General features: G+C 71.6%; 47 protein-coding genes (2 of these 47 only partly in view). 30 read left to right on the top strand and 17 right to left on the bottom strand.

What is annotated here, in order from left to right:
* Positions 1–2410: the 5' portion of a SpoIIE family protein phosphatase gene (locus ACFZAT_RS29285; protein ID WP_391268538.1), read on the bottom strand. 197 nt of this gene lie to the left of the window's left edge; the window shows 2410 of its 2607 coding nt (coding positions 1–2410); the start codon lies at positions 2408–2410; the stop codon falls past the left edge of the window.
* A gap of 411 nt (positions 2411–2821) precedes the next feature.
* On the opposite strand from ACFZAT_RS29285, the gene ACFZAT_RS29280 reads away from it, so the two are divergent.
* The 11 genes from ACFZAT_RS29280 (at position 2822) to ACFZAT_RS29230 (ending at position 17865) form a co-directional block, all read left to right on the top strand.
* Positions 2822–8239, top strand: coding sequence for a HAMP domain-containing protein (locus ACFZAT_RS29280; RefSeq protein WP_391268546.1), 5418 nt, complete (start codon positions 2822–2824; stop codon positions 8237–8239).
* Positions 8240–8484: 245 nt separating this feature from the next.
* Positions 8485–9162 carry a response regulator gene (locus ACFZAT_RS29275; protein WP_391268537.1) on the top strand — a complete coding sequence of 226 codons (678 nt, stop codon included), beginning with the start codon at positions 8485–8487 and terminating at the stop codon, positions 9160–9162.
* Positions 9163–9348: 186 nt separating this feature from the next.
* Positions 9349–12111, top strand: a complete 2763-nt coding sequence (locus ACFZAT_RS29270) for a DNA translocase FtsK (protein WP_391268536.1) — start codon at positions 9349–9351, stop codon at positions 12109–12111.
* Positions 12112–12312: 201 nt separating this feature from the next.
* Positions 12313–13116 (top strand): RodZ domain-containing protein, encoded by an 804-nt coding sequence (locus ACFZAT_RS29265; RefSeq protein ID WP_391268535.1) that lies wholly within the window; start codon positions 12313–12315, stop codon positions 13114–13116.
* Positions 13117–13249: 133 nt separating this feature from the next.
* A complete protein-coding gene (gene rimO / locus ACFZAT_RS29260) occupies positions 13250–14728 on the top strand; it encodes a 30S ribosomal protein S12 methylthiotransferase RimO (protein ID WP_391268534.1) in 1479 nt (492 codons plus the stop codon).
* On the top strand, positions 14725–15462 hold the full coding sequence (gene pgsA, locus ACFZAT_RS29255) for a CDP-diacylglycerol--glycerol-3-phosphate 3-phosphatidyltransferase (RefSeq protein ID WP_391268533.1): 738 nt from the start codon (positions 14725–14727) through the stop codon (positions 15460–15462). The genes rimO and pgsA overlap by 4 nt, the downstream gene beginning before the upstream one ends.
* Positions 15459–15968: a nicotinamide-nucleotide amidohydrolase family protein gene (locus ACFZAT_RS29250; protein ID WP_391268532.1), complete on the top strand. Its 510-nt coding sequence runs from the start codon at positions 15459–15461 to the stop codon at positions 15966–15968. Before pgsA ends, ACFZAT_RS29250 begins: the two co-directional genes overlap by 4 nt.
* Positions 15969–16077: 109 nt before the next feature.
* On the top strand, positions 16078–16461 hold the full coding sequence (locus tag ACFZAT_RS29245; RefSeq protein WP_018105285.1) for a helix-turn-helix domain-containing protein: 384 nt from the start codon (positions 16078–16080) through the stop codon (positions 16459–16461).
* A gap of 265 nt (positions 16462–16726) precedes the next feature.
* The gene (locus ACFZAT_RS29240) at positions 16727–17197 is read left to right on the top strand and encodes a ferritin-like domain-containing protein (protein ID WP_391268531.1); all 471 of its coding nucleotides are present in this window, start codon (positions 16727–16729) and stop codon (positions 17195–17197) included.
* 44 nt (positions 17198–17241) lie between these two features.
* Positions 17242–17433 (top strand): CsbD family protein, encoded by a 192-nt coding sequence (locus tag ACFZAT_RS29235; RefSeq protein WP_391268530.1) that lies wholly within the window; start codon positions 17242–17244, stop codon positions 17431–17433.
* A gap of 168 nt (positions 17434–17601) precedes the next feature.
* On the top strand, positions 17602–17865 hold the full coding sequence (locus ACFZAT_RS29230) for a hypothetical protein (RefSeq protein ID WP_391268529.1): 264 nt from the start codon (positions 17602–17604) through the stop codon (positions 17863–17865).
* A 61-nt stretch (positions 17866–17926) separates the two neighbouring features.
* Here ACFZAT_RS29230 and ACFZAT_RS29225 read toward each other — a convergent pair whose 3' ends face one another.
* A complete protein-coding gene (locus ACFZAT_RS29225) occupies positions 17927–18754 on the bottom strand; it encodes a DNA-formamidopyrimidine glycosylase family protein (RefSeq protein WP_391268528.1) in 828 nt (275 codons plus the stop codon).
* Between the two features lie 46 nt (positions 18755–18800).
* Positions 18801–23474 carry a DEAD/DEAH box helicase gene (locus tag ACFZAT_RS29220; protein WP_391268527.1) on the bottom strand — a complete coding sequence of 1558 codons (4674 nt, stop codon included), beginning with the start codon at positions 23472–23474 and terminating at the stop codon, positions 18801–18803.
* 100 nt (positions 23475–23574) lie between these two features.
* On the opposite strand from ACFZAT_RS29220, the gene ACFZAT_RS29215 reads away from it, so the two are divergent.
* The 3 genes from ACFZAT_RS29215 to ACFZAT_RS29205 are packed head-to-tail and all read left to right on the top strand — an operon-like array spanning position 23575 to position 25548.
* Positions 23575–24438, top strand: a complete 864-nt coding sequence (locus ACFZAT_RS29215; RefSeq protein WP_391268526.1) for an AraC family ligand binding domain-containing protein — start codon at positions 23575–23577, stop codon at positions 24436–24438.
* Positions 24439–24448: 10 nt separating this feature from the next.
* On the top strand, positions 24449–25246 hold the full coding sequence (locus ACFZAT_RS29210) for an AzlC family ABC transporter permease (protein ID WP_391268525.1): 798 nt from the start codon (positions 24449–24451) through the stop codon (positions 25244–25246).
* Entirely contained in the window at positions 25243–25548 is a 306-nt protein-coding gene (locus tag ACFZAT_RS29205) for an AzlD domain-containing protein (protein WP_391268524.1), read from the top strand. The genes ACFZAT_RS29210 and ACFZAT_RS29205 overlap by 4 nt, the downstream gene beginning before the upstream one ends.
* Before the next feature lie 136 nt (positions 25549–25684).
* Here ACFZAT_RS29205 and ACFZAT_RS29200 read toward each other — a convergent pair whose 3' ends face one another.
* Positions 25685–26599 (bottom strand): hypothetical protein, encoded by a 915-nt coding sequence (locus tag ACFZAT_RS29200; protein ID WP_391268523.1) that lies wholly within the window; start codon positions 26597–26599, stop codon positions 25685–25687.
* A 79-nt stretch (positions 26600–26678) separates the two neighbouring features.
* Here ACFZAT_RS29200 and ACFZAT_RS29195 point away from each other — a divergent pair, with 79 nt between their 5' ends.
* From ACFZAT_RS29195 to recX, 4 genes are all read left to right on the top strand, one after another.
* The gene (locus tag ACFZAT_RS29195; protein ID WP_073967377.1) at positions 26679–26873 is read left to right on the top strand and encodes a DUF3046 domain-containing protein; all 195 of its coding nucleotides are present in this window, start codon (positions 26679–26681) and stop codon (positions 26871–26873) included.
* A 172-nt stretch (positions 26874–27045) separates the two neighbouring features.
* Positions 27046–28236, top strand: coding sequence for an AI-2E family transporter (locus ACFZAT_RS29190; protein ID WP_391268545.1), 1191 nt, complete (start codon positions 27046–27048; stop codon positions 28234–28236).
* 287 nt (positions 28237–28523) lie between these two features.
* Positions 28524–29648, top strand: coding sequence for a recombinase RecA (recA, locus tag ACFZAT_RS29185; protein ID WP_391268522.1), 1125 nt, complete (start codon positions 28524–28526; stop codon positions 29646–29648).
* A gap of 3 nt (positions 29649–29651) precedes the next feature.
* Positions 29652–30293, top strand: coding sequence for a recombination regulator RecX (gene recX / locus ACFZAT_RS29180; protein WP_391268521.1), 642 nt, complete (start codon positions 29652–29654; stop codon positions 30291–30293).
* 11 nt (positions 30294–30304) lie between these two features.
* On the opposite strand, the gene ACFZAT_RS29175 is transcribed toward recX, so the two are convergent.
* Complete coding sequence (locus tag ACFZAT_RS29175) at positions 30305–30904, bottom strand: hypothetical protein (protein WP_391268520.1); 600 nt, start codon at positions 30902–30904, stop codon at positions 30305–30307.
* Positions 30905–31772: 868 nt separating this feature from the next.
* Here ACFZAT_RS29175 and ACFZAT_RS29170 point away from each other — a divergent pair.
* Both ACFZAT_RS29170 and ACFZAT_RS29165 read left to right on the top strand, forming a co-directional pair.
* Entirely contained in the window at positions 31773–32372 is a 600-nt protein-coding gene (locus ACFZAT_RS29170; protein WP_391268519.1) for a helix-turn-helix domain-containing protein, read from the top strand.
* Positions 32369–34924 (top strand): FtsX-like permease family protein, encoded by a 2556-nt coding sequence (locus tag ACFZAT_RS29165; protein WP_391268518.1) that lies wholly within the window; start codon positions 32369–32371, stop codon positions 34922–34924. Before ACFZAT_RS29170 ends, ACFZAT_RS29165 begins: the two co-directional genes overlap by 4 nt.
* A 45-nt stretch (positions 34925–34969) precedes the next feature.
* Here ACFZAT_RS29165 and ACFZAT_RS29160 read toward each other — a convergent pair whose 3' ends face one another.
* From ACFZAT_RS29160 to ACFZAT_RS29125, 8 genes are all read right to left on the bottom strand, one after another.
* Positions 34970–35359, bottom strand: coding sequence for a rhodanese-like domain-containing protein (locus ACFZAT_RS29160; protein WP_391268517.1), 390 nt, complete (start codon positions 35357–35359; stop codon positions 34970–34972).
* Entirely contained in the window at positions 35356–35901 is a 546-nt protein-coding gene (locus ACFZAT_RS29155) for a cysteine dioxygenase (protein WP_391268516.1), read from the bottom strand. The genes ACFZAT_RS29160 and ACFZAT_RS29155 overlap by 4 nt, the downstream gene beginning before the upstream one ends.
* A gap of 74 nt (positions 35902–35975) precedes the next feature.
* Positions 35976–36062, bottom strand: a complete 87-nt coding sequence (locus ACFZAT_RS29150) for a putative leader peptide (RefSeq protein WP_311307652.1) — start codon at positions 36060–36062, stop codon at positions 35976–35978.
* A 32-nt stretch (positions 36063–36094) separates the two neighbouring features.
* The gene (locus tag ACFZAT_RS29145; RefSeq protein ID WP_391268515.1) at positions 36095–37711 is read right to left on the bottom strand and encodes an FAD-dependent monooxygenase; all 1617 of its coding nucleotides are present in this window, start codon (positions 37709–37711) and stop codon (positions 36095–36097) included.
* A gap of 222 nt (positions 37712–37933) precedes the next feature.
* The gene (locus ACFZAT_RS29140; RefSeq protein WP_391268514.1) at positions 37934–38845 is read right to left on the bottom strand and encodes an ABC transporter permease subunit; all 912 of its coding nucleotides are present in this window, start codon (positions 38843–38845) and stop codon (positions 37934–37936) included.
* Positions 38842–39510: an ABC transporter permease subunit gene (locus ACFZAT_RS29135; protein ID WP_391268513.1), complete on the bottom strand. Its 669-nt coding sequence runs from the start codon at positions 39508–39510 to the stop codon at positions 38842–38844. The genes ACFZAT_RS29140 and ACFZAT_RS29135 overlap by 4 nt, the downstream gene beginning before the upstream one ends.
* Before the next feature lie 75 nt (positions 39511–39585).
* On the bottom strand, positions 39586–40428 hold the full coding sequence (locus ACFZAT_RS29130; RefSeq protein ID WP_391268512.1) for a transporter substrate-binding domain-containing protein: 843 nt from the start codon (positions 40426–40428) through the stop codon (positions 39586–39588).
* A 69-nt stretch (positions 40429–40497) separates the two neighbouring features.
* Positions 40498–41286, bottom strand: a complete 789-nt coding sequence (locus ACFZAT_RS29125) for an amino acid ABC transporter ATP-binding protein (RefSeq protein ID WP_026171813.1) — start codon at positions 41284–41286, stop codon at positions 40498–40500.
* A 327-nt stretch (positions 41287–41613) separates the two neighbouring features.
* Here ACFZAT_RS29125 and ACFZAT_RS29120 point away from each other — a divergent pair, with 327 nt between their 5' ends.
* Both ACFZAT_RS29120 and ACFZAT_RS29115 read left to right on the top strand, forming a co-directional pair.
* Positions 41614–42306: a response regulator gene (locus tag ACFZAT_RS29120; protein ID WP_391268511.1), complete on the top strand. Its 693-nt coding sequence runs from the start codon at positions 41614–41616 to the stop codon at positions 42304–42306.
* Positions 42307–42321: 15 nt separating this feature from the next.
* The gene (locus tag ACFZAT_RS29115; protein WP_391268510.1) at positions 42322–43716 is read left to right on the top strand and encodes an ATP-binding protein; all 1395 of its coding nucleotides are present in this window, start codon (positions 42322–42324) and stop codon (positions 43714–43716) included.
* Positions 43717–43728: 12 nt separating this feature from the next.
* On the opposite strand, the gene ACFZAT_RS29110 is transcribed toward ACFZAT_RS29115, so the two are convergent.
* On the bottom strand, positions 43729–44727 hold the full coding sequence (locus tag ACFZAT_RS29110) for a TAXI family TRAP transporter solute-binding subunit (protein ID WP_391268509.1): 999 nt from the start codon (positions 44725–44727) through the stop codon (positions 43729–43731).
* Between the two features lie 99 nt (positions 44728–44826).
* Here ACFZAT_RS29110 and miaB point away from each other — a divergent pair, with 99 nt between their 5' ends.
* Together miaB and ACFZAT_RS29100 are read left to right on the top strand one after the other, a co-directional pair.
* Complete coding sequence (gene miaB, locus ACFZAT_RS29105; protein ID WP_391268508.1) at positions 44827–46347, top strand: tRNA (N6-isopentenyl adenosine(37)-C2)-methylthiotransferase MiaB; 1521 nt, start codon at positions 44827–44829, stop codon at positions 46345–46347.
* 81 nt (positions 46348–46428) lie between these two features.
* Positions 46429–47142, top strand: coding sequence for a hypothetical protein (locus tag ACFZAT_RS29100; protein WP_391268507.1), 714 nt, complete (start codon positions 46429–46431; stop codon positions 47140–47142).
* Between the two features lie 65 nt (positions 47143–47207).
* On the opposite strand, the gene ACFZAT_RS29095 is transcribed toward ACFZAT_RS29100, so the two are convergent.
* The gene (locus tag ACFZAT_RS29095; RefSeq protein ID WP_265540393.1) at positions 47208–47453 is read right to left on the bottom strand and encodes an antitoxin; all 246 of its coding nucleotides are present in this window, start codon (positions 47451–47453) and stop codon (positions 47208–47210) included.
* A 145-nt stretch (positions 47454–47598) separates the two neighbouring features.
* On the opposite strand from ACFZAT_RS29095, the gene miaA reads away from it, so the two are divergent.
* The 6 genes from miaA to hflX all read left to right on the top strand — a co-directional run bounded on the left by miaA (position 47599) and on the right by hflX (position 55553).
* A complete protein-coding gene (gene miaA / locus ACFZAT_RS29090) occupies positions 47599–48537 on the top strand; it encodes a tRNA (adenosine(37)-N6)-dimethylallyltransferase MiaA (protein WP_391268506.1) in 939 nt (312 codons plus the stop codon).
* A gap of 104 nt (positions 48538–48641) precedes the next feature.
* The gene (locus ACFZAT_RS29085) at positions 48642–49094 is read left to right on the top strand and encodes a hypothetical protein (protein ID WP_391268544.1); all 453 of its coding nucleotides are present in this window, start codon (positions 48642–48644) and stop codon (positions 49092–49094) included.
* A 94-nt stretch (positions 49095–49188) separates the two neighbouring features.
* Positions 49189–50061 (top strand): diaminopimelate epimerase, encoded by an 873-nt coding sequence (gene dapF / locus ACFZAT_RS29080; protein WP_391268505.1) that lies wholly within the window; start codon positions 49189–49191, stop codon positions 50059–50061.
* Positions 50062–50201: 140 nt separating this feature from the next.
* Complete coding sequence (locus tag ACFZAT_RS29075) at positions 50202–52319, top strand: HD domain-containing protein (protein WP_391268504.1); 2118 nt, start codon at positions 50202–50204, stop codon at positions 52317–52319.
* Positions 52320–52435: 116 nt separating this feature from the next.
* Complete coding sequence (locus ACFZAT_RS29070) at positions 52436–53890, top strand: M1 family aminopeptidase (protein WP_391268503.1); 1455 nt, start codon at positions 52436–52438, stop codon at positions 53888–53890.
* Positions 53891–54032: 142 nt separating this feature from the next.
* Complete coding sequence (gene hflX / locus ACFZAT_RS29065; protein WP_391268502.1) at positions 54033–55553, top strand: GTPase HflX; 1521 nt, start codon at positions 54033–54035, stop codon at positions 55551–55553.
* An 81-nt stretch (positions 55554–55634) separates the two neighbouring features.
* Here the strand turns inward: hflX and ACFZAT_RS29060 are convergent, their stop codons facing one another.
* The gene (locus tag ACFZAT_RS29060) at positions 55635–56816 is read right to left on the bottom strand and encodes a trypsin-like serine peptidase (RefSeq protein WP_391268501.1); all 1182 of its coding nucleotides are present in this window, start codon (positions 56814–56816) and stop codon (positions 55635–55637) included.
* 127 nt (positions 56817–56943) lie between these two features.
* Positions 56944–57671, bottom strand: partial view of a trypsin-like serine peptidase gene (locus tag ACFZAT_RS29055; RefSeq protein WP_391268500.1) — the 3' portion only. It continues 505 nt past the right edge of the window; 728 of the gene's 1233 nt are visible here — the last part of the coding sequence; the start codon falls outside the window, past its right edge; its stop codon occupies positions 56944–56946.

Here is a 57671-nt window from a genome sequence, read left to right as displayed (position 1 = left end):
TCACGCACAACAGGACATCGCCCGGCTCCAGCGTGAACTCCTGCTCGTACAGCTCCAGGTCCTCCATGACGCCCAGGAGCGGCTGCGGGTCCGCCGCCGGCTCCACCGAGCCGTCCTGGCGCAGACGCAGCGGCAGCGGATGGCCCGCGCAGACGACCTTCAGAAGGGCGCTGCCGTCCTCCTGCGGCCACAGCTCGCCATAGAGCAGCGTGAGAAAGCGGCTTCGGGTCCCCTCGTCCAGGATCGCGGCGTTGAGCCGCTCCAGGACCGCGGGGCCGCCGAAGCCCTCGCGGGCCAGCAGGCGCAGCGCGTGGCGGGCCAGGCCCGTGACGGCCGCCGCCTCCGGCCCCGTACCGCACACATCGCCGATGGCGAACCCGTACGCGCCGTCCCGGATCGGGAAGACGTCGTAGAAGTCGCCACCGACCTCATTGCCCTCGCCGGCCGCGCGGTAGATGACGTCCACCTCGACGTTGGGCACGGCGGGCAGGCCCGGGGGAAGCAGGCTGCGCTGGAGGGACTGGCTGATCGCCGTGCGCTCCGAGTACAGGCGGGCGTTGTCCAGGGCCAGGGCGGCCCGGCGGGACAGGTCCTCGGCCAGCTCCAGGATCTCCTGGCGGAAGTGGTCGTCGGACGGCTTGCCGAGTGTCAGCATGCCGATGACGCGGTTACGGGCGACCAGGGGCAGTACGACGGTCTCGCCGCCCACCGCCGCCGCGGTCGCCAGCGTCGTACGCGTGGTCGAGCCGAGACCGCCGGGGTCGCCGATCCCAATGCTCCGCATCGAGGTCCGCAGCGCCGCTTCGTGGGCGGCCTGGGAAGGAGCCGCCCACACCCGCGCCCCGGGGGTCCGTACGGGCTCCGGCGGGGAGATTCTGGTGAGCAGGCCCTTGAGCCCGTCGATGCGCTCCTCGTCCTCGTGCAGCACGTAGGAGAGCTCCGGGTCCGAGGCGGGGTCGGCGATCGTGTAGACGGCGCACCACGTCGCCAGCGTCGGCACCGTCATCTGGGCCATCAGGGCCAGCGTCTGGTTCCGGTCCAGGGTGCCCGCCAGCAGGTCCGAGGCCTCGACGAGGAAGGACAGCGAGCCGCGGCGCAGCCGCTCCAGCTCACCGAGGCGCGCCGACTCGACGGCGAGGGCGATCCGGTCCGCGGCGAACTGGAGGCGCAGCGCCTCCTCGTTGGAATAGCGGCCGGCGGCCTCGGCCGCGACGCCCAGAGAGCCCGTGAGGCGTCCCTCGACCTTCAGCGGGACCGTGACCACCGAGCGCATGCCGGTGTTGCCGAGCAGCGGGACCGCCCCGGGGACGGCGTCCAGGTCCTCGTGGACGGCGGGCATCCGGGCGGAGCCGTACCGGCCGGTTCCGGCCTCCACGGGGACGCGGGCGAAGCGCTGGCGGGCGGAGGGCAGGCCCGTCGTGGCGCGCACCTCCAGCTCGGTCTCGTCGTCCGTGGCCAGCAGGAGGAAGGCGGCGTCGGCGTCCAGCATGTCCCGCGCCCGCTCGACGGTGCGCTGGAGCAGGCCGTCGAGGTCGTCGGGGGCGGGAGAGCCGATGAAGACCTCGAAGGGGTCCGTCTTGCGGCTCTCGGCGGCGTCCGAGACGGGAGCGCGCACCGGGGTCTGGAGGACCGCGCGTTCGTAGTCGCGGACCAGCAGGCAGACCGTGGACGGTTCGCCCTGGGGGTCCCTCACGCGCAGGTGGGAGCCGTAGACCGGGATGGTGCGGCCGTCGGCGCCCCGGATGCCGTAACTGCCCTCCCAGCGGGAGAGCCGCAGGGCGTCCGCGATGCCGGTGCTGGTGCCGGGGGTCTGCGGCCAGGCGGTGAAGTCGGTGAGCTGCTTGCCGACGACCTGGTCCGACGTGTATCCGAAGAGGTACGTGGCGTCGTCGTTCCACGCGGCGACGGCGCCCTCGCTGTCGATCTGGACGACGGCGACCCTGACCCGCTCGTCGGTGACCGGGAGCAGTCCCACGGGAAGCATCGGACCGGCCGAGCGGACGCCCACCGGGCGGTCCGGAAGATCGAGCTGGAACCAGACATGTTTGCGCGTGGGGGAGTATTCGACGCCCCACCGGGAAGCGAGAGCCGCGCACAGCAGCAGACCGCGGCCGTTCTCGCTGTCCAGGCTGCCGAGATCGAGGGCGGCCGGCTGGAGTGGGATCTCCCGCTCCGGGTAGTGATCGGCGATCTCCACCCGTACGCCGTCCTCCGTGCGCAGACACAGCACGTCTGCGGCGGTGCCGGCGTGGATCACGGCATTGGTGACGAGCTCGCTGGTCAGGACGACGGCGTCGTCGACGACGTCCGTGTACCCCCAGCCCTGGAGCGTGTCGCGGACAAAGGCACGGGCCGTCGCGACGGAGCGCGCCACCGGGTCGAAGGTGGCAGCCGCACGCGCCGTGATCACAGCACTCCCCATATGGTGTCTCGTCGCTTCCCCGAGTCCGTGCCCGTATCTCGCCGCTTCGATTCGCCTGCCAGGCTAGACGCTCCCCCCGTGCACCGGGTACACGAGGGCGGACTTCGGACAGGCCCGGGCGGGAACGGACGGATGACCGCACAGTATGGGCTTCCCCTCGGAGGGATGTGGGACAACCATGGGAGGTTCCACCCCGACCGGTTCCCGCCTGGTACGTTTCAACGATTTGACGTCCGCATGGTCACCCGTCGACGGTGGGCTGTGGCGATGAGCCGTGGAAGATCTGGGCAGGCTCTCGGGCGAGGTTCTAGCTAGATGGTCAACCCCTGCGGGAGGGACACGGTGGAGTCTGACGTGGCGGCGCGGGGTTCGGGTACGCGCAGTAAGGGCGGGCAGTCCGTGAAGAAGCAGCGCAATGGAACCGTCGAGGTAGACGCGGCGGCGCTCCACAGACTGCTGACCGGTCTGGTCGCCATGCGCGACGGGAACTTCCGCAGGCGCGTCACGGTCTCCGGCGAAGGCGTGATGGCGGAGCTCGCCGCGGTCTTCAACGAGGTCGCCGACCGCAATGTGCACCTCACCGGCGAGCTGGCCCGGGTGCGGCGCGTCGTCGGGCGGGAGGGCAAGCTCACCGAGCGCCTGGAGACCGGTGCCTGCGAGGGCTCCTGGGCCGCCGCGATCGACGCCTCCAACGAGCTGGTGGACGATCTCGCGCGTCCGGTCTCGGAGGTCGGGCGGGTGCTGTCGGCGGTGGCCGACGGCGATCTCGAACAGCGGATGGAGCTGCGCTCACACACGACGGACGACACGGTACGGCCGCTGCGCGGCGAGTTCCTGAAGGTCGCCCGTACCGTCAACAACCTGGTCGACCAGCTGTCGGCGTTCACCGAGCAGGTGACGCGGGTCGCGGTCGAGGTGGGCACCGAGGGCAAGCTGGGCGGGCAGGCGCAGGTGCGCGGGATGTCCGGGTCCTGGAAGGACCTCACGGACTCCGTCAACACCATGGCGTACCGGCTGACCGCACAGGTGCGCGACATCGCGCTGGTGACGACGGCCGTGGCCAAGGGTGACCTGTCGCGGAAGGTCACCGTCCATGTGGCCGGCGAGATGCTCCAGCTGAAGAACACCGTCAACACGATGGTGGACCAGCTGTCCTCGTTCTCCTCGGAAGTGACCCGGGTCGCCCGTGAGGTGGGCACGGAGGGGGAGCTCGGCGGCCAGGCGGTGGTGCCGGGCGTGGCCGGGGTGTGGAAGGACCTGACGGACTCCGTCAACACGATGGCCGGCAACCTCACCTCCCAGGTGCGCGGCATCGCGGAGGTGACGACGGCGGTCGCCAACGGAGACCTGTCGCAGAAGGTGCAGGTCAGCGCGCGGGGCGAGGTCGCCCAGCTCGCCGAGACGATCAACCAGATGACCGAGACGCTGCGCACCTTCGCTGACGAGGTCACCCGCGTGGCCAGCGAGGTCGGCGGGCAGGGTGTGCTCGGCGGCCAGGCACAGGTACCGGGCGCTGCCGGGACCTGGAAGGACCTCACCGACTCGGTGAACACGGTCTTCCGGAACCTGACGACCCAGGTGCGCGACATCGCCCAGGTGACGACGGCGGTGGCCAGCGGTGACATGACGCAGAAGGTCACCGTCGACGTGGCCGGCGAGATGCTGGAGCTGAAGAACACCGTCAACACGATGGTGGACCAGCTCCAGTCCTTCGGCTCGGAAGTGACCCGGGTCGCCCGGGAGGTCGGCGTCGAGGGCCGGCTCGGCGGGCAGGCCGAGGTGCCGGGCGCTGCCGGGACCTGGAAGGACCTCACGGACTCCGTGAACACGGCCTTCCGCAACCTGACCGGTCAGGTGCGCGACATCGCGCAGGTCACGACGGCCGTCGCCAACGGCGACCTGTCGCAGAAGGTCACCGTCGACGTGGCCGGCGAGATGCTGGAGCTGAAGAACACCGTCAACACGATGGTGGCGCAGCTCTCCTCATTCGCCGACCAGGTCACGCGGATGGCGCGTGACGTGGGCACCGAGGGCCGCCTCGGCGGTCAGGCGCGGGTGGACGGCGTCTCCGGTACGTGGAAGGAGCTCACCGACTCCGTCAACTTCATGGCGGGGAACCTGACCTCCCAGGTGCGCCAGATCGCGCAGGTCACGACGGCGGTGGCGCGGGGCGACCTGTCGCAGAAGATCGACGTGGACGCGCGGGGCGAGATCCTGGAGCTGAAGAACACCATCAACACGATGGTCGACCAGCTCTCCGCCTTCGCCGAGCAGGTGACCAGGGTCGCCCGCGAGGTGGGTACGGACGGGCGCCTCGGCGGTCAGGCGCAGGTGCCCGGCGTGGCCGGTGTGTGGCGTGATCTGACGGACTCCGTGAACGGGATGGCGGGGAACCTGACCGCTCAGGTCCGTAACATCGCGCAGGTCGCCACGGCGGTGGCGCGCGGAGACCTGTCGCAGAAGATCGACGTGGACGCGCGGGGCGAGATCCTGGAACTCAAGAACACCCTCAACACCATGGTCGACCAGCTCTCGAACTTCGCGGAGCAGGTGACGCGGGTGGCCCGCGAGGTGGGTACCGAGGGCATCCTGGGCGGTCAGGCCGAGGTGCAGGGGGTCTCCGGTACGTGGAAGGACCTCACCCAGTCCGTCAACGGCATGGCGAACAACCTCACCCTCCAGGTGCGGAACATCGCCGAGGTGACGACGGCGGTCGCCAACGGTGACCTGTCCAAGAAGATCACCGTCGATGCCAAGGGCGAGATCCTCGAACTGGTGACGACGGTCAACACGATGGTCGACCAGCTGCTCAACTTCGCCGACGAGGTGACCCGCGTCGCGCGCGAGGTGGGCACCGAGGGCATCCTCGGCGGCCAGGCGCGCGTTCGCGGGGCGACGGGCATCTGGAAGGACCTCAGCGACAACGTCAACCTGATGGCCAACAACCTGACCAGCCAGGTGCGCAACATCTCCCGCGTCTCGTCCGCCGTCGCCAACGGCGACCTGACGAAGAAGGTCACCGTCGAGGCGCGCGGCGAGGTCGCCGAGCTGGCCGACACCGTCAACACGATGGTGACGACCCTGTCCTCGTTCGCGGACGAGGTGACCCGCGTCGCCCGCGAGGTGGGCACCGAGGGCGAGCTGGGCGGCCAGGCGCGCGTCCCGGGCGTCTCCGGTACGTGGAAGGACCTCACCGAGTCCGTGAACTCGATGGCGTCCAACCTGACGGGCCAGGTGCGCCAGATCGCCGCCGTCACGACGGCCATCGCCAAGGGCGACCTGACCAAGAAGATCGACATCGACGCACGCGGCGAGATCCAGCAGCTGAAGAACACCATCAACACGATGGTCGACCAGCTGTCGTCGTTCGCCGAGCAGGTGACCCGGGTCGCTCGCGAGGTGGGCACCGAGGGCCAGCTGGGCGGCCAGGCGCGGGTGCGCGACGTGGACGGCACCTGGCGCGACCTCACCGAGTCCGTGAACGAGATGGCCGGGAACCTCACCCGTCAGGTGCGCGCCATCGCGGCCGTCGCCACGGCGGTGACGCGCGGCGACCTGAACCTGAAGATCGACGTGGACGCGGCGGGCGAGATCCAGGCGCTCCAGGACAACATCAACACGATGATCGCGAACCTGCGCGACACCACGGCCACCAACAAGGAGCAGGACTGGCTGAAGGGCAATCTCGCCCGGATCTCCGGTCTGATGCAGGGGCGGCGCGACCTGGACGACGTGGCCTCGCTGATCATGAGCGAGCTGACCCCCGTCGTCTCCGCACAGCACGGCGCCTTCTTCCTGGCCACGCCCACCGGCGAGACCGACGCGCTGGGCGCCGAGGCCGAGGGGGCGTACGAGCTGCGGATGCGGGGAAGCTACGGCTACTCCGCCGGCTCCATGCCGACGTCCTTCCGGCCGGGCGAGACGCTCATCGGTACGGCCGCCGAGGAGAAGCGGACGATCCAGGTGGACAACGTGCCGCCGGGGTACCTGAAGATCTCCTCCGGGCTCGGCGAGGCGCCGCCCGCCCATGTGATCGTGCTTCCGGTGCTGTTCGAGGGCAAGGTCCTCGGAGTCATCGAGCTGGCCTCGTTCCAGCCGTTCACGCACATCCAGCGCGACTTCCTGAACCAGCTCGCGGAAATGATCGCCACGAGCGTCAACACCATCAGTGTCAACACGACGACCGAGAAGCTGCTGGAACAGTCGCAGGAGCTCACCGAGCAATTGCGCGACCGCTCGCAGGAATTGGAGAACCGGCAGAAGGCGCTCCAGGCCTCCAACGCCGAACTTGAGGAGAAGGCCGAGCTGCTGGCCAGGCAGAACCGCGACATCGAGGTCAAGAACACCGAGATCGAGGAGGCGCGGCAGGTCCTGGAGGAGCGCGCCGAACAGCTCGCCGTCTCGATGCGCTACAAGTCCGAGTTCCTGGCGAACATGTCCCACGAGCTGCGCACGCCGCTCAACTCGCTGCTCATTCTGGCCAAGCTGCTCGCGGACAACGCCGAGGGCAATCTCTCGCCGAAGCAGGTGGAATTCGCCGAGACGATCCACGGGGCCGGTTCCGATCTGCTCCAGCTGATCAACGACATCCTCGACCTTTCGAAGGTCGAGGCGGGCAAGATGGACGTCAGCCCGACGCGGATCGCCCTGGTGCAGCTCGTGGACTATGTGGAGGCGACGTTCCGGCCGCTCACCGCGGAAAAGGGGCTGGACTTCTCCGTACGGGTGTCGCCGGAGCTGCCGGCCACGCTGCACACGGACGAGCAGCGGCTGCTCCAGGTGTTGCGCAACCTGCTCTCCAACGCCGTGAAGTTCACCGACAGCGGGGCCGTCGAGCTGGTGATCAGGCATGCGGGCCAGGAGGTGCCGGACGCCATCCGCGAGCAGCTGCTGGAGGCCGGTTCGCTGCGGGACGCGGACGCCGAGCTGATCGCCTTCTCGGTGACCGACACGGGCATCGGCATCGCGGCCAGCAAGATGCGGGTCATCTTCGAGGCGTTCAAGCAGGCGGACGGGACGACCAGCCGGAAGTACGGTGGCACGGGCCTCGGCCTCTCCATCAGCCGCGAGATCGCGCGGCTGCTGGGCGGCGAGATCCACGCGGCGAGCGAGCCCGGCCGCGGCTCCACCTTCACCCTGTACCTGCCGCTGCACCCGAGCGAACTCCCGCCGCAGGGCTACCCGCAGCTCGCACCGGGGCAGGCTGACGACCAGACCGCCGCGATCGACGGCGGCCGGACGCCGGAGGCCGGACAGGTGTACGTACCCGAGGCCGCCCCGCGCCGCCGGCGCAAGGCTCTGGGAGGCGCCCAGCAGCAGCCCGCGCTGCCGCCCCGTCCGGTGCCCGCCCCCGCTCCGCAGCCGGTTCCGGCCGTCGAGCCGGAGGCGTGGACCGTGGGCGGCGAGGAGGAGCCCGAACAGCCGCGCAGGACGTTCCGGTTCGGCGGCGAGAAGGTGCTGATCGTCGACGACGACGTCCGTAACGTCTTCGCGCTCACCAGCGTGCTGGAACAGCACGGACTGACGGTCCTCTACGCCGAGAACGGGCGCGAGGGCATCGAAGTCCTGGAGCAGCACGACGATGTGACGGTCGTACTGATGGACATCATGATGCCGGAGATGGACGGCTACGCGACGACCTCGGCGATCCGCAGGATGCCGCAGTTCGCCGAGCTGCCGATCGTGGCCCTGACCGCCAAGGCGATGAAGGGCGACAAGGAGAAGGCGCTCGAATCGGGTGCGTCCGACTATGTCACCAAGCCGGTCGATCCCGACCATCTTCTTTCGGTCATGGAAGGGTACGTGCGCGGTGAGTGACCGCCCACTGAGAGAATCCATGAAGATTTGTTGACCGGTGGTGTCCGAAGGAGTGTGGGAACGCGGATTGCGGGGAACCTTCTGGTCCCCCGCCACGTTTCCGGTACGTGCACAGTGACATCACGGTGACAGGGTGTGGTGACCGCCGGGGTGCGGCTACCATGACCGGCACAGGGACGGGCGGCGTAAGGGAGTCGTCCCCCGGGGCGGCGCCCGGTGCAATTCCGGGGCGAGGAGGACGGGCCATGGTGCAGAAGGCCAAGATCCTCCTGGTCGATGACCGGCCGGAGAATCTGCTGGCGCTGGAGGCCATCCTCTCTGCGCTCGATCAGACACTGGTACGGGCATCGTCAGGGGAGGAGGCGCTCAAAGCGCTGCTCACGGACGACTTCGCGGTGATTCTGCTGGACGTCCAGATGCCGGGCATGGACGGTTTCGAAACCGCCGCGCACATCAAGCGGCGGGAACGGACCCGGGACATCCCGATCATCTTCCTCACCGCGATCAATCACGGTCCGCACCACACCTTCCGGGGTTACGCGGCCGGCGCGGTGGACTACATCTCGAAGCCGTTCGACCCATGGGTGCTCCGCGCCAAGGTCTCGGTCTTCGTCGAGCTGTACATGAAGAACTGCCAGCTGCGGGAGCAGGCGGCGCTGCTGCGGCTCCAGCTGGAGGGCGGCGGCCAGACCAACGCCCAGCAGGAGCGGGAGCCCGCCGGTCTGCTGGCCGAGCTCTCCGCGCGGCTCGCGGCCGTCGAGGAGCAGGCGGAGGCGCTGTCGAAGCAGCTCGACGACGAGTCCGCCGACGCGGGCGCGGTGGCGACGGCCGCTCATCTCGAACGGAAGCTGACCGGGCTGCGCCGCGCGCTCGACGCGCTGGAGCCGGGCACCGGCGGGGCGTCGGCGGCTGTTCCCACGTAACGGCGTACCCGCCTTCTGCCCGGGGCCTCTTCGGGCGTGACCGGGGCAACTGGCGGGCGGCTGCGGGGTTTCCGTGCGCGCCCGCCGGTGAGGGCGCGTCAGTTTCCGGCTCGCGCAGGGCGACACGGACGGGTGAACCGGTACGCGCACGTGTTCACAGGCGTCGACACCGGTAACCTCGGCCCCATGGCCTCACGTACGTCCGGCAAGGGTTCCCAGGGCACGGCGGGCACCGCGAAGCGCGTCGGCGGTGGCCCGGGTCCGGCGAAGAAAGCCGCGCCCGCCAAGAAGACCGCAGCGAAGAGGGCGCCCGCGAAGAAGGCCCCGGCCAAGAGGACCGCGGCGAAGAAGGCCGCCCCGCCTCGGCCGGTACCTTCGCCCACGAACGGGGTGTACCGGCTGGCGCGGGCTCTCTGGCTGGGCGCGGCCCACGGTGTCGGCGCGATGTTCCGCGGCATAGGGCGCGGCGCCAAGGGCCTCGACCCCGCCCATCGCAAGGACGGCGTCGCGCTGCTGCTGCTCGGCCTCGCGCTGATCGTCGCCGCGGGCACCTGGTCGAATCTGCGCGGCCCGGTGGGCGATCTGGTGGAGATGCTGGTCACCGGGGCGTTCGGCCGCCTCGACCTCCTCGTACCGATACTGCTGGGCGCCGTCGCGGTGCGGCTGATCCTCTATCCCCAGCGGCCCGAGGCCAACGGCCGCATCGTCATCGGCCTCTCCGCCCTGGTCGTCGGCGTGCTCGGGCAGGTCCACATCGCGTGCGGTGCGCCGGGGCGCGACGAGGGAACCGAGGCCATGCAGGACGCGGGCGGCCTCATCGGCTGGGCCGCTTCCAAGCCACTGATCTTCGCCATGGGCGAGGTGCTGGCCGTGCCGCTGCTCCTGCTGCTCACCGTCTTCGGGCTGCTGGTCGTCACGGCGACCCCGGTGAACGCCATCCCGCAGCGGCTGCGGCTGCTCGGCGTCAAGCTGGGCATCGTGGAGCCGGCCTACGACCCCGATGCCCAGGACGGCGAGGACGACGAGCGGTACGACGAGCAGTGGCGCGAGACGCTCCCGCCCCGCTCCCGCCGCTCCCAGGCCCCCGACGCGTACGACCCGGACCTCGCGGAGACCGAGGCGCTGACCAAGCGCCGCAGGCCGCGCAGGCCGTCGGTGCAGCCGGCGATGAACCGCACGATGGACGCGGTGGACGTCGCGGCCGCCGCTGCCGCCGCGCTGGACGGGGCCGTGCTCAACGGCATGCCGCCCTCGCCGGTCGTCGCCGACCTGACCCAGGGCGTCTCGGTGGACCGCGAGCGGACGGGCACCCCGGTGCCGGGCGCCCGGGAGGCGGAGACGGGCGGCAAGTCCGCCGGGAAGCGCACGGAGGCCACGCCCGGGGCCGGGGTGCCCGATCTGACCAAGCCGGCCCCCGAGCCCCCCGAGCCGCAGTCGCTGCCCGCCCGGGCCGAGCAGCTCCAGCTCTCCGGCGACATCACGTACTCGCTGCCCTCGCTCGACCTGCTGGAGCGCGGCGGACCCGGCAAGACCCGGAGCGCCGCCAACGACGCGATCGTCGCCTCGCTGACCAACGTGTTCACCGAGTTCAAGGTGGACGCCGCCGTCACCGGCTTCACCCGCGGGCCGACGGTGACGCGGTACGAGGTGGAGCTCGGCCCGGCCGTGAAGGTCGAGCGGATCACGGCGCTCACCAAGAACATCGCGTACGCCGTCGCCAGCCCCGATGTCCGCATCATCTCGCCGATCCCGGGCAAGTCCGCGGTCGGCATCGAGATCCCCAACTCCGACCGGGAGATGGTCAACCTCGGCGACGTGCTGCGGCTGGCGGACGCGGCCGAGGACGACCACCCCATGCTCGTCGCGCTCGGCAAGAACGTCGAGGGCGGCTATGAGATGGCCAACCTCGCGAAGATGCCGCACGTCCTGGTGGCCGGTGCGACCGGTTCCGGCAAGTCGTCCTGCATCAACTGCCTGATCACCTCGATCATGGTGCGGGCCACTCCGGAGGACGTCCGGATGGTCCTGGTCGACCCGAAGCGCGTCGAGCTCACCGCGTACGAGGGCATCCCGCACCTGATCACGCCGATCATCACCAACCCCAAGAAGGCCGCCGAGGCGCTCCAGTGGGTCGTACGGGAGATGGACCTTCGCTACGACGACCTCGCGGCCTTCGGCTACCGGCACATCGACGACTTCAACCACGCGGTGCGCACCGGCAAGCTCAAGACGCCCGAGGGCAGCGAACGGGAGCTCGCGCCGTACCCGTATCTGCTGGTGATCGTCGACGAGCTGGCCGACCTGATGATGGTCGCCCCGCGCGACGTCGAGGACTCGATCGTCCGCATCACCCAGCTGGCCCGCGCCGCCGGCATCCACCTGGTGCTCGCCACACAGCGGCCCTCGGTGGACGTCGTCACCGGTCTGATCAAGGCGAACGTGCCCTCGCGGCTCGCCTTCGCCACCTCCTCGCTCGCCGACAGCCGCGTCATCCTGGACCAGCCCGGCGCCGAGAAGCTCATCGGAAAGGGTGACGGTCTGTTCCTGCCGATGGGGGCGAACAAGCCGACCCGTATGCAGGGTGCCTTCGTCACCGAGGACGAGGTCGCGGCCGTCGTCCAGCACTGCAAGGACCAGATGGCCCCGGTCTTCCGCGACGACGTCGTGGTCGGCACGAAGCAGAAGAAGGAGATCGACGAGGACATCGGCGACGACCTCGACCTGCTGTGCCAGGCGGCCGAGCTGGTCGTCTCCACCCAGTTCGGATCGACCTCGATGCTCCAGCGCAAGCTGCGGGTCGGCTTCGCCAAGGCCGGGCGGCTCATGGACCTGATGGAGTCGCGCAACATCGTCGGACCGAGCGAGGGCTCCAAGGCGCGCGACGTCCTGGTGAAACCCGACGAGCTCGACGGGGTGTTGGCACAGATTCGTGGGGAAACCGCTTCGTAAGAGTTTTGCGGGCAACCGTTTCGCCGGGCCGTACGTCAAGTTGAAGGGAAGGACGGAACGTCCTTCCCCGGGGCGTCCCGACGAAACCGGCTCTGTTCGAATCTGATGGCGTACAAAGTCCACCCGCCCGGTTGCCCCACCCTTTCGTACCCCCCCTAGACTGAACACCCAGCAGGTGGCTCACGCTCGAAAGGCGCCCCCGTGTCCATCGGCAACTCCCCCGAAGACGACCGGCCTTCGATCGGCCGAGTGCTTCAGCAGGCTCGTCTGGCCGCAGGTCTCACGGTCGAAGAGGTCAGCACGTCCACCCGGGTGCGCATCCCCATCGTGCACGCGATCGAGCAGGACGACTTCTCCCGCTGCGGCGGCGACGTGTACGCCCGCGGCCACATCCGTACGTTCGCCCGTGCCGTCGGCACCGATCCGGAACCGCTGATCGCGCAGTACGACGCCGAGCACGGCGGCCGTCCCGCGCCCACACCGGCGGCGCCGCTGTTCGAGGCCGAACGCATCCGCTCCGAACCCCGCAGGCCCAACTGGACGGCGGCCATGGTCGCGGCGATCGTCGCCGTGATCGGCTTCGTCGGCTTCACCTTCTTCAAGGGCGGCGACGACGGGCCGTCGACCGCCGGCCGTGTGGCCGAGGGGCCGACCTCCGACAAGATCGCCCCGAAGCCCTCCGCCAGCAAGCCCGCCGACCCCAAGCCGGCCCCGTCCGAGAGCGCCATCGCCGCGGCGCCCCAGGACAAGGTCACCGTCAAGCTCAGCGCCACCCAGGGCAAGAGCTGGATCTCGGCCAAGGACCACAACGGCCGGGCCCTCTTCGACGGCACCCTCCAGCAGGGCGAGTCGAAGACCTTCCAGGACAAGGAGCGCGTCGACCTCATCCTCGGCAACGCGGGCTCGATCGAGCTCTTCGTGAACGGGAAGAAGGTCGAGGACCAGTTCAAGCCCGGACAGGTCGAACGCCTCTCGTACACCAAGGGCGACCCCGAGGTCGGCTGACCGGTCACCCGGAGACATCGCGGCGCGGCGAGCGCCCGGCCACCGTGCCGGGCGCTCGCCGTCTTTGTCACCGTGGGTAACGGCGCAACCCTCCGCGGCGGGGTCGGTGCCGGGACAAAGTAGTCTTGAGTCCATGCCCGAACGCCGTACCGTCGCCCTTGTCACTCTTGGCTGCGCCCGTAACGAGGTGGACTCGGAGGAGCTCGCAGGCCGCCTGGCAGCGGACGGCTGGGAGCTCGTCGAGGATGCCTCCGATGCCGATGTCGCCGTCGTCAACACCTGTGGGTTCGTCGAGGCCGCCAAGAAGGACTCCGTCGACGCCCTCCTCGAAGCCAATGATCTGAAGGACCACGGCCGCACCCAGGCCGTCGTCGCCGTCGGCTGCATGGCCGAGCGCTACGGCAAGGACCTCGCCGAGGCCCTGCCGGAAGCGGACGGCGTCCTCGGCTTCGACGACTACGCCGACATCTCCGACCGCCTCCAGACCATCCTCAACGGCGGCATCCACGCCTCCCACACCCCCCGCGACCGCCGCAAGCTGCTGCCGATCAGCCCCGCCGAGCGGCAGGACGCCGCCGTGTCCCTGCCCGGCCACGCGCAGGAGATCGCCCCGGCCCCCGCCGACCTGCCGGAGGGCGTCGCCCCGGTCTCCGGGCCGCGCGCGCCCCTGCGCCGCCGGCTGGGCACCAGCCCCGTCGCCTCGGTCAAGCTGGCCTCCGGCTGCGACCGGCGCTGCTCCTTCTGCGCCATCCCGTCCTTCCGCGGCTCCTTCATCTCCCGCCGCCCCTCGGACGTGCTGGGCGAGACCCGCTGGCTCGCCGAGCAGGGGGTGAAGGAGGTCATGCTGGTCTCCGAGAACAACACCTCGTACGGCAAGGACCTCGGGGACATCCGTCTCCTGGAGACCCTGCTGCCCGAGCTCGCGGACGTCGACGGCATCGAGCGCATCCGCGTCAGCTACCTCCAGCCCGCCGAGATGCGGCCCGGCCTGATCGACGTCCTCACGTCGACCCCGAAGGTCGCGCCCTACTTCGACCTGTCCTTCCAGCACTCCGCGCCCGGCGTGCTGCGGGCGATGCGCCGCTTCGGCGACACCGACCGCTTCCTGGAGCTGTTGGACACGATCAGGGGCAAGGCGCCGCAGGCCGGTGCCCGGTCCAACTTCATCGTCGGCTTCCCCGGTGAGACCGAGGACGACCTCGCGGAGCTGGAACGCTTCCTCACGGGCGCCCGTCTGGACGCCATCGGCGTCTTCGGCTACTCCGACGAGGACGGCACCGAGGCGGTCGGCTACGACAACAAGCTCGACGCCGACGTCATCGCGGAGCGCCTCGCGCACATCTCGCAGCTCGCCGAGGAACTGACCTCGCAGCGCGCCGAGGAGCGCATGGGCGAAACGCTCCAGGTGCTCGTCGAGTCCGTCGAGCCCACCGACGACGAGCCGCGCGCCTTCGGCCGCGCCGCGCACCAGGCGCCCGAAACGGATGGCCAGGTGCTCTTCACCACACGCGAGGGCCTGGTCCCGGGCCGTATGGTCGAGGCAAAGGTCGTGGGCACCGAAGGCGTGGACCTGATCGCCGAGTGCAGTGAGCTTGGGGAGGTAGCCAGATGACCGGAGTCCCGGCATCCGCGGCAGGCGGTTCCGGCGCGACGCCGGTCCGCGGCGGAAAGCTGGGCGCCGCTGCGGTCAATCAGGCCAGTCTGTGGAACATCGCCAACCTCCTGACGATGGCCCGGCTCGTGCTCGTCCCCGGCTTCGTGGTGCTGCTGCTCCACAACGGCGGGTACGACCCGGCCTGGCGCTCCTTCGCCTGGGCCGCCTTCGCCATCGCCATGATCACCGACCTGTTCGACGGGCATCTGGCGCGCACGTACAACCTGGTCACCGACTTCGGGAAGATCGCCGACCCGATCGCCGACAAGGCGATCATGGGCGCCGCGCTGATCTGTCTGTCGTACCTGGGCGACCTGCCCTGGTGGGTCACGGGCGTCATTCTCTTCCGCGAGCTGGGCATCACGCTGATGCGGTTCTGGGTGATCCGGCACGGGGTCATTCCGGCCAGCCGTGGCGGCAAGATGAAGACGCTCGCGCAGGGGACGGCCGTCGGGATGTACGTCCTGGCGCTGACCGGTCCGCTGGCCACCTTGCGCTTCTGGGTGATGGCCGTGGCCGTCGTGTTGACGGTCGTCACCGGTCTCGACTACGTCCGCCAGGCCGTCGTGCTGCGGCGCCAGGGCCTCGCCGCGGAACGGGCGGCAGAGGAGGCGCCCGAGGCCGTCTCCGAGGAGACCGGCGCGGTCACCGAGGCCGCGGGGGCCCGGGGCCCGGCGGAGGCCGAGCGGTGACTACGGCGGGCCGGGTGCTGCGGCTCCTCGTCGAGCGGGGGGAGACCCTCGCCGTCGCGGAGTCGCTGACCGGCGGCCTGGTCGCGGCCGAACTGACGTCCGTACCGGGTGCCTCCCAAGCCTTCAGGGGCTCGGTGACGGCTTACGCGACCCCCCTCAAGAGTGAAGTCCTGGGGGTGGACGCCGGGCTCCTGGCGGAGCGCGGGGCGGTCGACGCGGACGTCGCGCGTCAGATGGCGACAGGCGTACGGCGGACTCTGGGCGCAGACTGGGGAGTGGCGACCACCGGTGTCGCCGGCCCCGAACCACAGGACGGCCGGCCCGTCGGAACGGTCTTCGTCGCGGTCAGCGGCCCGGACGGCACCGAGAAAGTGTCCGCGCTGAGGTTGAACGGCGACCGGGCGGACATCCGTAAGAAGAGCGTACGAAGCGCGCTCGACCTGCTCTCAGGCGAACTCCACGAGAATGCGAGCGCACAGGATACGGAAGAGAACGGGGGGAATTGATGTTTGCAGCCCTGAGTGAACACGACATCGCTCCCCGCACGGCCGCAGCGCTAGGCGGTACGGTGGGGCGTGAAGGATGCGGCTACGCGGTCCGAGGAGGGAGCCACCGATGATTCTGCTCCGTCGCCTGCTTGGTGACGTGCTGCGTCGGCAGCGCCAGCGCCAAGGCCGTACTCTGCGCGAAGTCTCCTCGTCCGCCCGAGTTTCGCTCGGCTATCTCTCCGAGGTGGAGCGGGGGCAGAAGGAGGCATCCTCCGAACTGCTCTCCGCCATTTGCGACGCGCTTGACGTACGGATGTCCGAGCTCATGCGTGAAGTGAGCGATGAGCTGTCCCTGGCCGAACTGGCCGAGTCGGCAGCGGCCAGCGATCCGGTACCTGTACCGGTGCGCCCCATGCTCAACTCCGTCTCCGTTACCTCGGTGGCGGGTGTACCGACGGGGCGGGTGACCATCAAGGCGCCCGCGGAAGCGGTGGATGTCGTCGCCGCCTGACCGATCGGTTCGGTGTGAAGCCGAGGCCCCGGTTCTCCCCCTCTTGTGGGGGGAGAACCGGGGCTTTCGCGTGCATGGATGTGGTTTTGGTGTGTCTGTGCGTGTGTCAGCGGGGCGATGGGGGGCAGGCGCGTGGATGAGAGACCGAGAGACCTTCCGAACGGACTTGTCGAAGTCATCGGACGCTTTCTCGAATGACCGTTTTGCTTCGTTTGTGCCATCGTGGGTGGTGCTGAACGGAACGGATTCCAGATCGGAGACGTGCATGTCTGTGGTGAAGAGCCCACTGTCCGAGACCGACCTCAAGACCGTCGGAGACGCCCTCCAGGGCGCTCTGGTGGATCTCCTCGACCTTTCTCTGGTGGCCAAGCAGGTCCACTGGAACGTGGTCGGGCCGCGGTTCAGGTCCGTGCACCTCCAGCTCGACGATGTCGTGGACACCGCCCGCCAGCACTCCGACACGGTCGCGGAGCGCGCGTCGGCGATCGGCGTCAACCCGGACGGCCGAGCCGCGACGATCGCCAAGAGCACGGCCATCGCTTCCGTGTCCGAGGGCTGGATCAAGGACGTGGACGCGGTGAAGACCCTGGTCGACGCCCTGGGCGTGGTGATCGGGCGGATGCGCGAGCGCATCGAGGTGACCGAGTCGCCGGACCCGGTCAGCCAGGATCTCCTGATCACGCTGACCGCCGAGCTCGAGAAGCACGCGTGGATGTTCCAGGCCGAAAGCGCCTGAGCGCGCGTCGGCACCCATCAGATTTCACCAACGGAGGTAAGAGCATGAGGAACGAAGGCGCGAAGGACAAGGTCACCGGCAAGGCGAAGGAAGCCATGGGCAAGATGACCGGCGACCGTCGCAAGGAGGCCGAGGGCAAGGCGGACCAGGCCAAGGGCTCGGCCAAGGACGCGATGGACGGTGCGCGCGACCGCGCGGACGGTGTCAAGGACTCTCTGAAGAACGACAAGGACTGACCCGTCCTCGGCGAGCCCCCACCCGCGCGGTGGGGGCTCCGCGCTGAGAGGGGTCGGTGGGGGAGTGCGACCACGCCGTGCGCGCCGGAGGCGCAACGGTGCGCTCTCGCCCCGGAGGGACGGGCGCGACTAGGGTCCTTCGTTTGGATCAAGCCGGAGGAGGCAGCCATGGTTCGGCGATGGGTGCCCGCGCTCGTTCTCTGCGGCGCGTGGTGGTGGGCGGTGCTGCGACTGATAGTGGCCCCGGGGCACGCGGGGGCGGTCGAGGGAGCGGTGGTGGCGGGCGGCTGGGGGCTCAGCCTCCTGCCGGTGCACGTGGCCGCGACCGCCAGACCCCTCGGGATCTTCGACGCGGGCACGGGCCTGCTGCGGCGCGGCACGGCATGGGCCCGGAGGCGGGCGGGCGCGTGGCGGCGCTGGGTGGTCAGGTAGGGGCTGGGACGGATCGGGCCGTGTGGACTGCCCGGGCTGATCCTTCGACAGCAGGGGTACGTCAGGTGGGTCCCGGGCCGGTCTGGCAGCTGGGACACCAGTAGGCGGGGCGGTCGTCCTGTTCGGCCGCGCGGATGGGGGTTCCACAGCGCAGACAGGGGCGGCGCGTCCGGCCGTAGACCCAGAGGTTCTCGCTCGGCCTGCGCGTACGGGCGGCGTTCGCGAGGGTACGGGAACGGCCCCCGGCCGTCGTGACACGGTTCGGGCGGTCGCGGTTGGCGTCGAGCAACTGGTGCGCCGTGCTGACCAGCAGGGGCGCCGTCCGGGCGGGCAGCTCGCCGATGGGGAGCCAGGGGGTGGCCCGGGCCAGGAAGCAGAGCTCGGCCTTGTAGATGTTCCCGATGCCCGCCAGGTTGCGCTGGTCGAGCAGCGCCTCGCCGAGGGGGCGGGCGGGGTCGCTCAGGAGATTCCGCAGCGCCGCGTCGGCGTCCCAGTCCGGCCCGAGCAGATCGGGGCCGAGATGGCCGACCGCCTGCTCCTCGTCCTGGCTGCGCATGAGCTCCAGGACCGGGAGGCGGTAGCCGACGGCGGTGTGGGCCGCGTTGCCCAGGACGGCCCGGATCTGATGGGCGGGGCCGCCGCGCCAGCGCTCGCCCGGTGCGTAGATCCGCCAGGCGCCGTCCATCCGGAGGTGGCTGTGCAGGGTGAGACCGCCCTCGATCCGGGTCAGCAGGTGCTTGCCCCGGGCGGTGACGTCGAGGACGGCCCGGCCGGTGAGGTCGGCGGTGGCGAACCGGGGGACGCGCAGGTCGGACGTGGTCAGGACCTGACCGGCCAGCGCGTGATGCAGCCGCGCGGCGGTCTGCAGGACGGTGTCTCCTTCGGGCATGCCTCCATGATGCGTGGGGCGGAGTGCTGTGGTGCGAAAGGTGGCGTTACGCGCGCAGGCGCAGGCCCCTCGGGGTGGCGAGGAAGCCGGCCGCCTCCAGGGCGCGCCCCAGGGGCGAGGTCAGGGACGAGGCGCCGTTGGTGCGCTCGACGGTCACCGTGCCGAGGGCCCCCGCCCGGGCGGCCGAGGCCAGCGCCCCGGCCGCCGCCCGGAGCGCGGGGTCGTCCGGGTCGGTCGGCCAGGCCAGCAGCGTCTTGCCGCCGCGCTCCATGTACAGCGTCAGCTCACCGTCGACCAGGACCACGAGGGAGCCCGCCTTGCGGCCCGGCTTGTGCCCGGCCCCGTCCGGCGGCTCCGGCCACGGCAGAGCGGCCCCGTACGCGTTGGCCGGGTCGGACGCCGCGAGGACGAGGGCGCGGGGGTCGGCGCCCGGCTCCGTACGGTCCCGGGCCGTGGACACCGCGCGGAGCCGGTCGACCGCGCCGTCCATCGCGAACTGGGCGGCCCCCAGCCCCTCCACGACGTACCCCCGGCGCGCCTGCCCGTTGTCCTCGAAGGCCGACAGCACCCGGTAGGCCGCCGAGAAGCCGCCCTCGACGCCCTCGGCCTGCACCGCGCCCCGGGTCACCACCCCGTGGCGGTCGAGCAGCGCGCGCGCCAGGGCGTGGGCGCGGTGGGTGGGCTCGGGCTCGATGTCCGGCAGCAGGGACCAGCGGCCCGAGACGGTGGGCGGCCCGGTGCGCGAGGCCGGGCGGGCGGCGGCGGTGAGGGTGCCGTAGCGGCCGCGCGGTACGTTCCGGCGGGCGCGGTGCGCGGTCGAGCCGGCCGTGCGGCCCGAGCCCAGGAGGGAGCGCAGTGGCGCCAGGGTGTCGTTGGTGAGCCGGCCGGACCAGGCGAGGTCCCACAGGGCGTCCGCCAGCTGCGGATCGGTGCAGTCGGGGTGGGTGGTGGCGCGGACCTGGTCGGCGATCTGGCGGAAGAACAGGCCGTAGCCGCCGCCGAGCGCGGTCAGCACTGACTCGTGCAGCGCGGTCAGCTCCAGCGGGCGCGGCGGGGGGAGGAGCAGCGGTGCGCTGTCGGCGAGGTAGAGGGAGATCCAGCCGTCCTTGCCGGGGAGGGCGCCCGCACCGGCCCAGACGACCTCGCCGGTGGTGGTCAGCTCGTCCAGGAGCGCGGGGGTGTATCCCGTGACCCGGCCGGGCAGGACGAGCCGTTCCAGCGCGGAGGCGGGCACGGGCGCCCCCTGGAGCTGCTCGACGGCGCGGGCCAGTCCGTCGATGCCGCGCAGGCTGTTGCCGCCGAGATGCTGCCACTGCGGCAGGAACCCGGCCAGGGCGGCGGGCGGGACCGGCTCCAGCTCATGGCGGAGGGCGGCCAGCGAACGGCGCCGCAGCCGCCGCAGCACCGTGGCGTCGCACCACTCCTGGCCGATGCCCGCGGGGTGGAACTCGCCCTGGACGATGCGGTCGGACGCCGCGAGCCGTTGCAGCGCCCCGTCGGTGACGGCCGTGCCGAGGCCGAACCGGGCCGCCGCCGCGGTGGAGGTGAACGGGCCGTGCGTACGGGCGTACCGGGCGAGGAGGTCGCCCAGGGGGTCCTTCACCGGCTCGGTGAACGCCTCGGGGACGCCGACCGGGAGTGCCGTGCCCAGGGCGTCGCGCAGCCGGCCCGCGTCCTCGATCGCCGCCCAGTGGGCCGCGCCGGCGATCCGGACGCGGATGGCGCGGCGGGCGGACTCCAGCTCCTTCGCCCAGCCGGCCTCGGCCCCGCGCCCGGCCAGCTCCTCGTCGGTGAGCGGGCCGAGGACCCGCAGCAGGTCCGCGACGCCCTCGGCGTCCTTGACCCGGCGGTCGTCCGTCAGCCACTGGAGCTCCCGCTCCAGCTCGGTCAGCACATCCGCGTCGAGCAGTTCGCGCAGCTCCGCCCGGCCCAGCAGCTCGGCGAGGAGCCGGGAGTCCAGGGAGAGCGCGGCGGCGCGCCGTTCGGCGAGCGGCGAGTCGCCCTCGTACAGGAACTGGGCGACGTAGCCGAAGAGGAGGGAGCGGGCGAACGGGGAGGGCTCCGGGGTGGTGACCTCGACCAGGCGGATGCGCCGGGCCTCCAGGTCGCCCATCACCTCCGTGAGTCCCGGGACGTCGAAGACGTCCTGGAGGCATTCGCGGACCGCTTCGAGAACGATGGGGAAGGAGCCGAACTCGGAGGCGACCTGGAGGAGCTGTGCGGCCCGCTGGCGCTGCTGCCAGAGCGGGGTGCGTTTGCCGGGGCTGCGGCGCGGAAGCAGCAGCGCTCTGGCGGCGCACTCGCGGAACCGCGAGGCGAACAGGGCGGAGCCGCCGACCTGGTCGGTGACGATCTGCTCGATCTCGCCCTTGTCGAAGGCCACATCGGCGGCGCCGACCGGGGGCTGGTCGCTGTCGAAGGCGGTGTCGGCCGGGGCGAGCGGTGCGGAGGCGCCCCGGCCCGGCTCCTGTACCGGGTCGTTCGCCGGGTCGAAGTCCAGGAGGTCGAGGCCCATCATGTCGGCGTCGGGCAGCCGCAGCACGATGCCGTCGTCGGCGTGCATGACCTGGGCGTCCATTCCGTACCGCTCGGCGAGGCGGGCGCTCAGCGCCAGCGCCCACGGGGCGTGCACCTGCGCGCCGAACGGGGAGTGCACGACGACCCGCCAGTCGCCGAGCTCGTCCCGGAAGCGCTCGACCAGGATGGTCCGGTCGTCCGGGACATGACCGCAGGCCCGGCGCTGCTCGTCGAGATACGCCAGGACGTTGTCGACGGCCCAGGTGTCCAGGCCGGCGGAGAGCAGGCGGTCGCGGGCGTCCTCCGGGGAGAGCCCGCCGAGTTCGCGCAGGAAGGCTCCCAGGGCGCGGCCCAGCTCCAGCGGGCGGCCCAGCTGGTCGCCCTTCCAGAACGGCAGCCGCCCGGGGACACCGGGCGCGGGGGAGACGAGGACCCGGTCACGGGTGATGTCCTCGATGCGCCAGGAGGTCGTGCCCAGCGTGAAGACGTCGCCGACCCGGGACTCGTAGACCATCTCCTCGTCCAGCTCACCGACCCGGCCGCCGCCCTTCTTGGGGTCCGATCCGGCGAGGAACACCCCGAAGAGGCCGCGGTCCGGGATGGTCCCGCCCGAGGTGACGGCGAGGCGCTGGGCACCGGGCCGGCCGGTGACCGTCCCGGCGACGCGGTCCCAGACGACGCGGGGCCGCAGCTCCGCGAAGGCGTCGGACGGATAGCGGCCGGCGAGCATGTCGAGGACCGCGGTGAACGCCGACTCGGGCAGCGAGGCGAAGGGTGCGGCCCGGCGGACCACCGCGAGCAGGTCGTCCGCCTGCCAGCTGTCCAGGGCGACCATCGCGACCAGTTGCTGGGCCAGCACGTCCAGTGGATTGGCCGGAACGCGCAGCGCCTCGATGGAGCCCGTCCGCATCCGTTCGGTGACCACGGCCGCCTGCACCAGGTCGCCGCGGTACTTCGGGAAGACGACACCGGTGGAGACCGCGCCCACCTGGTGGCCGGCTCGGCCGACCCGCTGGAGGCCGGAGGCGACGGAGGGCGGCGACTCGACCTGGATCACCAGGTCGACCGCTCCCATGTCGATGCCCAGCTCCAGGCTGGAGGTCGCGACCACGGCGGGCAGCCTTCCCGCCTTCAGGTCCTCCTCGACCTGGGCGCGCTGCTCCTTGGAGACCGAGCCGTGGTGGGCGCGGGCGAGCAGGGCGGGAGCGCCCTTGGCCGCGCCGGACTCCGCCATGATCTCGGCGGGGGAGTGGGCCTCGGGCATCGTCTCGCCGGTGGCTCTCTCGTACGCGATCTCGTTGAGCCGGTTGCACAGGCGCTCCGCGAGGCGGCGGGAGTTGGCGAAGACGATCGTGGAGCGGTGCGCCTGGACGAGATCGGCGATCCGCTCCTCCACATGCGGCCAGATCGACGGCTTCTCGGCCTCCCCCGAGGTGTCGTCGGTGGCGGGGGAGCCGCCCAGCTCGCCCAGGTCCTCGACGGGCACGACCACGGACAGGTCGAACTGCTTGCTGGACGGCGGCTGGACGATCTCCACCTTGCGCCGTGGGGAGAGGAAACGCGCCACCTCGTCGACCGGCCGGACGGTGGCCGACAGACCGATGCGCCGGGCGGGCCGGGGCAGCAGCTCGTCCAGGCGCTCCAGCGATACGGCGAGGTGGGCGCCGCGCTTGGTGCCCGCGACCGCGTGCACCTCGTCCAGGATCACCGTCTCGATGCCGGACAGGGCCTCGCGGGCCGAGGAGGTCAGCATCAGGAACAGCGACTCGGGCGTCGTGATCAGGATGTCCGGGGGGCGGGTCGCCATCGAGCGGCGCTCGGCGGCCGGGGTGTCGCCCGACCGGATGCCCACCCTGACCTCGGGCTCCGGCAGCCCCTGACGCACCGACTCCTGGCGGATTCCGGTCAGCGGTGAGCGCAGATTGCGCTCCACGTCGACCGCGAGCGCCTTGAGCGGCGACACGTACAGCACGCGGCAGCGCTTCTTCGCCTCGGCCGGCGGGGGGACGGCCGCCAGCCGGTCCAGGGCGGCGAGGAAGGCGGCCAGCGTCTTGCCCGAGCCGGTCGGCGCTACGACCAGCACGTCCGATCCCTCGCCGATCGCCCGCCAGGCGCCTTCCTGGGCGGCGGTCGGCGCGCTGAAGGCCCCCGTGAACCAGCTGCGAGTGGCGGGGGAGAAGGAGTCGAGCGCGGAGCCGGTCATGCCCCCATCGTGCACCCCGCCACTGACAACGGCCCCGACAACCGGCGGGCGGGGTGCGGGACCGGCGGCCGGACCGCCCGCGAGCTGGGAGAATCCCCCCATGGCAGGAGCACAGCAACCGGGGGAGTGGGCGCGGCACTGGAGTTACGCGGAGCTGCCCGACCTCGACCTGCTGCGGGCCCGCTACATCCGGCACACCTTCCCGCGCCACAGCCACGAGGGCTATGTCGTCGCCACGGTGAGCCATGGCGTCGAGGACATCGGAACGCCCTCCGGGACGCTGCACGCGGGCCCCGGGACCGTCGTCATGATCAATCCGGAGGTGCCGCACACCGCCCGCGCGGGCGTCCCCGAGGGCTGGGTGTACGACACGCTCTACCCGTCCGCGCAGGTGATCAACGACATCGCCGCCGATACGACGCGTCTGCGCGGCACCGTCGGCTTCGCCGAGACCGGGGTGGCCGATCCGTACGCGGCCCGACTGATAGCCGAGGTCCACCGTGCGGCCGAGGAGGGCAACGCCCTGGCCGCCGACAGCGTGCTGCGGGTCGTCGTCACCCGCCTCCTCGCCCGGCACGGCACCGCGTTCCCCGTCTCGGCCCCCCGCGCCGCCGGTGCCCGAGACGCGGCACGCGCCCGGGCCCTCCTGGAATCCCGGATGGCCGAACCGCCGACCCTGGAGGCGCTGGCCGCCGAGCTGGGTACGAGCCCGTTCGCGCTGCTGCGCGCGTTCAAGAAGCAGTACGGGATGCCCCCGCACACCTGGCTCACCGACGCCCGGGTGCGGCGTGCGCGCCGGATGCTCGACGCGGGCACGGCCCCCTCGGCAGCGGCGGTGGAAGTCGGCTTCACCGACCAGCCGCATCTCAACCGTCACTTCACCCGGATCGTGGGAGTGCCCCCCGGCGCCTACCAGCGCGAACGTGCAAGAACGTACAAGACCGGTCCGGACCGGCCCCGGTAGCGTGCGGGACGTGGCAAAACAGACAGCACCCCTCTGCACCACCGCCGGCCCGCCCGGCGGCAGCACGCTCGACGCCGGAACCAAGCCGGACTCGGCCGTCGTACGCGACGCGCTCGGCGTCGGCATAGCCGTCGGCCTCTCCGGCTTCGCCTTCGGCGTCACCTCGGCGGGCTCCGGCCTGAGCCTGGTCCAGACGTGCGCGCTCAGCCTGCTCGTGTTCACCGGCGCCTCCCAGTTCGCCCTGGTCGGCGCGCTCGCCGCCGGCGGCAACCCGTACACCGCGGCCGCCGGGGCCTTCTTCCTCGGCGTACGCAACGCCTTCTACGGTCTGCGGCTCTCCCAGCTCCTCGCCCTGCCGCGTGCCCTGCGCCCGCTCGCCGCCCAGTGGGTCATCGACGAGACCACTGCCGTGACGCTGCCCCAGCCCACCCGGCGGGCCGCGCGGATCGGCTTCACCGTCACCGGGCTCACCCTCTACGTGCTGTGGAACCTGACCACTCTGGTGGGTGCCATGGGCGCCGAGGCGCTCGGCGACACCGACGCCTGGGGGCTCGACGCGGCCAGCCCGGCCGTCTTCCTCGCGCTGCTCGCCCCGATGCTGAAGTCCACGACGGAGCGCGTGACGGCGGCGCTCGCCGTCCTGCTCGCCCTCGGCCTCCTGCCGGTGCTGCCGGCCGGGGTGCCCGTCCTGCTGTCCGCGCTGGCCGCGCCCGTCGTCCTGTTCCTGATGGGGCGGGCCAAGCGGGACGGCACGGGCGGAACAGGGGCCGATGACGCCGGTGCGACCGGTGCGGAGGGCGGCCGATGAACGTCTGGATCGCCATCGCACTGACCTTCGTCGGCTGCTACCTGGCCAAACTCCTCGGCCTCCTGGTGCCGGCCGGCGCGCTGGAACGCCCGCTGGTGCAGCGCCTGGCCGCCCTGCTCCCAGTGGCCCTGCTCGCGGCTCTCACCGCCCAGCAGACCTTCGGCGACGGGCAGCACCTGGCCCTGGACGCCAGGGGCGCGGGCCTCGCCGCCGCGGCGCTCGCCCTTGTCCTGCGCGCACCCTTCCTGGTGGTCGTGGGCGCTGCCGTGGTCGTCACGGCGGGGGTCCGGGCGATGGGCTAGGTGGCGCCCGCCCGGGAACGTAAGGGGCACGCCTCCTGGGGCTTGCCCCTTACCGGCGCGCTGTTCACGGCCGTGTGCCCTTCGGGCCGGGACGCGGCCGTCGGGCCGGGACGCGCCCCTCACGCCAGGACGGCCGTCAGGCCAGGGCGCGGCCGTGCGCCCTCAGCGTTTCCAGCGCCCTGAGGGTCACCAGGGGGCGCCCCTCCAGTGCCGTCCCGGGTGCCCACTGCCGCCAAGTGACCGGCCAGCCGCCGTCCGGCTCCTGCGCGGCGGCGAGATGGTCGAGCGAGTGCTCCATCTCTGTGTCGGAGAACCATCGCCGGGCGAGCGACGCGGGTGTACGGGCGTAGTCGTACGGGAAGTGCTGCTCGCCCGGTGCGTATCCGGGCGCCACCGGGTACTCCGCGCGCCGGTCCGGATCGAGCACGGCGAGCCGCTGGTCGCGTACCAGCCGCCCCAGCCGTTCAGCGGCGGCCTCCGCCCGGGGCTGGTCCGGCACCCCGTCGAGAAAGGCGACGGCCGCCTCGATCTCGTACGGATGCGACACCTCCAGGGCCTCCACGGCCGCCCAGCAGAAGTCGGTCGCCCGGAAGAGCCAGGCGTGCCACACCTCATTGCGGTGCAGCAGCCCGACGACGGGGCCGGTGGCCAGCAACTCGGCCGGCGGGTCGTCCACGATCGGGATGAAGGGCGCCGCCGGATAGTCGCGCTGGGAGGGCAGCAGCGCGGGCAGGGCGCCCTCCTTGGTGGACACCTCCGTCAGATAACGGCAGATCCGCTCCACCCGCAGCCCGCCGCACCGGCCGATGGAGTCCAGGACGCTCAGCGCGTGGGCGGTGTGCAGGGGCTGACTGACGGGGCCCCGCAGATCCGGTTCGAGCGCGTGGCCGTAACCGCCGTCCTCATTGGCATACGCGGTGAGGGCCGTCTCCACCGCGTCCGCGCCTCCCTCCAGGTATTGATGGGCGAACCGTCGCTGTTCGAGTACACGGGCCGTGAGCCAGATGAACTGTTCGGCCCGGTCGAGGGGATTTGTTCCAGTTGCAGCCATGGACCGACCGTAGGGCTTCGGGCCCCCGAGCAGGGCGGATGCGGCCCGGCTGCACTCTCAGGAGCGGGATACTGAGGGCATGCGGTTGACGATTTTCTGGGAACGGATGGCGGACCACTTCGGCGCGGCCTACGCGGACTCCTTCGCACGCGACCATGTGATGGCCGAGCTGGGCGGGCGTACGGTCCATGAGGCGCTGGCGGCCGGCTGGGAGGCGAAGGACGTCTGGCGCGGGGTGTGCGCCGCGATGGACATCCCCGCCGACCGGCGCTGACGCCGGGGGCGGTAAGGCCGCCTTCCAGGGTGCGCGAGGGATTGTCACCCACATAGGCGAGACTTGCTCCGTGGCCCCCACAGACGAGACCGCTCAGATCCAGCCGCCGCGCACGCCGCCCGTACCACCGGCCGCGCCACCGGCCCCGCCGTCCGGCGCCGGACCCGCCCGCATGCCCGCCTGGCTGCCGCGTGCCATGGTCCTCGCCCTCGCGCTCTACGCCTGCTTCCGGCTCGGCAGCTGGGCTTTTCACCAGCTCATCGGCCTGCTGATCAACGTGCTGATCGCCTTCTTCCTGGCGCTCGCCATCGAACCCGCCGTGAGCCGGATGTCCGCCCGCGGCATGCGCCGGGGCCTCGCCACCTTCCTCGTCTTCCTCCTCGTGATGATCGCCGGGGCCGGCTTCGTCGTCCTGCTCGGTTCGATGCTCGCGGGCCAGATCGTCGACATGGTGGAGGACTTCCCGAAGTACCTCGACTCGGTGATCAACTGGGTCAACCAGACCTTCCACACGGAACTCTCCCGTGTCGAGGTCCAGGACAGCCTGCTGCACTCCGACTGGCTGCAGAAGTACGTGCAGAACAGCGCGACCGGCGTGCTCGACGTCTCGGCGACCGTCCTCGGCGGCCTCTTCCGGCTGCTGACGATCTTCCTGTTCTCCTTCTACTTCGCCGCGGACGGCCCCCGGCTGCGCCGCGGGCTGTGCTCCGTGCTGCCCCCCGCCCGCCAGGCGGAGGTGCTGCGGGCCTGGGAGATCGCCGTCGACAAGACCGGCGGCTACCTCTACTCGCGCGGCCTGATGGCGCTCATCTCCGGCGTCGCGCACTACATCCTGCTGGCCGCCCTCGATGTGCCGTACGCGCCGGCGCTCGCGGTCTGGGTCGGCCTCGTCTCGCAGTTCATCCCCACGATCGGCACGTACCTCGCGGGCGCCCTGCCGATGCTGATCGCCTTCACCGTCGATCCCTGGTACGCGCTGTGGGTCCTCGGCTTCGTCGTGGTGTACCAGCAGTTCGAGAACTACATGCTCCAGCCCAAACTCACGGCGAAGACGGTGGACATCCACCCCGCCGTGGCCTTCGGCTCGGTCATCGCGGGCACGGCGCTCATGGGCGCCGTCGGCGCGCTGATCGCCATCCCGGCCGTGGCCACGCTCCAGGCGTTCCTCGGTGCGTACGTGAAGCGCTACGACGTCACGGACGACCCGCGCGTCCACGGCAGCCGACCGGGCGTGCGGGGCGAGCCTCTGTGGACGCGCCTGAGACGGATGCGTGCCGCCCTGGCGGGCGAGGACGGCCGGGAGGGCGACGGCGAGGCGGACGGCGGCGGGCCGGAGGGGCCTTCAGGGCCGACCGGCACCTGATTCGCGCTCTTCGGCTACCGGCGGCAGCGTCGCCTGCGGTCCCGGGAGGCGCGACCGCATGGACCGGTACGGCGACCGGACCGGCCCTCCGGCCCGGCCGTGGAGGGGCGGCGTGGTGCGCTTGACACTAAAATCGAACATCCATTCTCATGGGATTCCGGCCGGGTTTTCCCGGGCCCGACCGTGGAGTTGTCCACAGGCCGGGAGGACGTCGAGGCCCATTGTCAGTGGCAGGGGTTAGCGTCTTTGACGTGAAGCGATCGACTCAAGCAAATCGGGTGGAACCCATGGCAGGAACCGACCGCGAGAAGGCGCTGGACGCCGCACTCGCACAGATTGAACGGCAATTCGGCAAGGGCGCGGTGATGCGCCTCGGCGAGCGGCCGAACGAGCCCATCGAGGTGATTCCCACCGGGTCCACCGCGCTCGACGTCGCGCTCGGCGTCGGAGGTCTGCCGCGCGGCCGTGTGGTGGAGGTGTACGGACCGGAGTCCTCCGGTAAGACGACGCTGACGCTGCACGCCGTGGCGAACGCGCAGAAGCTCGGCGGTTCGGTGGCCTTCATCGACGCGGAGCACGCCCTCGACCCCGAGTACGCGAAGAAGCTCGGCGTCGACATCGACAGCCTCATCCTGTCCCAGCCGGACAACGGTGAGCAGGCCCTCGAGATCGTGGACATGCTGGTCCGCTCGGGCGCCCTCGACCTCATCGTCATCGACTCCGTCGCGGCCCTGGTGCCGCGCGCGGAGATCGAGGGCGAGATGGGTGACTCGCACGTGGGTCTCCAGGCCCGCCTGATGAGCCAGGCGCTCCGGAAGATCACCAGCGCGCTCAACCAGTCCAAGACCACCGCGATCTTCATCAACCAGCTCCGCGAGAAGATCGGTGTGATGTTCGGCTCGCCGGAGACCACCACCGGTGGCCGGGCGCTCAAGTTCTACGCCTCGGTGCGCCTCGACATCCGTCGGATCGAGACGCTCAAGGACGGCACCGACGCGGTCGGCAACCGCACCCGCGTCAAGATCGTCAAGAACAAGGTCGCGCCGCCCTTCAAGCAGGCCGAGTTCGACATCCTCTACGGCCAGGGCATCAGCCGCGAGGGCGGCCTGATCGACATGGGCGTGGAGCACGGCTTCGTCCGCAAGGCCGGCGCCTGGTACACGTACGAGGGCGACCAGCTCGGCCAGGGCAAGGAGAACGCGCGCAACTTCCTCAAGGACAATCCCGACCTCGCCAACGAGATCGAGAAGAAGATCCTGGTGAAGCTGGGCGTCGGGGTCCGGCCCGAGGACGCCGCCGCCGAGACGGGGGCGGACGCGGCGGGCGCGGCGGCTCCGGCCGACGCCGCGGCGAAGCCGGCGACGGCGGCCGGCAAGACCAAGCCGGCCAAGGCGGCCGCGGCCAAGAGCTGATCCGTGACGCGTCGTACTGAGTGGCCGGCCGGCGCCGCCGACCCCGGCGTGGCCTCCGGATCCGGTGAGGGAGCGGGACGCCGTTCCCGCTCCCGGTCCAGTGACAGCGGTTCCCCCTCCTCGTCGAGGGCCGAGAAGGGGGAACCGCGCGACCCGGTCGAGCAGGCCCGCAACATCTGTCTGCGCCTGCTCACCGGCACACCGCGCACCCGCAAGCAGCTCGCGGACGCCCTCCGCAAGCGAGAGATCCCGGACGAGGCGGCCGAAGAGGTGCTGTCCCGCTTCGAGGACGTCGGGCTGATCGATGACGCCGCATTCGCCGACGCCTGGGTGGAGTCACGGCACCACGGCCGGGGGCTCGCCCGCCGGGCGCTGGTCCGTGAGCTGCGGACCAAGGGCGTGGACGCCGTCGTGATCGACGAAGCCGTCGGGCAGCTCGACTCCGAGCAGGAGGAGGAGACCGCGCGGGAGCTCGTCGCCCGCAAGCTCCGGTCCACCCGTGGACTGGACCGCGACAAACGCCTGCGCCGCCTCGCGGGCATGCTCGCCCGCAAGGGGTACGGCGAGGGGATGGCCCTGCGCGTGGTGCGCCGGGCGCTGGAGGAAGAGGGGGAGGACACGGAGGGGCTGGACGAGCCCTTCTGAGCCGGCGGCCGCTACTGGCCCGCGCGGGCCGCGCGGCTGATGGTGGCGTCGATCAGTGCGAGGGCGTCCGCGGCGGTACGCCCCGGGTAGCGGTTCCAGGGGCCGATCAGCCCGGTCCAGCCCCGGAAGCGCAGCTCCGCGATCATCCAGGCCCCGGCCCGGTCGACCGTCTCGGCGGAGCCGTAGCCCAGGCGGTGCGCGGTGAGCATGGCGCCGCAGACGCAGCGGGCGCCCCGGATGTTGCGCAGCCGGTACGGGGTGTTCTGCCAGCCCCACTCGGTCAGGACCAGCCGGGCGTGGGCGAGATGGACGGACGGCCGCACATCGGGCCGCCCGACGCGCCGCCACGCGTGGAGCCGGTCGGGCAGGATCGCGCCGATGCGCCCGGGGAGCGGACGCTCGCGCGGTGCGGCGGGGGGCAGCGCCCGGACGGTGTCGGCGATCAGCCGGTCCACCGGCACGGAGAGCAGGGTGCGCCAGTCGGCAGCGGGGACCGGCTCGGCCGGCGCGGTCAGGTCCCAGCCGGTGACGATTTGCCGCCAGGCGTCCGTGTCATGGAGGCGCGCGGCCTGGGCGTCGAGTTCGTCGGGGGTGAGGGCGGTGGTCGGCATCGGTGCGTGCTCCCCGTCGTAGCGGCGTACCGGCTCCCCTGATGGCGTTCCGGCGAGCGGGCCGGGCCGGAACGGCCGCGCCCGCCGTGAGGCGAATGTCCGCCCGCCCTCCGGACCGCTCCACCTGAGCGACGCCATACGGGTGTGTCACGCGGCATTCCGGTGGCGAACGGCACCGCACGCGGGGTTGCTGAGGCGCCGGTGCCCGCAGGTTCCCGCACCCGGTGCGGCTGATGCCGCGATCTGCGCCGCACCGCTGCGCGCCCGGCCCTCGCGGGATGAGCGGTGAGCCGTCGGCGTGGGCACGGCTGCACCGATGCCCCGTATCGCGCCTGCGCCCGCGCTTCCGGTGCGGCCTCAGGCCGGGCTTGGCGGCGCACCGCCCTCGCCGCGAGCCGTGCCGTGCCGTGCCCATCCGGGTCCGGCAGGCAGCCGGCCCGGATCGGCGCGGCTGCAGAGGCGCTGCGCCCGGACCGGGCAGGACCCGGCGGTGAGCCGCTACCCGGCTCAGTCGGCCCGTACGGGCGGCTGCGTTTCGTACCCGCGCACCGCGCGGGGTTCCGTCGGTCGGTGCCGTGCCCCGCGGTCAGCCGACCTCCGCGTGCGACGGGCGCCGGCCCAGCGCTCGGCCCGCCTCCGACGGTGAGCTTCACGTCGCCTCGCCCGTGCGGCGGGGCGCACGTCCCCCGTCCTCGCCCGCGCGGCCGGGCGCGCGGCCCCCGTCCGGCGGGGAACTTCCCCTCGCCCCGCGCGGAAGCGCGCCCACGCAGCCGTACCCACCCCGCCCCCTTCCGGGGGACAACCCCCCTACGGAGACGCCGGGATGCTCCAGTGCACAGGTATCTGTGCACAGAGCAGTGTGTGACGCATGCCAAAGAACCCCGGTGGTACCGAGATCACGGAGTTGGCAGCGCTCAAAGCGCTTGCCCAGCCGCGACGTCAGCAGATTCTTCAGCACCTCGGTCTGCACGGCCCCGCGACCTCCGCGATCCTCGCCCGGGCGCTGGGGCTGAACACCGGGGCAACCAGCTATCACCTGCGTGAACTGGCCCGCTACGGCTTCGTGGCGGACACCGAGCCGCAGGAGCCGGACGGGCGTCGCGGCAGGTGGTGGCGGGCCGTCCCCGGGGACCGGCGCTTCCCGCCGCCGTCCCGCCGCACGCCCGAACTGCGCCTCGTCATCGACGAGCTGAACCGGCACGCGTACGCCGCCGACCTCGCCCTCTTCGAACGGCTCCAGCGCGAGAGCGCCGACGCGGCGCCGGACGAGTGGGCCGACGCCTTCGCCTACTCGCGGGGCGCGTTGAGCCTCACCCTCCCCGAACTCCGCGCGTTCTTCGAGGAGTACATCGCCCTGATGAACCGCTACCGGCGCCCCGGCGCCGACACCGCACCGGGTGCCCGGACGGTCCACACCCGCCTGCTCGCCTTCCCGGACCCCGGACGATCAGAGATGGACGCCTCATGATGCTGCGCTATGCCCTGCGGACGATCCGGCACCGCAAGGCGGGATTCCTCGGGGCGTTCCTCGCCCTCATGTGTGCCGCGGCGCTCGTCACCGCCTGCGGCACCCTGCTGGAGACAGGCCTGCGCGGCCGGATCGCCACCGAGCGGTACGCGGCCACGCCACTGATCGTCTCCGCCGACCAGAACGTCCACCGCACGACCGTCAAGCACAAGGGCAACGGCAAGACGAAGATCAAGCACAAGGCGAAGCCCGTCGCCGAACGTGCCTGGCTGCCCGCCGCCACCGCGGACCGGCTGCGCCATCTGCCGGGTGTCCGCACGGTCGTCCCCGAACTGACCTTCCTCGCCCAGCCGCTCGGGCTCCCCGCCCACGCAGCGGACGACGACGTCCCCTTCCGCGGGCACGCCTGGTCGTCCGCCCCGCTGACCCCCTTCGCGCTGACCGCCGGCCGCGCCCCGGCGTCCGCCGACGACGTGGTGATCGACCGGACCCTCGCCGTACGGGCGGGCCTCGCGACCGGTGACCGGGTCACCGTGCAGTCGACCCGCGCCCCGCGCACGTACCGCATCAGCGGCATTGCCACGCCCCGGGACAGGGGCGAACTCCGGCAGCAGCGCTCGCTTTTCTTCTCCGACGCGGAGGCCCAGCGGCTCGCGGACCGCGCCGGCCGGGTCAGCGCGATCGGCGTCCTCCCCGAGCCCGGGACCGACACGGGCACGCTCAAGGAGCAGGTCACGGCCGCCCTCAAGGGCACCACCGCCCAGGTGGCGACGGGTGACGGCCGCGGACCGGTCGAATTCCTCGACGCGGCGGGGGCCCGCGTCAAGCTGGTCTCGATGGGCGGGGCCATGGGCGGCACCTCGCTGCTGGTCTCGGTGCTCGTCGCGGTCGGGACGTTCGCCCTCTCCATCCAGCAGCGCCACCGCGAGCTGGCCCTGCTCCGTACCATCGCCGCCACCTCGCGTCAGGTCCGCCGGCTGCTCGGCCGGGAGGCCCTGGTCGTCGGAGCCTTCGCCGGGGTCCTGGGCGCCCTCGCCGGACTGCCGCTCGCCGCCTGGCTGCACGCCCGGTTCACCGGTATGGGCGTGATCCCGCCGACTCTGGAACGCACGGCCGGAGCCCTCCCCGCCTGCGCGGCCGTCGCCGTCACCCTGTTCGGCGCCTGGGCGGCCGCCCGGATCTCCGGCCGCCGGATCGCCGGGCTGCGTCCGGCCGAGGCGATGGCCGAGTCCGCGGTCGAGCGCCGCCGCCCGGCCCGGATGCGCGTCCTCGTGGGGCTGCTCCTGCTCGCCGGCGGCGGCACGCTGGTGGGTGTCCTGAGCGTGCTGCGAACCGAGGCCGCCTCGACCCCCGTGACCTTCCTGGCCGTGGTGGTGCTGGCCACGGCGGTCTCGCTGCTGGGGCCCCTCCTCGTGCGGGCCGCCGCCTTCCTGACGGCCGGCGTGCTCCGGCGGACGGGTCCGATGAGCACCCTGGCCACCGCCAACGTCCGGGGAAACTCCACCCGGATGGCCTCCGTCGTCACCCCGCTCACCCTGCTCATCGGCATGACCTGCACGGTCCTCTTCCTCCAGCCGACCGTCGGCGACGCAGCCCGCGCCCAGGCCAGGGAGGGCACCCGCGCCACCTGGGTGCTCGGCGCGCAGGGACCCGGCGTGCCGTCGGCGGCCACCGAGGCGGTCCGTGCGACGCCCGGCGTCACCGCCGCCACGGAGGTCGTACGGACCACCGTGCGGGTGGGCCTGGAGAAGTACGCCGCACAGGGCGTCACCGGCCAGGGGCTCACCCGCACCTGGGACCCGGGCGTGACGAGCGGTTCCCTCGCGAAGTTCGCCGCAGACGGGCGGGCCGCCGCGATCAGTGAACTCGCCGCCGACCGGCTCGGGCTGCACGTCGGCAGCGAACTCGCCCTGCACCTCGGGGACGGCACCCCCACCACCCTCACCGTCGCCGCCGTCTACCGGCGGGGCCTCGGCTTCGGGGACCTCACGCTGCCGCACGACCTGGTCGCACGGCACATGGACAACCCGCTCGCCGCGACGGTCCTGGTGGCCGGGAACGCCCCTGGGGACGAACTGGCCGACGCCGTGCAGAAGTTCCCCGGCGTCGAGGTCGTCACTCCGGCGGTCGCCGACCGGCTCCAGGCCGACCGGGGGCAGGAGAACGCCGAGGTCAACCTCCTCGCCATGGGCCTGGTGCTCGCCTTCACCGCCATCGCCGTCGTCAACACGCTGGCCATGTCGGTGTCGGAACGCTTCAGGGAGTTCGCCCTGCTGCGCCTCGCGGGCGCCACACGCCGTCAGGTGCTGCGGATGCTCCGCACCGAGACCCTGTCGGTCCTGGTGATCTCCGCGGCCCTCGGTACCGGTATCGCGCTCGCCGTACTGACCGCGTTCAGCGTCGGCATGACGGGGAGCGCGGCGCCCGGTGTGCTGCCCCTGGTGTACGGGACCGTGGTCGGCGTCGCCGGGCTGCTCGCCCTGGCCGCGACGGCACTGCCCGGCCGGTTCGCGCTGCGGACCCGCCCGGTGGAGGTGGCCGCGGGCCGGTGACGAGGGGGACATGAGGGGGCGGCCCGGGCGGGCCGCCCCCTCGTCTCACGTCTCGACCGGAAGCCCTGCCGCGCGCCACGCCTGGAAGCCGCCCACCAGGTCCGTCGCCCGGTACAGGCCGAGCCGGTGCAGCGACTCGGCCGCCAGGCTCGACGCGTAACCCTCGTTGCAGATCACCACCACCCGCAGACCGTGGTCCACCGCCTCCGGTACCCGGTGGCTTCCCCGCGGGTCGAGCCGCCATTCCAGCTCGTTGCGTTCGATGACCAGGGCCCCCGGGATGAGCCCGTCCCGCTCGCGCAGCTCCGCGTAGCGGATGTCCACCAGCAGGGCGCCCCCGGCGGCCGCCGTGGACGCCTCCTGCGGGCCGAGCCGTTCGTAACCGGACCTGACCCGCTCCAGCAACTCGTCGATGCCGATGGGCTCGTCGCTCACTGCCAGTCCTCCGGTCCTTCGGTCTGCTCCAGGCGCAGCACCGCGCCGGTGCGGCTGTAGCGGCGGATGCGCGGCAGCGGCGGGTAGTACGCGTGCACGGAGACGGCGTGCTCCGTGGGGGACTCGTTCAGCACCTCGTGGACGTGATGCCGGCCGAAGGCCCTGCCCCGGCCGGGGGTCAGCTCCCGGGTGCGGTCGATGTCCTCGGCCAGTTCCAGGGTCTTCCAGCCGTCGGTCGGCAGCCGGGCGGCCAGCGAGTGCTCCCTGAGCGTGCCGGCCGCGGTGAGGAAGGCGCCGACCGAGTCGGCGTGATCGTGCCAGCCGGTACCGGTACCGGGCGGCCAGCCGATCAGCCATGCCTCGCTGCCACCGGGACCGTCGAGCCGGATCCAGGTCCGGCCCCCGGGGTCGAGGGGAAGGGAGGCGATGAGTGCGGTGTCCTCGGCGGTGCGGCGGACGAAGTCGAGCAGTTCCGCGGCGGTCGGGGCCGGCGCGGACGTGTGCGTGGGCACGGGTGCGGTGGGGAAGGGTGAGGCAGACACGGAGACCGTCCTGAGAGTTCGCGCGGACGCCCCGCCGCGCGGCACAGCGCACGGCGAGGGCAGGTGAAGGCGATTCAGCAGGACGGGCGACACACGCAGCCCGCATAGCGGAGCAGGTCCATATGGACCCTCCGCCACAGGCGCACATCGGTGTCGGTCATGACCGGGAGTAGACCACGCACGCCCGCGAGGGTCAATTGACGTCCGCGGTCCTGTCGGCACGCACCGACGTCCGGGCCGCGCCGCCGCGCGCCGCGTCCGCCGCCGCGAACAGCTCGGCCGGACGCACCCCGCCGAACGCCTCCACGAGATGTCCGTCCGGCCTGACCAGCAGGACCGTGTGCGCGGAGGCCCCCGGATAGCTCTCGGCCACCAGCAGTTCGGCCTTCACCGGCAGCGCCGCGACGGCCTCCACCAGCCGGGGCATCACTCCGGCGCGCATCCAGTGGCGCCGGTCCCATACTCCGGTTCCGGGCGCCACCAGCACCACGAGCAGCTGCCCCTGCCCCAGCCGCTCCCGCAGCCGCACCGGGGTGCCGTCCGGCGCCGTGACCCGTACGTCGGCCACTGGCGCACCGGGGGGCGTGCCCACCGAGGTGTGCGCCTCGCCGCGCGCGGGCGCAAGGGGGGACAGCGCGTAGGAAGGGGGCGCACCGAGAGGGCCGCAGCCCAGATGCCCGTCCATGAGCAGGGTGTCGTGCCCCCGTGCGCTGCCCGGTACGAGCGTCCGCAGACCTCCGCCGCCCCGCAGTATCGGCAGCGACTGGTCGGCGGCGCGCAGCCGTGCGGCGACGGCGGCCCGGCGCTCGGCCTGGTAGCTGTCGAGGAGCGCGTCGGACGCCCCGTGGTGCCAGGCCAGAGCCAGCTTCCAGGCCAGGTTCTCCGCGTCCCGCAGCCCTTCGTCGAGCCCTTGGGTACCGAGGGCGCCGAGCAGATGGGCGGCGTCCCCGGCCAGGAAGGAACGCTTCACCCGCCACCGTCGGGCCAGCCGGTGGTGCAGCGTGTAGACCCCGGTGTCCAACAGCTCGTACGGAGGTGTCTCGCCGCACCAGCCGGCCAGGGTGTCCCGGACCCGGGTGACGAGCGCGTCCGGCGTGACCAGTTCGCCGCGCGCGGGCAGGAGCCAGTCCAGCCGCCACACGTCGTCGGGCAGGGGCCTGGCGGTGACCTCGGCGCCACCGGTGCGCCAGGGCGGCGACCGGTGCAGCACGGCCTCACCGGGCCGGGGCAGCTCGGCGCGCAGCGCGGCCACGGCGTGCCGTTCCACCGCCGTACGTCCGGGAAACCGGATGTCGAGGAGTTTGCGCACGGTGGACCGGGCGCCGTCGCAGCCGACCAGGTAGCTCCCTCGCCACCAGGTCGATCCGGGCTCCCTGGTGTGCACGGTGACCCCGGCCGGGTCCTGCTCCAGGGTGTCGATCCGGCTGGGCCCGGCGGTCTGCACCAGCTCCTGCGCGGCCACCGCGTCCCGCAGGCCCCGGACGAGCGCGTGCTGCGGTACGTGGACGGGGGCGGCGGGCACGTCGTCGCCCGGGACCGGGTCGTCGCCGAGCGGCAGCTCGCGCACCAGCTGCCTGCGCCGTACCGATCGCCAGCCGGACCAGCGCAGTCCCTCGTCCCGTAGTGCCTTGCAGCCCAGCCGCTCCAGGAAGGCCGCGGTGTCCTCGCGCAGCACGACCGTACGGGCGGGGCGCGTCTCGTCGTTGTCGGGGTCCTCGTCGAGCAGCACGGACGGCACGCCCTGCGCGGCGAGGGCGAGCGAGAGCGCCAGACCGACCGGCCCGGCACCGACGACGATCACCGGGTCCACGGTGCGTCCCCCGTCGGAAGCGCGGCGGAACGGAACGGTCCGGTGGAACGGAACGGAAGGTGCGCGGGCGTCGAAGGGGGTGCTGCGGCGTCGGGGACTCGGTGCGCGATCACAGAACGTATGCAACCTACTGCCGGTGCTTGCGTCAAGCGACGCCGGAACGCGGCGAGGGGCGGTGGCAGGTGTGCCACCGCCCCTCGCGGGCGTCGTTACGACGAGCCGTCAGACGGCGCGTCCGTCGTCCACGTTGAGCGACGGCGCACCGATCGTCTCCAGTTCGCCCCCCGGTCCGGTGCCCACGACCGCGCCCGTGCTCTTCTTGCCGCGCCGGAGCCACCGCTCCAGCCAGCTCGCGAAGGATGTCAGGGCGAAGTTGAGCGCCAGGTAGACCACCGCGACGATCGTGAAGCACGCGATGGTGTTCGCCCCGTAGTTCGCGGACATCGGCCGCACCGAGGCCAGCAGCTCCGGGTAGCTCAGTACCGCGCCGCCGAGAGCGGTGTCCTTCACGATCACCACGAGCTGGCTGACGATGGCCGGCAGCATCGCGGTGACCGCCTGCGGGAGCAGCACGAAGACCATCGTCTGGCCCTTGCGCATGCCGATCGCCTTGGCCGCGTCCGTCTGCCCGCGGGGGAGCGTCAGGATGCCGGCTCGCACGATCTCGGCGAGGACCGAGGCGTTGTAGAGCACCAGACCCGTCACGACGGCGTACAGCAGACGCGTGTCCGGTTCGAGGTCGGCGTACTCGGAGTACATCGCGTTGGCGATGATCATCAGGAGCAGTACGGGAATGGCGCGGAAGAACTCCACGACCACCCCGCCCGGAACACGCACCCAGCGGTGGTCCGAGAGCCGGCCGATCCCGAAGAGCGCGCCCAGCGGCAACGCGATGAGCAGCGCGAAGAACGCCGCCTTGATCGTGTTCTGGAAGCCCGGCCAGATGTAGGTCTCCCAGGCCTGGGTGCCGGCGAAGAACGGCTTCCACTTGACCCAGTCGAGCTGGTGCTTGTCGGCGAGGCCGTTGTACACCCACCACACCACCGCTGCGGCGGCCAGTACGAAGACGACGGTGTACAGGATGTTGCGCCGCTTGGCGCGGGGTCCCTGCGCGTCGTAGAGGACGGAACTCATCGCTTCACCGCCACCTTCTTGGCCACCCATCCGAGGATGAGACCGGTCGGGAGGGTCAGGACGATGAAGCCGAGGATGAACACACCCGCGATCAGCAGCAACTGGGCTTCGTTCTCGATCATTTCCTTCATGAGGTACGAGGCTTCCGCGACCCCGATCGCCGCTGCGACGGTGGTGTTCTTCGTCAGTGCGATGAGCACGTTGGACAGCGGGTTGACCACCGACCGGAAAGCCTGCGGGAGCACGATCAGCCTGAGTACCTGGGTGAAGCTGAGCCCGAGTGCACGCGCCGCCTCGGCCTGGCCGACGGGCACCGTGTTGATGCCCGAGCGGAGGGCCTCGCACACGAACGACGCGGTGTAGGCGGTGAAGGCGAGCACCGCGAGGCGGAAGTTGATGACCTTGAAGTCGCCTCCGCCCCCCAGCGTGATCTGGAGGGTCTGGAAGAGGCCCAGCGAGGCGAAGACGATGATCACGGTCAGCGGAATGTTCCGGACCACATTCACGTAGGCGGTAGCGAAACCGCGCATCAGGGGGACCGGGCTGACCCTCATGCCGGCCAGCAGCGTTCCCCATATGAGGGAGCCGAGGGCGGAGAACACGGTGAGCTTCACCGTGACCCAGAAGGCCCCCAACAGGTCATAACCATCAAGAAAGTCGAACACGATCTCCCGTGCTTCCGCGTGTAGGAGGGCGCGGCGCGCCGCCGTTCAGCGGCGGCGCACCCGGTCAACCCTGCTTCACTTGACGACGTTGCCGATCTTCGGGGCGGGCTCGTTCTTGTAGCCGGCCGGACCGAAGTTGGCCTCGACCGCCTTGTCCCACGAACCGTCCTTGACCATCTTGGTCAGCGCGTCGTTGATCTTCTTCTTGAGATCGGCGTCGCCCTTCTTCAGGCCGATGCCGTAGTTCTCGTTGGTCATCTTGAAGCCGGCCAGCTTGAACTTGCCCTTGTTGACGTCCTGCGAGGCGTAGCCGGCGAGGATGCTGTCGTCCGTGGTCAGCGCGTCGACGGCCTTGTTCTCGAGGCCGGTCAGGCACTCCGAGTAGCCGCCGTATTCCTGCAGCTGCGCCTTCGGGGCCAGCTTGTCCTTGACGTTCTGCGCCGAGGTCGAGCCGGTGACCGAGCAGAGCTTCTTGTTGTTCAGGTCCTCGGGCTTCTTGATCGAGGCGTCGTCCGCGCGGACCAGGATGTCCTGGTGGGCGAGGAGGTACGGACCGGCGAAGTCGACCTTCTGCAGACGCTCGTCGTTGATCGAGTAGGAGGCGACGATGAACTTCACGTCACCGCGCGAGATGGCCGTCTCGCGGTCGGCGCTCTTCGTCTCCTTGAACTCGATGTTCTTGGCGTCGTAGCCGAGTTCCTTGGCGACGTACGTGGCGACGTCGACGTCGAAGCCGGTGAACTTGCCGTCCGGCGTCTTGAGGCCGATACCCGGCTGGTCGATCTTGATGCCGATGGTGATCTTCTTGCCGCCACCCGAACCGGCCGAGTCGTCCTTGTCGTCGGAACCACAGGCGGTAGCGGTGAGGGCGAGGGCGAGCACGGCGGCCGAGGCGGCGGTGACCTTACGAAGCTGCATGGTGAGATTCCCTAGAATTGACGTGATGCGAGTGATCAGCAGATACGGATACCGGTGCTGAAGGCTCCATCAGTGGTGAAGGATCTTCGACAGGAAGTCCTTGGCACGGTCACTGCGCGGGTTGCTGAAGAACTGGTCGGGCGTGGCCTCTTCGACGATCTTCCCGTCCGCCATGAAGACGACCCGGTTCGCCGCGGAGCGCGCGAAGCCCATCTCGTGGGTGACGACGACCATCGTCATGCCCTCGCGGGCGAGCTGCTGCATGACCTCAAGCACCTCGTTGATCATCTCCGGGTCGAGGGCCGAGGTCGGCTCGTCGAAGAGCATGACCTTCGGGTCCATCGCCAGGGCCCGGGCGATCGCGACGCGCTGCTGCTGGCCGCCGGACAGCTGGGAGGGGTACTTGTCGGCCTGGGTTCCGACGCCCACCCGGTCGAGCAGCGAACGCGCCTTGTCCTCGGCCGCCTTCTTGTCCGTCTTGCGGACCTTCAGCTGGCCGAGCATCACGTTTTCCAGGACCGTCTTGTGGGCGAAGAGGTTGAACGACTGGAAGACCATGCCGACGTCGGCACGCAGTCGCGCCAGCTCCTTGCCCTCCGCGGGCAGCGGCTTCCCGTCGATCGTGATCGCGCCCGAGTCGATCGTCTCCAAGCGGTTGATCGTGCGGCACAGCGTGGACTTACCGGACCCGGACGGCCCGATGACGACCACGACCTCGCCGCGGGCGATCGTCAGGTCGATGTCCTGGAGCACATGCAGCGCGCCGAAGTGCTTGTTGACGTTGCTCAGCACAACCAGATCGCCGGCGGGCGCGGGTGCAGCGTCCTCGGCGCCCTTGGTCACTGAAACTCCGCTCATCGGCTTCTTGCTCCGTCCTCCTCGGTTGGGAAGGACCCTAGTGACGCAGTGCTACGAACGTCATTACATCTGAGCGGAAATTGAGCATAACGATCCGGCCGCAACCGGACACTCCGCGTGAACGGGACGTCACGCCGGTCGTACCGGCCGTACCGGGTGCATAACGGATACCCGGATACACAGCGAAGGCCCTTGACTGTCCACCGCACATCGGCGTGGATTCCCTGGTACACCCCTACGTGAAACACCCCGGAACGGGGAAGTGACCGGGGGCGTACGCGACCGTACGGACCGACCGCCGACACACGCCGCTGCCAGAGGGGGGCCATGAGACTGCTGCTCGTCGAGGACGACAACCATGTCGCCGCCGCCCTGTCCGCGATCCTCGCCCGGCACGGCTTCCAGGTGGTCCACGCCCGCAGCGGCGACGAGGCCCTGCAGGCGCTCCTGCCGACCGACACCGAGCCCTTCGGTGTCGTCCTCCTCGATCTCGGCCTTCCCGACCAGGACGGCTACGAGGTGTGCGGCAAGATCCGCAAGCGCAGCTCCGTGCCGGTGATCATGGTCACCGCCCGTGCCGACGTACGTTCCCGCATCCACGGACTCAACCTCGGCGCCGACGACTACGTGACCAAGCCGTACGACACCGGGGAGCTGCTGGCCCGTATCCACGCCGTCAGCCGGCGCAACGCGAGCAACGAGGACACCGTGTCCACGCCCGTCGCGGCCCTGCGCCTCGGGCACGTCAGCATCGAGCTGCCCACCCGCCGGGTCAGCGTGGACGGCACGGAAGTGCAGCTCACCCGCAAGGAGTTCGACCTGCTCGCGCTGCTCGCCCAGCGCCCCGGCGTGGTCTTCCGCCGCGAACAGATCATCAGCGAGGTGTGGCGCACCAGCTGGGAGGGAACGGGCCGCACGTTGGAGGTGCACGTCGCCTCGCTCCGCTCCAAGCTGCGGCTGCCCGCACTGATCGAGACGGTGCGCGGGGTCGGCTACCGCCTCGTCTCCCCGTCCGCGTAAAGGCGTACGTCCCCGGTGCGTACCCGGCTGCTCCCGCTGCTCATCATCCTGATGGCGAGTGTCCTGCTCGCCCTCGGCTTCCCGCTCGCCGTCAGCGTGGCCGCCGCAGAACAGCAGCGCGTCGTGATCGACCGCATCGACGACACGGCGCGCTTCGCCGCCCTCGCCCAGTTCATCACCGAGCGCACCCGCGGCTACGACGAACGGCGCCGTACCCTCCAGACCGAGCTGGAAACGTACAACTCGGTGTACGGGATCCGCGCCGGCGTCTTCTATCGTGACGACTCCGCCATGGCGAAGGCACCGGACGCCTGGCGGCTGCCCGTCGAGGGGGAGGGGCGAGCCGCGTTCAACGAGGCGCTGCTCGGCCGCCGCAGCCACGACCCGCCGCAGGTCTGGCCCTGGCAGAACGGCCGTGTCGTCGTCGCCTCGCCCGTCGTGCGCGACGGCGACGTCATCGCCGTCGTCGTCATCGACTCGCCGACGGGCCAGATGCGCGGCGACACGATCCGCGGCTGGCTGCTGATCGCGGCGGGCGAGGCGGTCGCCATGCTGGTCGCCGTCGGCGCCGCGATCCGGCTCACCGGCTGGGTCCTGCTGCCCGTCCAGACCCTGGACGCGGCGGCCCACGACATCGCCAGCGGCCGGATGCGCTCCCGGGTCGCCGCATCCGGTGGCCCCCCGGAACTCAGGCGGCTGGCACGCTCGTTCAACGAGATGGCCGACAACGTCGAGGACGTGCTGGAACAGCAGCGCGCCTTCGTCGCCGACGCCTCCCACCAGCTGCGCAACCCGCTGGCCGCCCTGCTCCTGCGCATCGAACTGCTCGCCCTCGAACTGCCGGAGGGCAACGAGGAGATCGCCTCCGTGCGCACCGAGGGCCGCCGCCTCGGCCAGGTCCTGGACGACCTCCTCGACCTCGCGCTCGCCGAGCACGCCGAGAGCGACCTCCAGCTCACCGACATCGGCGCCCTCACCGCCGAACGGGTCGCGTCCTGGCGCCCGGTGGCCGAGGGGAAGGGCGTACGGCTCCGAGCCGAAGGACCGCCCGCCGTCACCGCCTGGGCCGACCCCATCGCCCTGTCCAGTGCCCTCGACGCCATCATCGACAACGCCCTCAAGTTCACGCCCGCCGGGGAGGAGGTCCGCGTCACCGTCGCCTCCGGCAGCCAGGACGTCACGGTGGTCGTCACGGACGGCGGGCCCGGCCTCACCGACCAGGAGCTGGAACGGGTCGGGGACCGCTTCTGGCGGAGCTCCCAGCACCAGAACATCCAGGGCTCGGGCCTCGGCCTCTCCATCTCCCAGGCGCTCCTGGCGGCGGGCGGCGGCTCGCTCTCGTACGCGCGCGAGGAGCCGTACGGGCTCAGCGTGACGGTCTCCGTGCCGCGCCACGACCCCAAGGGCTGAGGGGCCCGGCCGCTACGGCTTGACCGAGCGGTAGTAGCGCTTCGCCCCTTCGTGCAGCGGGAGCGGATCCGTGTAGATGGCCGTCCGCAGGTCCACCAGCTGCGCCGCGTGCACCTCGCGCCCGATGCGGTCCCGGCTGTCGATCACGGTCCTCGTGAACGCCTCGGTCATCGCCGCGCCCGTGCGGTCCGTCGTGACCAGCACGTTGGCGACCGCCACCGTGGGCACGGCCTGGCCCTGCTGCGCGTCGCGGTACGCGTCGGCGGGCATCACGGCCGACCGGTAATAGCGGGTGGGACCGCCCGCCGCCTGGAGCTGCTTGATCAGCGGCTCCTCCAGCGGGACCAGCCGGATCGGGAACCGCTCCGACAGATCGGTCACCGCCGTCGTGGGCAGCCCGCCCGACCAGAAGAACGCGTCGAGCTTGCCCTCCTCCAGGAGCTTCGGCATCGTGTCGATGCCCACCGGCAACGGCGTCACGTCATGGACCGGGTCGAGACCGGCGGCCGTCATCAGCCGGTCCGCGACCAGCTTCACCCCGGACCCCGGCTGCCCCACCGCGACCGTACGGCCGCGCAGATCGGCCACGCTGTCGATGTCCGAGTCCCGCTTCACGATCAGCTGTATGTAGTCGTCGTACAGCCGGACGCAGCCGCGCAGCCGCTCGTAGCCGGGCTTGCGGGCGCGCAGATAGGTGGCGACGGCATCGGTGGTGGCGATGGTGAAGTCCGCCTCGCCCGCCGCGACCCTGGCCAGGTTCTGCTGCGAACCCTCGCTCGTCTGGAGATTTATCGACACATTGGGCAGATCCTTGGCCAGGGCCCCCTTCAGCCGCTCCCCGTAGCGCTGGTAGACGCCGCTGCGCACCCCCGTACTGAAGGACAGCGTGCCGGTGGGTGCCGGGTCGCCGAGCGGGAGCAGCCACCAGAGCAGCAGCCCGAGCACGACGGCGAGGGCGGCGCCCGCCCGCAGGGAGCGACGCCGGCCGATTCGGGACAGGGCCGGGAGCATGGCGGCGATCCTGCCAGGTCGTTCCCGGCCGTGGCCAGGGGCGCCGTCGGATCACCCGCCCGAGACGGAGAGAGCCGGGACACCACCTACCCTTGTCACATGAGCAGCGGCAACCGGAGCGAAGCAGTGGACGTCAGAAAAAGCTATGAGGTGCGCACCTACGGGTGCCAGATGAACGTCCACGACTCCGAGCGCTTGTCGGGGCTCCTGGAGGACGCCGGCTACGTGCGCGCGCCCGAGGGCTCCGACGGTGACGCCGACGTCGTCGTCTTCAACACCTGCGCGGTCCGCGAGAACGCCGACAACAAGCTCTACGGCAACCTCGGCCGGCTCGCCCCGATGAAGACCAGGCGCCCCGGCATGCAGATCGCCGTCGGCGGCTGCCTCGCCCAGAAGGACCGCGACACCATCGTCCAGCGGGCGCCCTGGGTCGACGTCGTCTTCGGCACGCACAACATCGGCAAGCTGCCCGTACTGCTGGAGCGCGCCCGCGTCCAGGAGGAGGCTCAGGTCGAGATCGCCGAATCCCTGGAAGCCTTCCCCTCCACGCTCCCCACCCGCCGCGAGTCCGCCTACGCCGCGTGGGTCTCCATCTCCGTGGGCTGCAACAACACCTGCACGTTCTGCATCGTCCCGGCCCTGCGCGGGAAGGAGAAGGACCGCCGCACCGGCGACATCCTCGCCGAGATCGAGGCCCTGGTCGCCGAGGGCGTCTCCGAGATCACCCTGCTCGGCCAGAACGTCAACGCGTACGGCTCCGACATCGGTGACCGCGAGGCGTTCTCCAAGCTGCTGCGCGCCTGCGGGAAGATCGAGGGCCTGGAGCGCGTCCGCTTCACCTCGCCGCACCCGCGCGACTTCACCGACGACGTCATCGCCGCCATGGCCGAGACGCCGAACGTGATGCCGCAGCTGCACATGCCGATGCAGTCCGGTTCGGACCAGGTCCTCAAGGCGATGCGCCGCTCCTACCGGCAGGAACGCTTCCTCGGGATCATCGAGAAGGTGCGGGCCGCGATGCCCGACGCCGCGATCTCCACCGACATCATCGTCGGCTTCCCCGGCGAGACCGAGGAGGACTTCGAGCAGACGATGCACGCGGTCCGCGAGGCGCGCTTCGCGAACGCCTTCACCTTCCAGTACTCCAAGCGGCCCGGCACCCCCGCCGCCGACATGGACGGCCAGATCCCCAAGGAGGTCGTCCAGGAGCGCTACATGCGCCTCTCCGCCCTCCAGGAGGACATCTCCTGGGAGGAGAACAAGAAGCAGGTCGGCCGCACCCTGGAGGTCATGGTGGCCGAGGGCGAGGGCCGCAAGGACGGTGCCACCCACCGGCTCTCCGGCCGCGCCCCCGACAACCGCCTGGTCCACTTCACCAAGCCGGACCAGGACGTCCGCCCCGGCGACGTGGTGACGGTCGAGATCACCTACGCCGCCCCGCACCACCTGCTCGCCGAGGGCACCCCGGTCGCCGTGCGCCGGACCCGCTCGGGCGACGCCTGGGAGAAGCGGAACGCCGCCCCGGCCGCCGCGCCGGCCGGTGTCATGCTCGGCCTGCCCGGCATCGGCGCCCCGGCGCCCCTGCCCGCGACGGCGGCCCCTGGCTGCGGCTGCGACTGAGATACGGGGGAGGGGTCGACCGGGCCGGCTGACCGGGTCGCCCGGCCGGCCCGGGGGAGGGGGCGCAGTACGCTGCCGACCATGCTTGTCGCCGCCGCTGTCTGCCCCTGTCCGCCGCTGCTCGTCCCCGACGTGGCCGCCGGTGCCGCACCCGAGCTGGACGCCGCCAGGACGGCGTGCACCGACGCCCTGGGCGTCCTCGCCGCCTCCCGGCCCGACCTGCTCGTGGTGATCGGCCCGTCCGGGCCCGCCGGACGCGGCGTCCACCCCGAGGGCGCCGTCGGGGCTTTCCGGGAGTTCGGCGTCGACCTGGAGGTTCGGCTCGGCCGGGACCGGGGGACGCGCGACGCCCGCCCCCTCCCGCCCTCGCTCGCCGTGGGCGCCTGGCTCCTGGCCCGTACGGGATGGGCCGACGCCCCCGTGGAGGGCCTGGGCGTGGGCGAGCCGCTGGAGACCGCGCGCTGCACGGAGAGCGGGCGGGAGCTGGCCCGCCGGGCGGACCGGGTCGCCCTGCTGGTGATGGGCGACGGCAGCGCCTGCCGCACGGTGAAGGCCCCCGGCTATCTGGACGAGCGCGCGGCAGCCTTCGACGCGGAGGCCGCGCGGGCGCTGGGCGCCGCCGACCCGGAGGCGCTGGCCGCGCTGGACGAGGCACTCGCCTCCGAGCTCAAGGTCGCGGGGCGCGCGCCCTGGCAGGTGCTGGCGGGCGCGGCCGAGGGAGCCGGTCTGGCCGGGCGGCTGCTGTACGAGGACGCGCCGTACGGCGTCGGCTACCTGGTCGCCACCTGGGCTTGACGGCCGACGGACGTACGGAGGGCCCCGGAGCGATCGCCGCTCCGGGGCCCTCCATACGTTCCGCCTCAGGCTGCCGGCGGAGGCGGCGGAGGTGTGCCGCCGTCCTTGTTCGCCAGCTTGTCCACCGCGTCCTTGGCCTTCTGCCGGCCCGTCACGATCTTGTCGCTGTACTTGCCCTTGGTCTTCTCGTCCACCGTCCGGGCGGCCTTCTCAAGCCCCTGGTCGATCTTGTCCCCGTGCTGCTGCGCGAGGTCGCTGACCTTCTCCTTCGCCGGGGCCAGCTTCGCCTTCACATTGTCCATGAAGCCCATCGGGCACCTTCTCCGCTCGGAAACTGTGAGAAATAACCCATATGTACAACCACTGTACGGGGAAGTCCGCACTGTCGCGTCACCTTCCCCGCGCGGGCTTCCCTCATTCGGGATACGCGGCGCAGGTTTGAGGGAGACTGAGCCGGTGACAAGCTCAGCTCCCGCACCTCGGGTCATCACCGTCGTCGGTCCCACCGCAGCAGGAAAGTCCGACCTGGGGGTGTACCTCGCCCAGCAGCTCGGCGGCGAAGTGATCAACGCGGACTCCATGCAGCTCTACCGGGGGATGGACATCGGCACCGCCAAGCTGACGCTCGCCGAGCGCGCCGCCGTACCGCACCGGCTGCTGGACATCTGGGACGTCACCGAGACCGCCAGCGTCGCCGAGTACCAGCGCCTCGCCCGGGCCGAGATCGACCGGCTCCTCGCCGAGGGCCGCACCCCGATCCTGGTCGGCGGCTCCGGCCTGTACGTGAAGGGCGCGATCGACGCCCTGGAGTTCCCCGGCACGGACCCCGGCGTCCGGGCCGCGCTGGAGGCCGAGCTGGACCAGCACGGCTCCGGTGCACTGCACGCCCGGCTCGCCGCCGCCGACCCCGAGGCCGGCCGTGCGATCCTCCCGAGCAACGGCCGCCGCATCGTCCGCGCCCTGGAGGTCATCGAGATCACCGGCAAGCCGTTCACCGCGAACCTCCCCGGCGACGACGCGGTCTACGACGCCGTCCAGATCGGCGTCGACGTGGAGCGCCCCGAACTCGACGAGCGCATCGCCCTGCGCGTCGACCGCATGTGGGAGGCGGGCCTCGTGGACGAGGTGCGCACCCTGGAGGCGCAGGGTCTGCGCGAAGGGCGTACCGCGTCACGCGCCCTCGGCTACCAGCAGGTGCTGTCCGCGCTCGCCGGCGAGTGCACCGAGGACCAGGCGCGCGCCGAGACCGTGCGCGCCACCAAACGCTTCGCGCGCCGTCAGGACTCCTGGTTCCGCCGCGACCCGCGCGTCCAATGGCTCAGTGGCGCCGTGGAGCACCGCGGGGAACTCCCCAGCCAGGCGCTGGCGTTGGTCGAACGAGCGGTTACAGCCTGATCACGTGATGGCATCGGGACGCTCCGCCCGTCATTTCGGCGACCGCGGGCGTGCCATCATCGAGCATCGATCGACTGGAGTCCGAGTTGGGAGGGCGCGTGGCGATGGAGGCCGGCCCTCGCGACACGGAACAAGACGCACCGGAACACGGCGCACCGGGCGCCGGGCGTGAGGCGGACAGCCTCAGCCCGGACGGGCCCGACGAACTCGACGTGACCCCCGAGGTCGAGGTCGAGCTGCGGCCCGCCCGCCGGCTGCGCATCTGGCAGCTCGCGCCCATCGTCGTACTCGCCGCGGTGGGCTCGCTGATGTTCGCCTTCCCGCTGGCCTTCGAGTTCGGCGACGGCGGCGCGGTCGTCGCCATGCTGGGCCTCCTGATCAGCTGCTGCGCCGCCGGATGGTCCGTGATGGCCGCCCGCCGCGTCGGCTACGCCTGGCCCGGTCTGCCCTCCAAGGGCTCGACGCAGCGACCGGACTGGCGCGTGATCGCGCTCTACGCCGGCGTCTGCGCCGTGCTCGTCGCACTCGCCGTCTGGCGCGTGGCCCGGCTGCGCTGACGGCCGGGAGCCAGGGGGCCGAGGAACGCCCCCGGACCCCGTCCGCGCACCGGACCGTTTTCCGGCTGTCGGCACAGCCTCGTACAGTTGTCCCGTGACCACCTCGCAGATCGCCTTCCTCAAGGGCCACGGCACCGAGAACGACTTCGTGATCGTTCCCGACCCGGCGAACGCCCTCGACCTGCCCGCCTCCCTCGTCGCCCGGCTCTGCGACCGTCGCGCCGGTATCGGCGGCGACGGGCTGCTGCACGTCGTGCGCTCCGCCGCGCACCCGGAGGCGAAGGCGATGGCCGAGGACGCCGAGTGGTTCATGGACTACCGCAACTCCGACGGCTCGGTCGCCGAGATGTGCGGCAACGGGGTACGGGTCTTCGCCCGCTACCTCCAGCGCGCCGGCCTGGTCGAGGCGGGCGACCTCGCCGTCGCCACCCGGGGCGGGGTCAAGAAGGTCCACGTCGCCAAGAACGGCGACGTCACCGTGTCCATGGGACGCGCCCTGCTCCCCGCCGACGGCGTCACCGTCACCGTGGGCGGCCGCGCCTGGGACGCCCGCAACGTCAACATGGGCAACCCGCACGCCGTCGCCTTCGTGGACGACCTGGACCACGCCGGTGACCTGCTCACCGAGCCCTCCTTCGCCCCCGCCGCCGTATACCCCGAGGGCGTCAACATCGAGTTCGTCGTGGACCGCGGCCCCCGCCACGTCGCCATGCGGGTCCACGAGCGCGGCTCCGGCGAGACCCGCTCCTGCGGCACCGGCGCCTGCGCGGTGGCCGTCGCGGCCGCCCGCCGGGACCAGGCCGACCCCGCGCGGACCGGCGAGCCCGTCACGTACACCGTCGACCTCCCCGGCGGCAGCCTCGCCATCACGGAGCACCCGGACGGCGGCATCGACATGACCGGACCGGCCGTCATCGTCGCCGAGGGCATGATCGATCCCGCCTGGCTCGAAACGCCGAGCGAGTAACGCTTCGCTCGAATGGGTGATCCGTTTCACGCTGGGCGAGAGCGGGACTCCGCCACGTGGTGGGCTCGGTAGCATCAAGCACCGGCCCGGAGGCGCGCCGCGCCTCCCCACCGCCGGTCGACGTCGCCGGAGGTGCCCCCATGAGTGCAGAGGCCACCAGCCCAGGTGCTCCCATCCGCAGGCGGGGCCGTCCCCGGATCGACCTCCGCAGGCTCGGCAGAGCCGCGCTCTTCGGTCCGGTCTCCCGCGACCGGCTCCCCGACGCCATCGCGCATGTCGCCGAGGTGCACCGGGTCCACCATCCCGACGCCGACCTCTCGGTCCTGCAACGCGCCTATCTGCTCGCCGAGACCTCGCACCGGGGGCAGATGCGCAAGAGCGGTGAGCCCTTCATCACCCATCCGCTCGCCGTCACCCTCATCCTCGCCGAGCTGGGCGCCGAGACCACCACACTGACCGCGTCCCTCCTCCACGACACGGTCGAGGACACCGAGGTGACCCTCGACCAGGTGCGGGAGGAGTTCGGCGAGGAGGTCTGCTACCTCGTCGACGGCGTCACCAAACTCGAAAAGGTCGACTACGGGGCCGCCGCCGAACCCGAGACCTTCCGCAAGATGCTGGTCGCCACCGGGGACGACGTCCGCGTCATGTCGATCAAGCTCGCCGACCGGCTGCACAACATGCGCACCCTCGGCGTGATGCGGCCCGAGAAGCAGGCCCGGATCGCCAAGGTCACCCGTGACGTGCTGATCCCCCTCGCCGAACGGCTCGGGGTCCAGGCGCTCAAGACCGAGCTGGAGGACCTGGTCTTCGCCATCCTCCACCCCGAGGAGTACGCCCGCACCGACGCGCTGATCACCGAGGCGGCCGAAGGCCCCGACCCGCTCGACGCCATGGCGGGGAACGTGGCATCGGTGCTCCGCGAGGCCGGAATCTCCGCGGAGGTACTGGTCAGGCCCCGCCACTTCGTCTCCGTCCACCGCGTGCGGATCAAACGCGGCGAACTGCGCGGCAGCGACTTCGGACGCGTCCTGGTGCTCGTCGGCGAGGACGCCGACTGCTACGCCGTCCTCGGTGAACTGCACACCTGCTTCACCCCGGTGATCTCCGAGTTCAAGGACTTCATCGCCGCTCCCAAGTTCAACCTGTACCAGTCGCTGCACACCGCGGTGGTCGGCCCGGACGGCGAGGTGGCCGAGATCCTCATCCGCACCCACCGCATGCACAAGGTCGCCGAGGCCGGCGTCGTCGCCCTCGGTAATCCGTACGCCTCCGAGGGCGCCCCCCAGACCGCCGAGCCGGCCGACGACGGCGAACGCGCCGACCCCACCCGGCCCGGCTGGCTCTCCCGCCTCCTCCAGTGGCAGCAGTCCGCGCCCGACCCCGACACCTTCTGGACCACCCTGCGCGCCGACCTCGCCCAGGACCGCGAGATCACCGTCTTTCGCACGGACGGCGGCACGCTCGGCCTGCCCGCCGGAGCCAGCTGCGTCGACGCGGCCTACGCCCAGCACGGCGACGCCGCCCACGCCTGCATCGGAGCCCGGGTGAACGGCCGCCTGGCCACGCTGAGCACCATGCTGAAGGACGGCGACACCGTGCAGCCGCTGCTGGCCGAGGACGCCGCGTCCGGCCCCTCGCCGGACTGGCTCGACCATGTGCGCACGCCCGCCGCCCGCATCGCCATCACCGGCTGGCTCGACGCCCACCCGCAGACGGCGGAGACCGGGCAGCCCGGTCCGCCGGCCCACCCCGACCCGCTGCCGGTCCCGCCCTCGGCGCCCCGGACCGCCCGCGCCCGCACCGCGACCGCGGTGGCCGAACGGCCGGACGCCGCAGTACGGCTCGCCGGGTGCTGTACGCCGGTGCCCCCCGACGAGGTCACCGGCATCCCCGTACGCGGCGGCGCGGCCGTCACGGTGCACCGGCTGGAGTGCCCCGCCGTGGCCCGCATGGAGGCGGTCGGCCGGACACCGGTCGCGGTGAGCTGGGGCGACGAGCAGGCGTGCCGGGTGACGCTGGTCGCCGAATCGTTCGGCCGTCCCCGCCTCCTGGCCGACCTCACCGAGGCGATCGCGGGGGCCGACGCCGCGGTGATCTCCGCGACCGTCGAGCCCCCGAGCGAACAGCGCGTGCGGCACACCTACACGCTGCGGCTCCCGGACGCGGCCGGTCTGCCCGCGCTGATGCGCGCGATGCGCGAGGTGCCCGGCGTGTACGACGTGAGCCGCGCCCAGCATCCGGCCGGGGCGCTCTGAGGTACCGGGCGGTCATCCGCGCCCTCGTGGGTACCGGGCCGTCAACCGCGTTCTCATTCGGGTGGCGCGGCGCGCGCCGCGCCCGTCCGGCGGGGCGGCGCTGATAGCCGTAGTCCATGCCGTTCCTCTCCCGCCGCTCGCGGGCCGCCGTGCTGGCCGCCGCGTCGGCCGCCCTCGTCGCCGCCGCCCTGCCCGCCGAACCGGTGCCCCTCGGCATCGGCGACCCGCTCTTCCCGCACCTCGGCAACCCCGGGTACGACGTGCTCGCGTACGACATCGGCCTCACCTACAAGGGCCGCAACGACGAGCCGCTGGACGCCGTCACCACCATCGACGCCCGGACGACCGAGCCGCTGGACCGGATCAACCTCGACTTCACCCGGGGCACTGTGCGCTCGGTCGCCGTCAACGGGCTGCGCGCGGGCTTCGAGACCGCGGGCGAGGACCTCGTCGTGCGGCCGGCGGGCCGCATCCCGGCCGGAGTGCCCCTGCGCATCACCGTCCGCCACACCAGCGACCCCACCGGCGAACAGGACAGCGGCGGCTGGGTGCGCACCGCCGACGGGCTCGCGATGGCCAACCAGGCGGACGCGGGACACCGGGTCTTCCCCAGCAACGACCACCCCGCCGACAAGGCGTACTTCACCTTCCGCGTCACCGCGCCGAACGACAGCACCGTCGTCGCCAACGGCGTCCCCGCCGGCCGCAGCCGCAACGGCGACAGCACCACCTGGACCTATCGCACCGAGCACCCCATGGCGACCGAACTGGCCCAGGTCAGCATCGGCGACACGACCGTCGTGCGGCGGACCGGACCGCACGGACTGCCCGTGCGCGACGTCGTGCCGACCGCGGACCGCGACCGCGTGGAAACCTGGCTGAAGAGGACCCCCGCCCAGCTGGAATGGATGGAGCGGCAGGTCGGGCGCTACCCCTTCGAGAACTACGGAATCCTCGTCGCCGACACCGAGACCGGATTCGAGCTGGAGACCCAGACCCTCTCCCTCTTCGAGAAGCGCCTCTTCACCGATACGCGCTTCCCCGCCTGGTACGTCGAGTCGGTCATGGTCCACGAACTGGCCCACCAGTGGTTCGGTGACAGCGTCTCCCCGCAGTCCTGGTCCGACCTCTGGCTGAACGAGGGGCACGCCTCCTGGTACGAGGCGCGGTACACCGAGGACCACATGGACGCCCCGCTGGAGGCGCGGATGCGTAATGCCTACATCCGCTCGGACACCTGGCGCGCCGCCGGTGGGCCGCCCGCCCGGCCCGCGGCCCCGAAGCCCGGCCAGAAGATCAGCCTGTTCCGGCCCGTCGTCTACGACGGCAGCGCCCTCGTCCTCTACGCGCTGCGCCAGGAGATCGGGCACGACGCCTTCGACCGGCTGGAACGGCGCTGGGTCCACAAGCACCGCGACTCCAACGCGGCCACGGCCGACTTCGTGCGGCTTGCCTCGCAGGTGGCGGGGCGCGATCTGACCGCCTTCTTCGACGGCTGGCTGTACGGGACGAAGACACCGCCCATGCCGGGGCACCCGGACTGGCGGAGCACCGCGCCGTCCGCCTCGTAAACCCGCGTGACGCCCCGGGCCCGCCGTGCCACTATCGACGGGTCGCCGAGGCGGCCGGAGCGGAGGATCCCCCCCTCGGGAATCTTCCGCACAGGTCACGCGTTGTGACTGATGCAACCACTTCTATCGACGTAAGGATCCAATGACCTCCTCTTCTTCCCTTCCCCAGGACGCGCACAACGCGCAGAGTGCCACGGAGAACGCGACCGAGAGCCTCACCGAGGGCCTGCGGGCCGACGCCCTGATGGAAGAGGACGTCGCCTGGAGCTTCGAGATCGACGGAGAGCGGGACGGCGACCAGCTGGACCGTTCGGAGCGTGCCGCGCTGCGACGTGTGGCCGGCCTCTCCACCGAACTCGAGGACGTCACCGAGGTCGAGTACCGGCAGCTGCGCCTGGAGCGCGTCGTGCTCGTCGGTGTCTGGACCTCGGGCACCGTGCAGGACGCGGAGAATTCGCTGGCCGAGCTTGCGGCCCTCGCCGAGACGGCGGGAGCCCAGGTGCTCGACGCCGTCTTCCAGCGTCGCGACAAGCCCGACCCGGCCACGTACATCGGTTCCGGCAAGGCGCGCGAACTGCGTGACCTCGTCGTCGAAACCGGGGCCGACACCGTCGTCTGCGACGGTGAGCTGTCCCCGGGCCAGCTGATCCACCTCGAAGACGTCGTCAAGGTCAAGGTGGTCGACCGGACCGCCCTGATCCTCGACATCTTCGCCCAGCACGCCAAGTCCCGAGAGGGCAAGGCGCAGGTCTCCCTGGCGCAGATGCAGTACATGCTGCCCAGGCTCCGCGGCTGGGGTCAGTCGCTGTCCCGTCAGATGGGCGGTGGCGGTACCAGCGGCGGTGGCGGCATGGCGACCCGTGGTCCCGGTGAGACCAAGATCGAGACCGACCGGCGCCGTATCCGCGAGAAGATGGCGAAGATGCGCCGGGAGATCGCGGAGATGAAGACCGGCCGTGACCTCAAGCGCCAGGAACGCCGGCGCAACAAGGTGCCCTCGGTCGCCATCGCCGGCTACACCAACGCCGGAAAGTCCTCCCTGCTCAACCGCCTGACCGGGGCGGGAGTACTGGTGGAGAACGCCCTGTTCGCCACCCTCGACCCGACCGTGCGCCGGGCCGAGACGCCGAGCGGCCGGGTGTACACCCTCGCCGACACCGTCGGGTTCGTACGGCATCTGCCGCACCACCTGGTCGAGGCGTTCCGCTCCACCATGGAGGAGGTCGGCGACTCCGACCTCATCCTGCACGTGGTGGACGGCGCGCACCCGGTGCCGGAGGAGCAGCTCGCCGCGGTGCGCGAGGTGATCCGCGAGGTCGGCGCCACGGACGTGCCCGAGATCGTCGTGATCAACAAGGCGGACGCGGCGGACCCGCTGGTCCTCCAGCGCCTCCTGCGCAACGAGAAGCACGCCATCGCGGTCTCCGCCCGCACCGGTGCCGGTATCGACGAGCTGCTCGCGCTGATCGACAGCGAGCTGCCCCGTCCGTCGGTCGCGGTCGAGGCGCTCGTGCCGTACACCCAGGGCGGACTCGTCTCCCGGGTGCACGCCGAGGGCGAAGTGGTCTCCGAGGAGCACACCTCGGAGGGCACGCTGATCAAGGCGCGGGTCAACGAGGAGCTGGCCGCGGAGCTCGCCTCGTTCATCCCCGCCGTGCACTGAGCCGTACCGCACCCGGAACGACCGGAAGGCCCGTCCCCTCGCGAGGGGACGGGCCTTCCGGCTTTCGTACGGGCGCCGCCGCTACTGGGCGCCGTACTTCTCGCTCATCATCGTGAAGATCTGCTCGGCGCCCTCGCCGAGGTGCGGTCCGGCCAGCCAGCCCGACGTCACCGGGCCGATGGACGTGTTGGACACCAGCGCCAGCTTTCCGTCGCTGCCCTCGCTGAACCATCCGCCACCGGACGAACCACCGGTCATCGAGCAGCCGATGCGGTACATCGTGGGCGTGGCGGGGCTGATCGAGAGCCGGCCCGGGCGGTCGACGCACTTGTGCATGATCAGACCGTCGTACGGCGGGGCCGCCGGGTAACCCCAGGCGCCCATCGCGCTGATCTGCGAGACCTCGGGGGCGTCGAAGTTCACCGCGAGGGCGTTGCCCACGGTCTCTTCCAGGGACTTGGTGCCGTGCTCCGGCTTCACGTGCAGCACCGCGTAGTCGTACGGGGCGCCCTCGCCGCCGGTGGGACCGCCGTCCTTGATCCACTCACCGGAGGTGCTGGCCCAGTCGGCCCAGTACGCGCCGTACGGGGCGATCTCCTGCGGCTGCGCGTTCTCCAGCGCCGCGGCGCTCTTGCCCTGGTCGTTGTACGCGGGCACGAAGACGATGTTGCGGTACCAGCCGCCGGCGGATCCGGCGTGCACACAGTGGCCGGCGGTCCACACGAGGTTGGACTTCCCCGGGTGCTTCGGGTCCTTGACGACGGTGCCCGAGCAGACCATGTGGCCCTTGGGGGAGTCGAAGAAGACCTTTCCGACCGGGGCCGCGTAGTTGTGGTACGGCGTCTTCTCGCGCTCGGCGGTGACCGGCTTGGGCTCCGGGTCCGAGACGCCCTGGTCGCCGGAGAAGTCACCGGCGGACATGGTCTTGGCCGGGTCCTTCGCCGACTTCATCCGGTCCGGCTTCCACAGCCCCTCGATGACCGGGTTGACGAAGTCCTTGGCCTCACGCAGCCACTTGTCCTTGTCCCAGTTCTTCCACTCGCCGTCGCGCCACTTGTCCGGGTCGATCCCGTGCTTCTTGAGTTTGTCGGCGAGCCCGGCGGGAAGGCCGCTGCCCTTGTCGGTGCCACCGGCGGCCGAGGCGGATGCGGATGCGGCCGGCTTGTCGGCGCCCTCGTCCTCGGTGGGCCCGCAGGCCGTGGCGGTCAGCGCGAGCGCGGCGACCAGACCGGTCGTGGCGAGCAGCGGACGTATGGATCGCATGAAAAGGAATCCCCCTGAAATCTGCACACTTGCTGTCCGTGTGCCAGGGGCCTTCGGAGCGGACTCTTCCGCTCCGAAGGCCCCTGGGCTTCCGTCGTGCGCGCCCGTATGGGCGCGGTCCTGCCTGTTACTTGTCCGCGTACTTGTCGCTGACCGCGTCGTAGACGCCCTTGGCCTCCGGGCCGAGGCGCGGTCCGGCGAGCCAGCCGGCCGTCACCGGGCCGATGGAGGTGTTCGAGACCAGTGCGGGCTTGCCGTCCTGGCCCTTGGCGACCCAGCCGCCACCGGAGGAACCGCCGGTCATCGAGCAGCCGATGCGGTACATCGTCGGGTCGTCCTGCGCGAGCGACAGACGGCCCGGCTTGTCCTTGCACTGGAACATCTTCTGGCCGTCGTACGGCGCCGCGGCCGGGAAGCCGGTGGCCGTCATGTCGGTGATCTTGGGCACCGCCGGGGCGTTGAACTCGACCGGCAGGGCGGAACCGACCGTCTCCTCCAGGGACTTGCCGCCCGAACCCTCCTCGGGCGTCACGTGCAGCACGGCGAAGTCGTACGGGGCGCCGAGGCCGCCGACCGAAGCGCCCTGGTCGATCCACTGCTGGGAGGTCTGCGCCCAGGTGCCCCACCAGATGCCGTAGGGGGCGACCTTCTCCTTCGGCGGGTTGTTCCGCAGCTCGGCCGTCGACAGGCCGCTGTTGTTGTACGAGGGGACGAAGGCGATGTTGCGGTACCAGCCGCCCTTCTTGCCCGCGTGCACACAGTGGCCGGCGGTCCACACCATGTTGGACTTGCCGGGGTGCGCCGGGTCCTTCACCACGGTCGCCGAGCAGACCATCGAGCCCTCGGGGCCGTCGA

The organism is Streptomyces sp. NPDC008163 (assembly GCF_042956885.1).
In the GTDB taxonomy this organism is placed as follows: domain Bacteria; phylum Actinomycetota; class Actinomycetes; order Streptomycetales; family Streptomycetaceae; genus Streptomyces; species Streptomyces drozdowiczii_A.
Note: the sequence above shows the minus strand (reverse complement) of the source record. Positions and strands in the feature narration are given on the sequence as shown.

Excerpts from the sequence above, each read along its gene's own strand:
- ACFZAT_RS29275 (WP_391268537.1), top strand. The coding sequence starts at position 8,485 with ATGGTGCAGAAGGCCAAGATCCTCCTGGTCGATGACCGGCCGGAGAAT.
- ACFZAT_RS29270 (WP_391268536.1), top strand. The coding sequence starts at position 9,349 with ATGGCCTCACGTACGTCCGGCAAGGGTTCCCAGGGCACGGCGGGCACC.
- rimO (WP_391268534.1), top strand. The coding sequence starts at position 13,250 with ATGCCCGAACGCCGTACCGTCGCCCTTGTCACTCTTGGCTGCGCCCGT.
- pgsA (WP_391268533.1), top strand. The coding sequence starts at position 14,725 with ATGACCGGAGTCCCGGCATCCGCGGCAGGCGGTTCCGGCGCGACGCCG.
- ACFZAT_RS29245 (WP_018105285.1), top strand. The coding sequence starts at position 16,078 with ATGATTCTGCTCCGTCGCCTGCTTGGTGACGTGCTGCGTCGGCAGCGC.
- ACFZAT_RS29240 (WP_391268531.1), top strand. The coding sequence starts at position 16,727 with ATGTCTGTGGTGAAGAGCCCACTGTCCGAGACCGACCTCAAGACCGTC.
- ACFZAT_RS29235 (WP_391268530.1), top strand. The coding sequence starts at position 17,242 with ATGAGGAACGAAGGCGCGAAGGACAAGGTCACCGGCAAGGCGAAGGAA.
- ACFZAT_RS29230 (WP_391268529.1), top strand. The coding sequence starts at position 17,602 with ATGGTTCGGCGATGGGTGCCCGCGCTCGTTCTCTGCGGCGCGTGGTGG.
- ACFZAT_RS29225 (WP_391268528.1), bottom strand. The coding sequence starts at position 18,754 with ATGCCCGAAGGAGACACCGTCCTGCAGACCGCCGCGCGGCTGCATCAC.
- ACFZAT_RS29220 (WP_391268527.1), bottom strand. The coding sequence starts at position 23,474 with ATGACCGGCTCCGCGCTCGACTCCTTCTCCCCCGCCACTCGCAGCTGG.
- ACFZAT_RS29215 (WP_391268526.1), top strand. The coding sequence starts at position 23,575 with ATGGCAGGAGCACAGCAACCGGGGGAGTGGGCGCGGCACTGGAGTTAC.
- ACFZAT_RS29205 (WP_391268524.1), top strand. The coding sequence starts at position 25,243 with ATGAACGTCTGGATCGCCATCGCACTGACCTTCGTCGGCTGCTACCTG.
- ACFZAT_RS29200 (WP_391268523.1), bottom strand. The coding sequence starts at position 26,599 with ATGGCTGCAACTGGAACAAATCCCCTCGACCGGGCCGAACAGTTCATC.
- ACFZAT_RS29195 (WP_073967377.1), top strand. The coding sequence starts at position 26,679 with ATGCGGTTGACGATTTTCTGGGAACGGATGGCGGACCACTTCGGCGCG.
- ACFZAT_RS29190 (WP_391268545.1), top strand. The coding sequence starts at position 27,046 with ATGCCCGCCTGGCTGCCGCGTGCCATGGTCCTCGCCCTCGCGCTCTAC.
- recA (WP_391268522.1), top strand. The coding sequence starts at position 28,524 with ATGGCAGGAACCGACCGCGAGAAGGCGCTGGACGCCGCACTCGCACAG.
- ACFZAT_RS29175 (WP_391268520.1), bottom strand. The coding sequence starts at position 30,904 with ATGCCGACCACCGCCCTCACCCCCGACGAACTCGACGCCCAGGCCGCG.
- ACFZAT_RS29170 (WP_391268519.1), top strand. The coding sequence starts at position 31,773 with ATGCCAAAGAACCCCGGTGGTACCGAGATCACGGAGTTGGCAGCGCTC.
- ACFZAT_RS29165 (WP_391268518.1), top strand. The coding sequence starts at position 32,369 with ATGATGCTGCGCTATGCCCTGCGGACGATCCGGCACCGCAAGGCGGGA.
- ACFZAT_RS29150 (WP_311307652.1), bottom strand. The coding sequence starts at position 36,062 with ATGACCGACACCGATGTGCGCCTGTGGCGGAGGGTCCATATGGACCTG.
- ACFZAT_RS29140 (WP_391268514.1), bottom strand. The coding sequence starts at position 38,845 with ATGAGTTCCGTCCTCTACGACGCGCAGGGACCCCGCGCCAAGCGGCGC.
- ACFZAT_RS29130 (WP_391268512.1), bottom strand. The coding sequence starts at position 40,428 with ATGCAGCTTCGTAAGGTCACCGCCGCCTCGGCCGCCGTGCTCGCCCTC.
- ACFZAT_RS29125 (WP_026171813.1), bottom strand. The coding sequence starts at position 41,286 with ATGAGCGGAGTTTCAGTGACCAAGGGCGCCGAGGACGCTGCACCCGCG.
- ACFZAT_RS29120 (WP_391268511.1), top strand. The coding sequence starts at position 41,614 with ATGAGACTGCTGCTCGTCGAGGACGACAACCATGTCGCCGCCGCCCTG.
- ACFZAT_RS29110 (WP_391268509.1), bottom strand. The coding sequence starts at position 44,727 with ATGCTCCCGGCCCTGTCCCGAATCGGCCGGCGTCGCTCCCTGCGGGCG.
- miaB (WP_391268508.1), top strand. The coding sequence starts at position 44,827 with ATGAGCAGCGGCAACCGGAGCGAAGCAGTGGACGTCAGAAAAAGCTAT.
- ACFZAT_RS29100 (WP_391268507.1), top strand. The coding sequence starts at position 46,429 with ATGCTTGTCGCCGCCGCTGTCTGCCCCTGTCCGCCGCTGCTCGTCCCC.
- ACFZAT_RS29095 (WP_265540393.1), bottom strand. The coding sequence starts at position 47,453 with ATGGGCTTCATGGACAATGTGAAGGCGAAGCTGGCCCCGGCGAAGGAG.
- ACFZAT_RS29085 (WP_391268544.1), top strand. The coding sequence starts at position 48,642 with ATGGAGGCCGGCCCTCGCGACACGGAACAAGACGCACCGGAACACGGC.
- ACFZAT_RS29075 (WP_391268504.1), top strand. The coding sequence starts at position 50,202 with ATGAGTGCAGAGGCCACCAGCCCAGGTGCTCCCATCCGCAGGCGGGGC.
- ACFZAT_RS29070 (WP_391268503.1), top strand. The coding sequence starts at position 52,436 with ATGCCGTTCCTCTCCCGCCGCTCGCGGGCCGCCGTGCTGGCCGCCGCG.
- hflX (WP_391268502.1), top strand. The coding sequence starts at position 54,033 with ATGACCTCCTCTTCTTCCCTTCCCCAGGACGCGCACAACGCGCAGAGT.
- ACFZAT_RS29060 (WP_391268501.1), bottom strand. The coding sequence starts at position 56,816 with ATGCGATCCATACGTCCGCTGCTCGCCACGACCGGTCTGGTCGCCGCG.